Source organism: Micromonospora saelicesensis (assembly GCF_900091575.1).
Classification (GTDB): Bacteria; Actinomycetota; Actinomycetes; order Mycobacteriales; family Micromonosporaceae; genus Micromonospora; species Micromonospora saelicesensis.
The window spans coordinates 504,298-561,558 of sequence record NZ_FMCR01000004.1 but is presented as its reverse complement, the minus strand read 5'-3'; the positions used below and the strand labels follow the sequence as shown (position 1 = coordinate 561,558).

Sequence of the window (57,261 nt, the reverse complement as noted above, 5' to 3'; positions counted from 1 at the left end):
CCAACGAGCCGCTGATGGGTGAGTTGCGAAACGGCCAGCACGTCGGGTTCGACGTCGAGATCGCCCGGTACGTCGCGGCCTCTCTCGGTTACGAGGGGGAACAGCGGCTGGAGTTCGTGTCGGTCGCCACCGAGGACCGCATCCCGTCGCTGCAAGGTGGCACCGTCGACCTGGTGGTGTCCAGCTTCTCCATGACGGAAGACCGTAAGCAGCTGGTCAGCTTCGCCGGGCCGTACTTCGTCACCACGCAGGAGGTGATGGTGCCGGTTCGACTCAAGGACAAGGTCCGCACCATTGAGGATCTGCGCGACCCGGCGTACAAGGTCTGCACCAGCGGCGGCTCCACCACCGAGGCCGAGTTGGAGAAGCACCAGGTCAAGACCTTCGTGGTCAAGGACGTCGGCGACTGCGTCGATGGCATCCGGAAAGGGCGGTACGACGCGGTCAGCTCCGACGAGTCGATCCTTGCCGGCTTCCTGGCCAGCTTCCCCAAGGAGTTCGAGATCGTGGACATGCCGTTCGGCACCAGCGAGTTGCTGGGCATCGGCGTGCCGATCGGTGATCCCGCGCTGCGCGACCTGGTCGCGTTCTTCCTGCAGAAGAGCTACGAGCAGGGCCGAGACGGAGATGCCAGCCCCTGGCAGACCGCGTACAACCGGACCCTGGGCCCCTGGCTGAAGGCCGAGAAGCGCCAGCCACAGCCGCTGGAGGTGCCGAAGCTCGTCGACTTCGACGACAAGGCGCCCGCGAAGTGAGCGCGGCACCGACCGCCACCAGCGGCGACGGGCCGGTCCCGCCGCCCCGAACGTCAGTGCCCGGCGGCGACGCCGCGTCGGCGATCGACGGTACGGCCGCAGCGCCGCCGGCCGTCGATCGTCCAGCGACCGGCGCGGAAGGTGACGTTGCCTGGCCGGCCGGAGTGCCGGTCGCCGAACCGGCCGAGCCGATCGTCGCCGCGGTCGAGCCGGGGCGGGTCCGGTGGGATCCGGCGGAGCGGCGCGCCCGCGCGAGCCAGTCGTTCTGGACGGCGGCGGTGGGCGTACCGGCGATCTTCTCGGTGCTCCGCCTCGGCGTGGAGGCCGGCGGGGAGCTCCAGACCACGCTGCTGCTGGTGGCCAACGTCGGGCCGGTCAACCTGCTCGCCGGTTTTCTGACCACCGCGGCCCGGCTGCTCTCCACCGGGCTGGTCGCCGTCTTCGCGCTCGGCGCGGTACTGGCCGTCAGCGCGGATCGACTTCCGCCGGGCACCCGTCGCCGCCCGCTCTTCGCCCGCTGGGCCGACATCACCCCGGCCTGGGTGGTGCTGGCCAGCTTCCTGCTCGCCCTGATCACCTGGCCGTTGCTCTATCTGCCGCTGCTGTTGCCGGCGTTCGTGGCCGCGTTTCAACTGCGCCCGGCGCGGCTGCACGAGCGGGTGGTGCCTCGGCTGCTGCTGATCGGCGCGCTGCTCGCCGGGTACGGCTGGCTGATGCTGCCGACGATGCGCGACGCGATGCGGCAGGGCGACGAGTGGCTGGTGCTGGCGCTCATCGTGGTGCCCCCACTGTTGGCGCTCTTCGTCGCGGGGCCGCTGCCGGGCATGGTGATCCGGCCGCTGGCGTCGGTGACCGAGGTGGCGGTGCTGGCCACCCTGATCTGGGCCGCGGTGCCGGTGATCACCACACCGGTGTTGCCGCTGACCGTCACCACGGTGGGCCCGGAGAGCGGGCCCACCGAGGACGTACGCGGGCACGTGGTCACCACCGACGACGTCAACATGGTGATCCTTCAGGAACGGGGCGGCGTCCGGTACGTCCCGGTCGGTCTGGTCCGCGCCCAGGTGCTCTGCCCGAGCGAGGAGGAGCTGCCCCGCCACCAACTGCGCATCCACGACTTCCACGTCGAGGATTCGCTGCTGGAGGGCATGGGCCGTCGCGTCCGCCCGGTCCACCGCATCGACGCCGCCTGCCGTACCCCAGCCTGACCGTCCCACCGGCATCATCCCGGCGCTTGATCGACTCGGCTTTCAGGAAGTCGGGGCATCACCGACGCTTGGACACCGCGAGTTCAAGAAAACCGAGTCGATCTTGCAGCGTCGGGCGCGGGCACGCGGCCACGGCCCGCTCGCGCAGGCCGTGGCGACGTCAGTACGACTTGTCCTGGCCGAGGACGTGTTGGGCCACGAAGTTGAGGATCATCTCGCGGCTGACCGGGGCGATCCGGCCGGCCCGGACGGCGCCGAGCAGGGTCGCCACCCCGTACTCGGTGGTCATGCCGGCCCCGCCGAGCACCTGCACGGCGGTGTCCACGGCGAGCGCGGCGGCCTCCCCGGCCGCGTACTTGGCCATGTTGCCGGCCACCCCGGCCTCCAGGTCGCGGCCGGCGTCGTACAGGGTGGCCGCCTTCTGGATCATGAGGCGGGCCAGCTCCACCTGCACCGCCGCGTGGGCCAGCGGATGCGACACCCCCTGGTGCGAGCCGATGCTCCGACCACCCCAGACCTTGCGGGTGGCGGTGTACTCACTGGCCCGCTCGATGGCGTACCGGCCGGTGCCGGCGCCCATCGCGGCCACCGTGATCCGCTCCGGGTTGAGCCCGGCGAAGAGCGCCGGCAGCCCGGCGTCCAGCGACTCACCGAGCAGCGCGTCGGCGGGCACCCGCACGTCGTCCAGGTAGAGCAGGAACTGGTTCTCCGGGGACACGATCTCCATGTCCAACTTGGACCGGGTCAACCCGGCCGCGTCGGTCGGCACCAGGAACAGCGCCGGCTTCAACTTCCCGGTGGAGGAATCCTCGGTACGGGCCACCACCAGCACGTGACCGGCCTCGTCGACACCGGAGATGTAGCACTTGCGGCCGTTCAGCAGCCAGCCGTCGCCGTCGCGGCGAGCCACAGTGCCGAGTCGGTGGAAGTTGGAACCGGCCTCCGGCTCGGTGATGGCGAAAACGATCTTCTGGGAGCCGTCGGCGAGGCCCGGCAGGTGCCGCTTGCGCTGCTCCTCGGTGCCGTGCCGACTGAGCACTGTCGCCGCGATGGCGGGGGAGACCACAAGCAGCAGCAGCGGGCAACCCGCCGCCGCCAACTCCTCGCAGACGATGGCCAGCTCGGTGATGCCGCCGCCCCCGCCGCCGTACTCGGTGGGGATGTTGACCCCCAGGTAGCCGAGCCGTCCGGCCTCCGCCCACAGTTCGGTGGTGTGTTCGCCGGCCCTCGCCTTCTCGACGAAGTAGGAGTGCCCGTAACGGCGGCCCAACGCCCGCACGGCGTCGCGCAGCTGGTCCTGCTCGGGGGTGAGGTCGAAGGTCATCGGGCGTCCTCTTCTTCGATAACGGCGAGCACGGCGCCCGTCTGCACCTGACCGCCGATCGGCACCGGCAGTTCGGCGACCACGCCGTCGATCGGGGCGAGCACGGGATGTTCCAGCTTCATCGCTTCCAGGGTGAGCAGCGGATCACCGGCGGCGACCCGCTGGCCGACCTGGACGTGTACCCGGGTCACCGCGCCGGGCAGCGGCGCGAGCAGCGACCCGGCCGCCACCGCCGCGGTGGGCAGCGGGAGACGCGGCAGCTCGGCCAGGCTCGCCGCCCCGTCCGGACCGTCCACGAAGACAGCCGACCCCACCCGGTGTACGCGGTACGCGCGCCGAACCCCGTCGACGTCGAGCACCACCCGGTCCGGGGTGGCCTCGACCAGCGCCACTGTGGGTGCCGTCGGCCGCTCGGCGGACTCCTCGGCCGCCGACGTGCTGGACCAGTCGGCGAGCCGGCCAGTCCGGTCCAACCGGTAGCGGATCTCGATCTCGTCGCCGTCCGGCCCGGTGAACCGGCTGACCTGCGGGACTGCGGGCACGTTGCGCCAACCGGAGGGGAGCCCGCCCAGCACCGGTGCGGTCGCCCGGCGGTGCGCGGCGCCCGCCAGCGCGGCGGCGAGGGCGGTGAGTGGGACCTGGTCGGCGGGGAGGAGTGGGGTGAAGACCTCCGGGTGCCGGTCCAGGAAGCCGGTGTCGATCTCCGCCGCCGCGAACTCCGGGCTGCGCAACACCCGGACCAGCAGATCGCGGTTGGTGGCCACCCCGTGCAACTCGGCCCGAGCCAGGGCACCCGCCAGGGCCCGAGCCGCCTCGGTCCGGGTCGGTGCCACGGCGATCAGCTTGGCGAGCAGCGAGTCGTAGTGCACCCCCACCACCGAGCCCGCCACCACGCCGGAGTCGAGCCGCAGGCCCGCCCGTTGGATCCAGCCGAACTCGCGGTCCACCCCCGGCACGTCGAAGCGGTGCAGGGTGCCCGTGGCGGGCCGCCAGCCCTGCGCCGGCTCCTCGGCGCACAGCCGTACCTCGATCGCGTAGCCGCGTGTGGCCGGGTAGTGGTGCTGTGCGGGCAGCGGTGCGCCCTCGGCCACCAGCAGCTGCATCCGGACCAGGTCCAGCCCGGCCGGAGTGACCAATTCGGTGACGGGGTGCTCCACCTGGAGTCGGGTGTTCATCTCCAGAAAGAAGAACTCGCCGGTCGGTGCCAGCAGGAACTCGACAGTGCCGGCCCCCACGTAGTCCACCGCCCGCCCAGCAGCCATGGCCGTCTCATGCAGCCGATCATGCAGCCCCGGCGGGAGATCACCCGGAGCCTCCTCGATGATCTTCTGGTGTCGGCGCTGGATCGAGCACTCCCGGACGCCGAGCACCTGCACGGTGCCGTGGGTGTCACCGAAGATCTGCACCTCGACGTGCCGGCCGCGCTCGACGTACCGCTCGATGAAGACAGTGCCGTCGCCGAACGCGGCAGCCGCCTCGCGACGCGCGGAGGCGACCGCCTCGGCCAGTTCGTCGGCGGTCCGGACGATCCGCATGCCCCGGCCACCGCCGCCGGCGGACGCCTTCACCAGCACCGGGAAGTCCGTGACGCCGTCGGTGTCGGTCCAGCTCGGCAGCATCGGCACGCCCGCCTCGGCGAGCAGCGCCTTCGCCGCCAGCTTGTCGCCCATCGCGGCGATCACCTTGGCCGGCGGCCCGACCCAGGTCAGACCGGCGTCGGTCACCGCCGCCGCGAACTCGGCGTTCTCGGCGAGGAACCCGTAGCCGGGGTGGACGGCGTCCGCGCCGCTGCGCCGGGCCGCGTCCAGGATCAGGTCGACCCGCAGGTACGTCTCGGCCGGCGAACTCCCCGGCAGGCGTACGGCCTGGTCGGCCTCGGCCACGAACGGCGCGTCGGCGTCCGCGTCCGAGTGCACGGCGACCGTCTCCACGCCCATCGCGCGGCAGGTGGCGAAGACCCGACGGGCGATCTCGCCCCGGTTGGCCACGAGCAGTCTGTTGATCATGAGTGGCCCCTCTACATCCGGAAGACGCCGAAACCGTCGGCGCCCTTCACCGGTCCGTTGTGGATCGCCGAGAGGCAGAGCCCGAGGACGGTCCGGGTGTCCCGGGGGTCGATCACCCCGTCGTCGTAGAGCCGGCCGGAGAGGAAGAGCGCACCGGACTGCGACTCGATCTGCTGCTCGACCATCATCCGCATCGCCGCGTCGGAGTCCTCGTCGTAGTCGCGCCCCCGGGCGGCAGCCGCCTGCCGGGCCACGATCGACAGCACCCCCGCGAGCTGAGCCGGGCCCATCACCGCCGACTTCGCGTTCGGCCAGGTGAACAGGAACCTCGGCTCGTACGCCCGGCCGCACATGCCGTAGTTGCCGGCGCCGTAGGAGGCGCCCAGGTTCACCGTCAGGTGCGGCACCGTCGAGTTCGACACCGCGTTGATCATCAGGGCGCCGTGCTTGATGATGCCGCGCTGCTCGTACTCGGTGCCCACCATGTAGCCGGTGGTGTTCTGCAAGAAGATCAACGGGGTGTCCGAGGCGTTCGCGAGCTGGATGAACTGGGCCGCCTTCTGCGCCTCCGCGCTGAACAGCACCCCTCGGGCGTTCGCCAGCACCCCCACCGGGTACCCGTGCAACTCGCCCCAACCGGTGACCAGCGCGTCCCCGTACGCCGGCTTGAACTCGTCGAAGTCGCTGCCGTCCAGGATCCGGGCCAGCACCTCCCGGGGGTCGAACGGCACCTTCAGGTCGGCGCTGGTGATGCCGAGCAACTCCTCCGGGTCGTACTTCGGTGGCTGCGGCACCGCCGTACGCGGCGACGGGCCCTGCTTGCGCCAGTTCAACCGGCGGACGCACTGCCGGGCCAGCCGGATGCCGTCCCGCTCGTCGGCGGCCAGGTAGTCGGCGAGCCCGGACGTGCCGGCGTGCATCGCCGCGCCACCCAGCGACTCGTCGTCGGTGACCTCGCCGGTCGCCATCTTCACCAGCGGCGGACCGGCCAGGTAGACCTGCGACCGGTCCCGAATCATGATCACGTGGTCGGACATCCCCGGCACGTACGCGCCACCGGCCGTGGCGTTGCCGAAGACCACGCTGACCGTGGGGATGCCGGCCGCCGAGAGCCGGGTGAGGTCACGGAACACCCGACCACCGGGGATGAAGATCTCCGCCTGGGTGGGCAGGTCCGCCCCGGCCGACTCCACCAGATTGACCATGGGCAGCCGGTTGGCCAGGGCGATCTCGCCGGCCCGCCGGGTCTTGGTGAGGGACCACGGGTTGACCGCACCGCCGCGTACCGTCGGGTCGTTGGCGACGATCAGGCACTCCACGCCCTCGATCACCCCGATGCCGGTGACCACGCTGGCCCCGACCGGGAAGTCCGAGCCGTACGCGGCGACCGGCGACAACTCCAGGAACGGGCTGTCGGCATCCACCAGCAGCTCGATCCGCTCCCGGGGGAGCAGCTTGCCGCGCGCGTGGTGCCGGGTCACGTACTTCTCGCCACCACCCGCCCGCGCCTGGTCCAGCGCGGCGTCCAACTCGGTCAACCGCTCCAGCAACGCCGCCCGGTTCGCCAGGTACGAGGGCGCGGACGGATCGACCGCGCTGTCCAGGGTGGTCATAGGCCCATGCCTTTCGCGATGATCTCGTTCATGATCTCGGTGGTGCCGCCGCCGATGCCGAGGATCCGCGCGTCGCGGTAGTGCCGCTCCACCTCGGCGTCGCGCAGGTAGCCGAACCCGCCGTGCAGCTGCAACGCCTGGTCGACGACGTGGTCGCAGGCGGCCACCGCCACGTTCTTCGCCATCGCCACCTCGGTCACCACCGGCTCGCCGGCCGCCACCCGACCCGCCACTGCGTGCACGTACGACCGGGCCGCCTCGGCCCGGGTGTGCATCTCGGCCAACCGGTGCCGGATGAGCTGCCGGCTGGCCAGCGGGCGCCCGAAGGTTTCCCGGTCCCGACACCAGCGCACCGCCAACTCGACGCAGCGCTGCGCTGTCGCGTACGCCTGGGTCGCCAGCGACAGCCGTTCCGCCGCGAAGTGCTGCATGATCGCCAGGAAGCCGGTGTTCTCCGCGCCGATCCGGTTGGCGACCGGTACCCGCACGTCCGCGAAGGACAGTTCTGCGGTGTCCGAGCAGTGCCAGCCCAGCTTCTCCAACCGGCGTCCCACTGTGAACCCGGGCGACCCCTTGTCGATGACCAGCAGGGTGAGTTCACCGCTGCCGGGGAAGTCGGTACACACCGCCGTGGTCACGAAGTCGGCCCGGTGCCCGCTGGTGATGTACGTCTTCGACCCGTTCACCACGTAGTGGTCGCCGTCGCGGCGGGCCGTCGTGCGGATGCCGGCCACGTCCGAACCGCCATCCGGCTCGGTGATGGCCAGCGCGCCGATCATCGTGCCGGACAGCGTGGGCCGCACGTACCGCTCGATCAGACTGTCGTCGCCCGGGGACGAGACGCCACCGAGCCGCCCGCCCAGCGAGCCACCGGTGCGGGCACCGGCCGCCGCTACCATGTGCGGCAACGCGATCCCGTGCGTGAACAGGGCCGCCACCAGCCCGGACGAGCCACCGGAGCGGATCAGCTCCTCGGTAACGATGATCGAGTCGAGCAGGTCACCGCCGCTGCCGCCGACCGACTCCGGGAAGCCGATGCCGAGCAGGCCGAGCTTCGCGGCGGTCGCGTGCAGCGCCCGGGGCACCTCGCCGGCCCGCTCCCAGTCGTCCAGGTGGGGCAACACCTCCCGGGTCACGAACGCCCGGGTCAGCTCGCGTAGCTGCCGGCGCTCCGGGGTGTCCACGATGCTCATCGGGATGCCCCCGTCGGTAGGTCGGCCGGCAGGTCGACGATCCGGGCGCGCAGCAGCTCGCCGAGCGCCTTGGCCTGCGGGTCGAACCGGGTGGACGCGGCCACCCCGGCCCCGAGCAGGCCCTCGATCACGAAGTTGACAGCACGCAGGTTCGACAACTCGTAGCGCCGCACCGTCAGCGGGGCGGTCTCCGGCACCAGCTCGGCCAGCCGTTCGACGGTCAACCAGGTCCGCAACCAGGCGTACCCGGCGTCGGAGCGCGCCCAGACACCGAGGTTGGCATCCCCGCCCTTGTCCCCGGAGCGTGCGCCGACCACCTCGCCGAGCGCCCCGCGCCGGGTCGGGCCGTCGACCGCCACCTCGCCACCCGGGGCCGACTCGTCCTGCGAGGTGGGGGCGGTGCGGATCGGCGGGGCGACCGGCGCCCGCTCGCCACCGGGTAGCACCGCGACGTGCGCCACCGCGTCCTGCGGCACCGCGTCGGCGGTGAAGACGCCGTACGGTGTCGCGTCGCCGGGCAGTGTGGTCAGCGTGCAGCCCGGGTACGAGGCCAGGGCCAACTCGACCGCGGCGGCCGAGAACGCCCGCCCGGCCCGCGCCTTGTCGCCGTCGCGCAGGTGTACGTGCAGCAGGGCGCTGGCCGCCTCGGTGTCGGCGGCGTCCGGGTGGTCGGTCCGGGCCAGCGTGAACTCCAGCCCGTCCTTGCCCACCGCCTCCTCGACCTGCCCCCGGACCAGGGCCGCCTTCGCCTCGATGTCCAGCCCGCAGAGGACGAACGTCATCGAGTTGCGGAAGCCGCCGAGGTTGTTGACGCCCACCTTCAGCGTGGGCGGTGGCGGCGTGCCGCGTACGCCGGAGACCCGGACCCGGTCCGGCCCGTCGGGGTGCAGCGTCACCGTGTCCAGCCGGGTCACCACGTCCGGCCCCAGGTACGACGGTCCGCCGATCTCGTAGAGCAGTTGGGCGGTGACCGTCTCCACGGTGACCGCGCCGCCAGTACCCGGATGCTTGGTGAGCACCGATGAGCCGTCGGGGTGCACCTCGGCGATCGGGAACCCGGGCCGATGACCGCCGTCGGGCAGCTCGGTGAAGAAGCTGAAGTTGCCGCCGGTGACCTGTGCGCCGCACTCGACGAGGTGCCCCGCGACGGTGGCCCCGGCCAACTCGTCGAGGTCGTCGCGGCCCCACCCGTACCGGGCGATGGCCGCGCCGACCACCAGCGACGCGTCGGTGACCCGGCCGGTGACCACCACGTCCGCACCCGCGTCGAGGCAGGCGGCTATCCCGAACGCGCCGAGGTAGGCGTTCGCGCTCAACGCGTCCGGTCGCTGGATCGTGTCGCCCTCGACGTACCCGACCTGCGTCGGGAGGCCGAGCCGGTCGGCGAGCTTCTCGATGGCGGCGGCCAGGCCGGCCGGGTTCAACCCGCCGGCGTTGGTGACGATCCGGACTCCCCGGTCGAGGGCGGTGCCGAGGCAGGTCTCCAGTTGCCGCAGGAACGTCTTCGCGTAGCCCAGGTCGGGGTCGCGCATACGGTCCCGGGCCAGGATCAGCATGGTCAACTCAGCGAGGTAGTCGCCGGTCAGCACGTCCAGCTCACCGCCGTCGAGCATCTCCCGCCAGGCGGTGAACCGGTCGCCGTAGAAGCCGGAGGCGTTGCCGATGCGGATCATGCCCGTACCCCGATCCCGCCGGCCGGCTGCCGGCCGTCACCCGGCGGCCCGGCGAAGGCCTGCGCCACGTCGAGCCACTCGTCGGCGACCGGCCCGGTGGCGACCAGAGCGAGGTCCGCGCGGTGTCGGCGCTGGGTGACCAGCAGGCAGAAGTCCCGAGCCGGGCCGGTGACCCGGTCGGCGGCGTCCGCCGGACCCCAGCTCCAGGCCTCCCCGCCCGGCCCGACCAGCTCGACCCGGACCGGGCCCGTCGGTGCCTCCCGGCCGTGCGCGGCGAAGCCGTGCCCGAGGGTACGCACGCCCAGGTGCGCAACGTGCCGGAGTCGGTCGCTGTCGGGGCGGACCACGTCGAGGGCGTCGGCCACGTCCGCGCCGTGCGCCCAGGTCTCCATGATCCGGGCGGTGGCCATCGAGGTGGCCGACATCCGGGTGCCGTACCAGGGCAGTTTGCCGCCGGCCGGAACGGCGGCCAGTGCGTCGACGAGCGCTGTGCGCCCGGCCCGCCAGCGGGCGAGCAGTTCGGCCGGCGGGGCGAGGAACTCCTCGGCGCCGACGTCGACGAGTCTGGTCACGTCCGGCGCGGCGGTGACCGTCGCGTAGAACGCCTCGGGATCGGTCGCGGCCAACAGCGCGACGTGGTCGGTCCAGGCGAGGTGGGCGATCTGATGCCCGATGCTCCAGCCCGGCGCGGGGGTCGGCCTCGCCCAGTCGGCCACGGGCAGTGGCGCCACCAGGGCGTCCAGGTGGGCGGACTCGTCGGCCAGGTCCGTGAGCAGGTCGCTGAGGTCGACCATGGTGCCTCCGGTCGGTGGTGGCCGGTGCGGCCGGCGGTCAGGGCGTGAGCAGGGTGGCGAGCTGGCGCTTCCAGGTGGTCAACAGGGCAGCCCGGCGGGCGGAATCGTCGCTGAGGAGGTTGGCCACCCCGAGCCCACGGAGCAGATCGAGCGTGGCCTGCACCGCTTCGCGGACACCGGGTCGACGCTCGTCGACACCGAGCAGGGCGACGGTGAGCCGGTGCATCTCCCGCCCGACCGTCGCCTCCAGGGGCACCAGGGCGTCCCGCAGCTCCCGATCCGTGCGGGCGGCGACCCAGAGCTCGAGCGCGGCCACGAACAGCGGCCCGGTGAACGCCACGGCGAGCAGGTCGACGACCCGGTCCAACCGCTGCGGGCCAGCCGGGAGCGCCTCGGCCTCGGTGCGCAACTCGTCGGCCCGGCGCTCGGCCAGATGGGCCACGGCGGCCGTCACCAGCGCCGCCTTCGTCGGGTAGTGGTGCAGCTGCGCCCCACGCGAAACACCGGCCCGCGCCGCGACGACTGTGGTCGTGGTGCCGGACCAACCGTGCTCGATCAGGCAGTCGACGGTCGCCTCCAGCAGCCGGGCCTGGGTGGCGCGGCTGCGTTCCTGCTGAGGGACACGCGTCGATGCGGTGGGCACGGGGACAGCTTGGTGCCTACAAAACAAACAGTCAAGACTGACTTTTTCTGAGCCCGCGTGGCTCGGGTGGGCTCGCGGTGGGGCGGCGTGGGAGGTGGGCTTGGTGCTTGGTCTCGCTTTGGAGCTGATGCCACAAACGAATCGCCCTTCGACCGCGCCAGTCGACCGGGCCCTTCGACCGCGCCAGTCGACCGCGCCAGTCGACCGGGCCTGTCGACTGCGCCAGTCGACCGCGCCCGTCGACCTCGTTGAGGATCGGCCTGCCGAGCACCTCTGGCTGATGCCGCAAACGATTCAGCTCCAAAGGCTCCCTGACGGGTATCCCGCCTGCCGCCGCCCGTCCGCCTGCCGCCGCCGCCCGCTGCCCGCCTGCCGCCCGCCTGCCGCCCGCCTGCCGCCGGCCTGCCGCCCGCCCGCCGCCGGCCTGCCGCCCGCCCGCCGCCGGCCTGCCGCCCGGCGGCCGGCGGCCGGCTCAATGCCGGCTCAGCGGCCGTCGCGGGGGCCGAAGGCGGTCAGCGCGTCGGCGTCGCTGTGCTGGGAGCGCAGGTACTCGTCGGCCCAGGCGGCGGCGTCGGGGAAGGTCGACTCCGCCGCCACGCGGACGCAGGCCGCGTCCACGTCGAAGGCGGTGCGGCGCAGTTGGACGCCCGGCCCGAGCAGCGCCCACCACGCGCCCGCGCCCCCGTACGGCATGCCGATGCTTCCCGGGTTGACCACCAGACGCCGGTCGACCAGCCGGGTGAAGGGCATGTGCGTGTGGCCGCAGACCACCGTGGTGATCTCGGCGGGGAGACCGTCGAACACCTCCGCCCAGCGCGCCATCCGGGAGTCGACGAGCACGACCTCCTCGTCATCGCGGGGCGTGGCGTGGCAGAACAGCGTCGGCCCGAGGCCGTCGATCTCCAGCGTCGCCGTCGCCGGCAGCGCGGCGAGCCGGGCCACCTGGTCGTCGCGCAGCTGCCCGGCGGCCCAGTTCGACACCTCGATCGACGCGGGACGGCCGGCCCGGGCCTCGACCAGTTCGCGGTCGGCATTGCCGCCGACCCAGCACACCCGGTCGCCCACGCCGGCGAGCACGTCCAGCACCTCGACCGGTTGCGGGCCGGCGGCGATGTCGCCGGTGAGCACGATCAGATCGGCGGCGGCGACGTCCGGCTCGGCCAGTACGGCCTCCAGCGCCGGCAGGACACCATGGATGTCGGAGAGCACCGCAACTCGGTTCACCATGGGACCCACCCTCACCGCGGGCACCGTCTCCAGGCCAGCGATTCTGCGTCAGGCAGACGGCAAACGTCCCCGCCTACCGTCGGTGACGGCAGGCGGGGACGTCGGGTGCTGCTGCTCAGACGCGGGCGCGACGGGCCAGGCGCTCCGGGTCCAGGATAATGATGCTCTTGCCGTCCAACCGCAGCCATCCGCGCGAGGCGAAGTCGGCCAGCGCCTTGTTGACGGTCTCCCGCGAGGCGCCGACGAGCTGGGCGATCTCCTCCTGGGTGAGGTCGTGGGTCACCCGCAGAACGCCGCCGTCGCGGGTGCCGAAGCGGCCCGCCATCTGGAGCAGGTTCTTGGCGACCCGGCCCGGCACGTCCGTGAAGATCAGGTCGGCGAGCGAGTCGTTGGTCCGGCGCAGCCGCCGGGCGAGCACCCGGAGCAACTGCTCGGCGATCTCCGGGCGGTTGTTGAGCCACGGCCGCAGCGCCTGCTTACGCAGCCGCACCAGCCGGGTGTCGGTCACCGCGGTGGCGGTCGCCGTACGCGGACCCGGGTCGAAGAGCGACAGCTCACCGACCATGTCCGACGGCCCCATCACCGCGATGAGGTTCTGCCGGCCGTCCGCTGCGCGGCGACCAACCTTGATCTTCCCGGACAGCAGGATGTAGAGGCTGTCACCGGGCTCGCCCTCATTGAAGACGATCTCGCCCTTGCGGACCTCGATCGTCTCCATCTCCTTGGCAAGCGCCTCGGCAGCTTCCGGGTCAACACCCTGGAAGATCCCGCTGCGGGCCAGTACCTCGTCCATTGCGCACCTCCGGTTGCGCGTGCCGTCCGTCGGCCGGGGCCGCCGTCCGCTGATCCCCTCGCGCGCCGCCAAGTCTAGGCGCACGTGAGCATGAATCAGAGGTCGCCCCTGGAATCTTGATCGGTGGGCGTAACCTGCCCGACGTGCTGAGCGAGCCGACTCTGACCAGCCGCGCCGAGGACGGGCGGCACGTCCCGCTGCTCGTCTGGCGTGCGGACGTGCCGCTGCGGGCGGTCAGCAGTGCCCCGCTGGGCGGTGGCATCGGGGTCCGGCGGTGGGTGTTGAACGCGACCGTACCGATGTCGTACGACCGGGATGACCCCGCGGCGCACCTGGCCTCGATCGCCGCCGAGCTGGCCCTCGACGGGCCCGGGGTCGGTCTGCTGACCGGCGTCGATGTGACCGAGGTGGTCGCGCGAACCGACGCCGGGGTGCGGGCCTGGGCGACGGTCGGGCTCGGCACGCCGGTGCCCGCGGCCGCGCCGACGCCGGCCGCGCTGGCACCACACGTCGGCACTGTCAACATCGTGGTGTACGTGCCGGCCCGGCTCGCCGACTCGGCGCTGGTGAATGCGGTGGCCACCGCGACCGAGGCGAAGACCCAGGCGATAACCGAGCTGGGGGTGCCGGGGACAGGCACGCCCACCGACGCGGTCACAGTGCTCTGCCCAGTGGACGGGCCGGAGGCCGCGTACGGCGGTCCGCGCTCCACCTGGGGTGCCCCGCTCGCCCGAGCGGTGCACGCGGCGGTGCTCGCCGGCGGTTCGCGGCCGGTCGTGCCGTGGTCCGAGCAGCTCAGGGGCGCAAAGTCCAACCGATCGGCTGTCGTCGGCGCGTTTAACGACCGGTAGGGTCGCGGGCGATGTACGCTCCCGCCCCCCTCGCGTCCCGCCCGCGTCGCCGCGTCGCCCTCGGCCTCGCCGCGCTGCTGGCCGCCCTCCTCGTGGCCGGCTGCGCCGACCCCGGTGGTGAGGCACCCGTCTGGCAGCCTGGCGCGGGAGGTGGTGGCACCGGCGCGCCGGTCTCCACGACCAGCCCGAAGGCCACCGGGCCCGCATCATCCGGTCAGGGTGGCGCGATCTCGCTCTCCGCCACCGGCGACATCATCATGGGCAACGCGCCCAGTCGGCTGCCCGCCGCCGGCGGCAAGGGCTTCTTCAACTCGGTCACTGAGGCACTCAAGGCCGACCTGGTGATGGGCAACCTGGAGGAGCCGCTGACTGTCGACACCGGCACCGGCAAGTGCGGGGCGAACTCCACCCGCTGCTTCCAGTTCCGCGCCCCGCCGGAGTACGCCGCGCACCTGCGTGACGCCGGCTTCGACGTGCTCAACCAGGCCAACAACCATGGCTACGACTACGGGCCCAAGGGCTACGAGAACACCCAGAAGGCGCTGAAGAAGTACGACCTGGAGCACACCGGCGCACCGAACGAGATCACCGTGGTCGACGTCAAGGGCGTCAAGGTCGCCGTCGCCGGCTTCTCGTCGTACGTCTGGTCCAACAGTCTCGTCGACATCGGCAAGGCGAAGGCGGTGGTCGCCAAGGCCGCCACGATGGCTGACCTGGTCGTGGTGCAGGTGCACATGGGTGGCGAGGGCGTCGACAAGACCCGGGTGAAGCCGGGCACCGAGATGTTCCTGGGCGAAAACCGGGGCGACCCGGTGAAGTTCTCGCACGCCATGATCGACGCTGGCGCCGACCTGATCGTCGGGCACGGCCCGCACGTGCTGCGCGGGATGGAGTTCTACCAGGGGCGCCTGATCGCGTACAGCCTGGGCAACTTCGCCGGCGGCGGCAACTCGCTGAGCAACGACGGCCGCCTCGGCTGGGGCGGGGTGCTGAAGGTGTCGCTCAAGCCGGACGGCAGTTGGGCCGGCGGCTCGTTCACCTCCACGTACATGAACTCCGCCGGCAAGCCGACCATGGACCCGGACGACCGGGGCCTGGGCCTGGTCACCGAGTTGAGTCGTGCCGACTTCCCCAAGGGCGGCGCTCGCCTCGACGGGCAGGGGAAGATCTCGGCGCCGACCGGCGGCTGACCCGACGAGGAGCGTCCGGGGTGCGACGTAGGCTGACCGTCGTGACCAGTAGCCCTCCCGGTGCCAGCGAGACCGATCTCGGGCGCAAACGCCGTGCCCGCAAGATCGGCCGGGTGCTGGCCGAGACGCATCCCGACGCGCATTGTGAGCTGGACCACTCCAACGCTCTGGAGTTGGCCGTCGCCACGATCCTGTCCGCGCAGTGCACGGACAAGAAGGTCAACGAGGTCACCCCGAAGCTCTTCGCCCGCTACCCGAGCGCTGCCGCGTACGCCGGCGCCGACCGGGGCGAGATGGAGGAGCTGATCCGGCCCACCGGCTTCTACCGCAACAAGACCGACTCACTGCTCAAGCTCGGTCAGGCCCTCCTCGACCGGTACGACGGCACGGTCCCGGGCCGGCTCGTCGACCTGGTGACGCTCCCCGGCATCGGCCGCAAGACCGCCAACGTGATCCTGGGCAACGCCTTCGACGTCCCGGGCATCACCGTCGACACGCACTTCCAGCGACTGGTCCACCGGTGGCGGCTGACCACCGAGACCGACCCGGTCAAGATCGAGCACGCGATCGGCGCGCTGTACGACAAGCGCGACTGGACCATGCTCTCGCACCGGATCATCTTCCATGGGCGACGGGTCTGCCACGCGCGCAAGCCGGCCTGCGGCGCCTGCACGCTCGCGAAGCTCTGCCCTTCGTACGGCACCGGCCCGACCGAGCCGGCGGCCGCCGCCAAGCTGCTCAAGGGCCCTCGGGCGCGCGACCTCGCGGTAGCTGCCGGGGTCGACCCGGAGTTGGTGCCGGCGCAGGCGATCACGGCGGAGGTGCCGTGAACCGCCGACGCCTCGCCCTCGCCGTCCTGCCGCTGCTGCTGGCGGTCACCGGTTGCACCAGCGGTACGGCCGACGACGAGCCAGCCCCCCGTCCGGCCGCCGCCGAGCGACCATCCCCGTTCCGGGACTGCACCACGCTGAGCACGGCGCCCACGGCCACGTCGCCCGGCTCCGGCCCGGCGACCCCCACAACGGCTACCCCCGCCTCGCCCGGCACGACGGCCCCCAATGGCACGACGGCCCGCGCCGCTGGCGGGTCGGTGCTGCCGGAGCTGACGCTCTCCTGCTTCACCGGCGGTGCCCCCGTCGTGCTGCGGGAGGTGGCCGGGCCGGCGGTGATCAACGTGTGGGCTTCCTGGTGCCCGCCGTGCCGCAAGGAGCTTCCCGCCTTCCAACGCCTCAGCGAGCGGGCCGCCGGCCAGCTCCAGGTGGTCGGGGTCAACAGTCGGGACAGCCGGGGCGGCGCCCAGTCCATCGGTGAGGACTTCGGCGTCCGGTTCCCGATCCTGGTGGACCAGGGCGAGGCGCTGCAGCGCGAGCTGAAGCGCAACGCCATTCCGCTGACCCTCTTCGTCGACGCCGACGGTCAGGTCCGGCACATCGACGCCAGCGGCGCTCTCGACGACACCAAGCTCGCCAAGCTGGTCCGCCAGCACCTCGGCCTGGCGGTACCGGCGTGACCCGTCGGCCCCCCGAGTGGATCGAGCCGTTGCTGACCCGGCTGGGCACCGCCCGCGCCGAGGACTTCACCCGGCTGACCACGCCGGCCGAGGGCGGTCGGGAGAGCGCCGTGCTGGTGCTGCTCGGCGAGCAGCCCGGCGCGGGTCCCGACGTGCTGGTCCTGCAACGCGCCGCCACCCTGCGCAACCACGCCGGCCAGCCCGCCTTTCCCGGGGGTGCGGCCGATCCGGAGGACGCCGACGTCCGCGCCACAGCCCTGCGCGAGGCGAACGAGGAAGTGGGCCTCGACCCGGCCAGCGTGACAGTGCTGGCCGAGCTGCCGAAACTGTGGATCCCGGTCAGCGACTTCGTGGTCACGCCGGTGCTGGCCTGGTGGCACGACCCGCACCCGGTGCACCCACGGGAGCCGGCCGAGGTGGCACACGTCGCCCGCCTGCCGGTCAGCGAGCTGGTCGATCCGGCCAACCGACTGCGGGTCCGGCACCCGAGCGGCTGGATCGGGCCGGCGTTCTCGGCGCGCGGGATGCTCGTCTGGGGCTTCACCGCCGGGGTGCTCGCCACCCTGCTCGAGATGGGCGGCTGGGCCCGTCCGTGGTCGCGAGGGCGGGTGGTGGAGCTTCCGCCGACCGGGGCGACACCGGCCCCGTCCGCCGGCACCGACGACGCTGACGAGAACGCCCTGCGCTGACCGCACGGTCACCATCCGCAAGCGATGGTCATCCGGTGGGCACACTGCCCGTACGCTTGACCCGTGTCCGTCGTGGATCTCGTCCTGCTGCTGCTCATGCTCGTGTTCGCGATCAGCGGATACCGCCAGGGTTTCGTCATCGGCGTCACGTCGTTGTCCGGCTTCTTCCTGGGTCTGCTGCTGGGTCTCCAGCTCGGGCCGCTGTTCGCCAGACAGTTCGTGGACGCCGGCACTCGTGTGCTGATCTCGCTGGTGGCCATCTTCGGGCTGGCGGTGGTCGGGCAGGCCCTCGCCGGTTGGCTCGGCTCGCACCTGCGCAAGACGATCACCAGCGACGTGGGTAAACGGGCCGACGACGTCGGTGGGGCGCTCGTCTCGCTGTTCGCGGTGCTCCTGCTCGCCTGGCTGGTCGCGGTGCCGCTCGGCTCGTCCTCGGTGCCCTGGCTCGCCGCCTCGGTCCGCAACAGCGCGTTGATCACGGTGGTCAACCAGGTCCTGCCGGAGCAGGCCCAGCAGCTGTCCACGGCGCTGGAGGACACCGTCGACACCGACGGCTTCCCGGACGTCTTCGGTGACCTCGCGCCCACCCGGGCCCGGCAGGTCGACCCGCCGGACCCGGCACTGGCCGGTTCGCAGGTGGTGGTCAGCGGTCAGCAGTCGGTCGTCAAGGTGCTCGGCTCCGCGCCCAGCTGCTCACGCCGGATCGAGGGTTCCGGCTTCGTGTACGCGGACGACCGGGTGATGACCAACGCGCACGTCGTGGCCGGCACCCGCTCGGTCGCCGTGGAGCTGGGCGGCGAGCGGTACGACGGCAAGGTGGTGGTCTACGACCCGAACCGGGATCTGGCGGTGCTGCTCGTGCCCGGGCTGCCCGGGCCGTCCCTGCGGTTCGCTGCCGGCAACGCGGGCAGCGGCTCCGACGCCATCGTGCTCGGCTTCCCGCTCGACGGCCCGTACAACGCGCAGTCGGCGCGGGTCCGGGACGTCGACCGGATCAAGGGCCCGGACATCTACTCGTCCAGCGAGGTGACCCGGGAGATCTATACCATCCGGGCGCTGGTGCGCAGCGGCAACTCGGGCGGTCCGCTGCTCTCCGCCAACGGCCTGGTGCTCGGCGTGATCTTCGCGGCGGCGTCCGACGACCCGAACACCGGCTTCGCCGTGACGGCGGCCGAGGCCCGCCCGGTGGCGTTGGCCGGTGCGGAACGCAACCGGCAGGTCGCCACCGGCGAGTGCACCTGAGCGTGGCCGGGGGGCCAGCTCAGCTCTGAGCCGGCAGGGCGCGGCGCCCGACGGTCGGTAGCTTCGCCCGCCCCCACCGCAGCCCCCGGTCCAGCACGGCACGGGCCATGATCGCGACGCACGTGCCGCCGTTGAGGAAGGACGCCACCACGTCGCTCGGGTGGTGCATTCCCCGGTACATCCGGGTCATCGCCACGCCCAGCGGCACCATCAGCAGCAGCGTCCACCAGGCGACCTTCGCGCCGGTGCTCGGTGCCCGCAGCGCCAGCAGCACGGCGATGCCGACGTAGAGCGCCACCGCCGCCGAGGTGTGCCCGGACGGAAAGCTCGACGTGGGTGGCGAGACGTCCATGTGTTCCACCGCCGGCCGCTGACGGTCGATCGCCAGCGTGGTCAGCAGGAACACCAGCGCCTGGGCGGTCACCGCAGCGCACAGGAACAGCGGCTCGCGCCAGCGCTTCAGCCAGAGCCGCAGCGCCAACGCCACCAGCACGGTGACCACGACGATCATCTGGGTGCTGGCCAGCGTGCTGAACACCAGCGAGACGTTGTTCCAGTCGCCGGTGCGGTCGGCGGCCAACTCCCGGTTCACCGCGTCCTCCACGGTGAACGGCCAGGTCCTGGCGAACACCCGGGTGACCAGCACCCCGAGCAGCACCATGAGCCCAAGTAGGAGGGACACCGGCAGCAGCACCCGCCGGACGATCTGGACCACGGTCTCGGACATGGGTCGGCCAGTACCCGGCCGACCTCGTCGTCACTCCTCAGGCCGCTCCCGGCTGCCGCTCGACCTCGGGAGCGACGCCGTCGCGGGTCGGCCGGACCGGCCGAAGACCGGTGTGTGCCCGCCAACTGGTGAACGCGGCGGTGGTAGCCGCGACCACTGCCACACCAAGCAGCCATCCACCCACCACGTCGCTGGTGAAGTGCACGCCCAACGTCACCCTGCTCAGCCCGGTCACCACTGTGAGCAGGACCGCCGCCACCCAGAGCACGGCCCGCGCCGCCCCCCGTCCGGCGTACGGCAGGAGCACCAGCAGCAGCACCCCGGCGGCCAGGGTGGCGTTCAGCGCGTGCCCGGAGGGGAACGAGTAGCCGGCGGCCCGGGCCACCGGGTCCAGCAACTCCGGCCGGTCCCGGCCGACCAGCAACTTGAGCAGCGGACCGATCAACCCGCCGACGACCATGGTGGTGGCCGCCCAGAGGGCCAGCCGGCGGGCTCCCCGGCGCAGCAGCCAGACCACCAGGAGCAGGGCGACGGCGCGCAGTGGCATCGGTGCGAACACCTCGGTCCAGACCCGCATCAGCACGACCCAGGCCGGGTGATCATGGGCGTAGCCGTGCAGCGCGTCGGTGACCGCCGTGTCCAGCCGGTGCAGCGGTGCCCAGGCGCCGAGCACCAGCAGTGTGAGCAGCGCGAACGGCACCAGCACGAGGAACGCCGCCGTCGCGGCGAGAGTGAGCCGCAGACCCAGCGCATGGTCCGGGTCGAATCGGCGGTGCCGCCAGGACGGCTGGCCGGTGGGGGCGAGGGTGGGCGGCTGGCGCGTACTCATGGGTCCGTTCTACCCGGCCGGGCAGCCGGTCAGGCCTGCCGGTCGGTCGCGATCAACGGGTCCGCTGACGCAGCCGGCGCACCATCAGGGCCGCACCGCCGACCAGAGCGACGAGGAGCACGACAGTGGTCCACAGCTGCTCCGGCGCGGAAGTGTCCTGACCGCCCGCCGCCCGAGCCGTCCAGCGGCTCTGCTGACCGGATGCGGCGAGACCGAGTGGATCGCTACCGGCACCGGCCACCGGACCGTCGTCGGCCGAGCCGGGCGCCGGGCCGAAACCGGTCACGCCCGGCGACGTCTGGTCGTCCAGCGGGTTGGCGGTCACCGGCGGCACCTGAGCGGTCAACGCGGCCACCGGGTCGACCACCCCGTACCCGAAGCGGTCGTCCCGACCGGTCGGGCCCACGTCCCGGGCGGTGGCCAACAACCGGTTGACCACCTCACCCGCGGGCATCTGCGGATAGCGGGACCGGACCAGCGCGGCGGTCGCCGCCACCAGCGGCGCGGCGAAGCTGGTGCCCTGCACCCGCCAGTACCCGCCGGGCGGCTTGGCGCCGACCAGCCCGCTGGCGGGAGCGGTGAGCACCGTCGCCCGGCCGGTGATCGAGCCGGACCACATGTTGTCGCTGCTGCGTTCCAGACCGGACACCGCGATCACACCCGGCTCACGAGCCGGGTACCAGACCTTGGTGCTGGTGGAGGTGGCCAGGTTGCCGGTGCAGGCGACCACGACCACGTCCCGCACGAACGCGTAGTCCAGGGCGGCGGCCAGGGCCGGGCTGTCGCCGCTGCCGCCCAGCGACAGGTTGATCACGCGGGCGCCGTTGTCGACCGCCCAGCGGACCCCCTGGGCAACGATCAGCGCGTCGTCGTAACGGTTCTCCTCGTCCAGCACACGGACCGGCAGGATCCGGGCGTCCGGTGCCAGGCCGACCACACCCCGCTTGTCGTCGTTGCGTCCAGCGATCAGGCCGGCGACCGTGGTGCCATGACCCACCGGATCCGGGCCCGGGGCGCCACCGGGGCCAACCAGGTCCTTCCCGGGCAGCACCTGGCCGACCAGGTCGGGGTGGTTGCCGTCCACTCCGGAGTCGACCACCGCCACTGTCACGCCCCGGCCGGTCGAGCTGCGCCACGCCGTCTCGGCCTGCAACTCGTCGAGCTGCCACTGCTCGTCGCGGACCTGATCGGTGCGGGCGACGGCGTCACCGGGGGCGAACGCCATCGGCGCGCCGGCGAGCTGTCCACCGTTCGTGGGCGCGGCGACCGGCACGGCTGCCGCGGTCGGGGCCACGACGGCAAGCGCCGCGGCCACGCCGAGCAGCGCCCGGCCGGTCGCTCGTCGGGCCGCTGACGGACCGCTGTACCGCACCCCAGTCACATCCCCAGCCATTCATCCCGACGGAACCATGACGATCGGAGATTACCGGTTTCCCCACCCGTCACGGGAAGAACCGGCGAGTCAGGTCATTGCGGCGGCAGTTGCGCCAGCTGAACGAGGCGTACGCCCTCCCGCCGGGTGACCAGCCGACCACGCCCCGGCGGCAGCGGTCCGGGTCGCACCGGCCCGACGAGTGCGCCCTCCTCGGGACTGCCCGCCATCACCAGGCCGGCCGTGGACAGCTCCCGCAGGCGCTGCACGATCGGCTCGTACTGGGCCCGGCTCGCCCCACCGGACCGGCGGGCCAGCACCAGGTGCAGCCCGATGTCCCGGGCGTGCGGCAGGTGCTCCTCCAGTGCGCGCAACGGGTTCGCCGGCCCCGCCGCCACCAGGTCGTAGTCGTCCACCAGCACGAACAGCTCCGGCCCGGACCACCAGGACCGGTCCCGCAACTGCTGCGGGGTGACCTCCGGCCCGGGAGCCCGCCGCTCCAGGTAACCGGCGGCCGACTCGACCAGGTCCGCGGTGTGTGCCGCCGCGGTGCCGTACCCGATCAGGTGTGGCGTCTCGATGGCACCGAGCAGACTGCGCCGGTAGTCGACGAGGATCACCCGGGCCTGCTCGGGAGTGAACCGGGTGATGATCGACGTGGCCAGCGCGCGCAGGAACGACGACTTGCCGCACTCCGAGTCCCCGAAGACCACGAAGTGCGGCTCGGTGGCGAAGTCGAGCAACACCGGTCGCAGGTCCGCCTCCGCGATCCCGATCGGCAGCCGCAGCCCGGTCGTCGAGGTGAGGTCCAGATCGGCGTACGGCAGCACCGGCGGGAGCAGCCGCACCCGGGGCGCCGGAGCACCCGCCCACCCGTCGGCGGCCCTCTTGACCAGGTCGGCGGTGTCTCCGCCGGCGGTACCGAGCTGGGGCAGCGCGGTGAGGAAGTGCAGGCCCTCCGCTGTCACCCCTCGGCCGGAGCGCTCCGGCACGTTGGCAGCCGCACGCCGGGCCACCAACGAGTCGGCCGGATCACCGAGGCGCAGCTCCAGCCGGGAGCCGAACAGGTCCCGGATCGCCGGGCGGAAATCCAGCCAGCGCAGCCCGGTGGCGACCACGTGCAGCCCGTACGACAGACCCCGGGTGGCCAGGTCGGTGACGAGTGGCTCCAGGTCGTCGTACTCACCGCGGATGGTGGTCCACCCGTCGATCACCAGGAACACGTCGCCGTACGGGTCGGTGCCCGGCTGCCCGGCCGTCCCCGCTGCCGCTCGGCGCTGCCGGTACGCGGCCATCGACTCCACGCCCAGCTCGGCGAAGCGGCGTTCGCGGTCGACCAGCAGGGTGGTCATCTCACCGACGGTGCGTCGTACGGCGGTCGGGTCGGCCCGGCCGGTCACCCCGCCGACGTGCGGAAGGTCGCGCAGCGCGGCCAACCCGCCGCCGCCGAAGTCGAGGCAGTAGACCTGAACCTCGGCCGGTGTGTGGGTGAGCGCCAGCGCGCAGATCAGCGTGCGCAGGGCGGTGGACTTGCCGCTCTGCGGCGCGCCGACCACCGCGACGTGCCCGGCAGCGCCGTCCAGTGCCAGCCAGAGCAGGTCCCGGCGCTGCTCCAGTGGTTTGTCCACTACCGCCATCGGCACGCCGAGTGCCCCGTGCAGCTCGGGGTTGCCCACGGTCAGCCCGCGTTTCGGGTGCACCTCGACCTGGCCGAGCAGCTCGTCCAGGGCCGGCGGCTGGCCGAGCGGCGGGAGCCAGACCTGGTGCGCCGGCGGGCCCTGTCCGACGAGCCGGTCCACCAGCAGGTCGAGCAGCGTCCTGCTGCCCTCCTCCTCCGCCACGACGGGCACGACCGGGGCCGCCGGCTCGGGCACCGGGACGACGTGGGTGGTGAAGGTGAGCAGCCGCGCGCCTCCCTCGGCGGCGACGCCGCCCGGCGCGGCCCGACGGCGGACGGCGCCGGAGACGTACGCGGCCTTGAAGCGGGCCAGCGGGTCGGTGCCGGCACGTAGGTAGCCGTGGCCCGGTGAGCGGGGCAGCTCGTGCGCGTCCGCCACGCCGAGCACCGTCCGGGACTCCAGCGCCGAGAAGGTGCGCAACCCGATCCGGTACGAGAGGTGGGTGTCCAACCCCCGGAGCCGGCCCTCCTCCAGGCGCTGGCTGGCGAGCAGCAGGTGCACGCCGAGCGACCGGCCCAGCCGGCCGATCTGCACGAACAGGTCGATGAAGTCGGGCTTGGCGGAGAGCAGCTCCGAGAATTCGTCGCAGATCAGCAGCAACGACGGCAGCGGGGCGAGGGGACTGCCGGCCGCCCTGGCCCGCTCGTAGTCGCGCACGCTGGCGAAGTTGCCGGCCCGCCGCAGCAACTCCTGGCGGCGCACCAACTCCCCGTTGATCGCGTCCACCATGCGATCGACCAGGGGCAACGCGTCGGCCAGGTTGGTGATCACGGCCGCGGTGTGCGGCAGCCGGTCGAACGAGGTGAAGGTGGCGCCACCCTTGAAGTCGACGAGCACGAAGTTGAGCTGCTCGGAGCTGTGCGTGGCGGCGAGCCCCAGCACCAGCGTGCGGAGCAGCTCGGACTTGCCGGAGCCGGTCGCCCCGATGAGCAGGCCGTGCGGGCCCATGCCGTCCTGGGCGGACTCCTTGAGGTCCAGCTCGATGGCGCCGCCGTCCACGCCCACCCCGATCGGCACCCGCAACCGGTCCCGTGCCGAGCGCGGCAACCAGCCCTGTTCCGCCGTGAAGCTCTCCGGGTCACCGAGGCCGAGCAGCTCGGGGAGGCCCAGGTCGGCCTGGAGCGGGGCGTCCGGCCCGCGGGCCGCGCCGGCGAGCCGCAGCGGCGCCAACCGTCGGGCGACCGCCTCGGCGTCGGCCAGGTCCAACTGGTCGGCGGTGCCCACCTCGGCGCGCCCGTCGGACGACCGCGAGTGCAGCCGCCGGCCGTGCAACTCCAGCAGCAGCGCGTACCGGTCCAGGAGTCGGGGCGGCGGGGTGTCCAGGTCCAGCACGGTGACCGCGTCGATGCCGCCGTCGCCGGTCAGGTCACTGGCACCGGTCAGGTCGCCGCCGTCGAGGACCACCACCACGTGCGGGCCGTCGGTGGCCGGGCCGGCCGGGCTGAACCGGGACCGGGTGGCCAGCACGTCGGTCAGTAGCGACTCCAACTCGGCGGCCGAGCTGGTGACCAGGCGTACCGGGCCGAGCGCGTCGGTGCGGCCGGGATGGTGGGCGTGCGGGAGCCACTTCACCCACTCCCAGCAGGCGCGGCGCTCCGGCCCGGCGCAGACCGCGACGAGCAGTTCGTCGGGGGCGTGGAAGACCGCCAGCTGGGTCAGCACGGCCCGGACCAGCGCCTGCGCCGCCGGGTCGCCGGTGGGTGGCCCACCGGTGGTCGGGGTGGTCGCCAGGCCGCGGCCGGCGGATCGTACGTGCACCCGGGCGAAGCTGCGCAGCGACAGCGCCACCGGCAGGTCCGGCACCACGGAGTACGCGTCCAGGAAGCGGCGTAGCGCGCCGGCGGTCATCGGCTCGAGCTCTTCCAGCGGCCGGGTGACCGGGGGGACCAGTGGGGTGGCCAGTGTCTGCGGCCCGACGGCGACCCGCACCACAGCGAAATCGGGGTCGGCGGGGCGCCGCTCCCAGACCCGGTGGCTGTCCACCGTCGACCAGAGCCGGCCCGGATCCGGGTGTCGGTAGTAGAGCCCGGCCCGTTGCTGGCCGGCGGTCCGCCGGACCCGCCGCCGCAGCGTGGCCAGGTGGCGCAGGTACTCCCTGCGGGCGGCCATCATCTCGGACTTCTTCGGGGTGCCGGAGGCGCTGCCCCAGGACGTCACAAGCATCGCCAACGAGGAGAGCCCGAACATGCCGCCCACCACGTACGAGTAGGCCCCGCCGCCCCGACCGAACATCATCGCCATCGCCACCGTGCCGCCGAGCATGGGCAGCAGCATGAGCAGCTGCTGCCACCGCCCGCCGGTCACCACTGGGATCTCCGGCGGTGCGTCGACCGACAGCTCACCGGCGGGAATCTCCGGCGCTGGTCGGCGCGGTGGGCGCTTGATGACGACGGTGGACACTCGGCCTCCTGACAGCGCTGGGTAACCCGAGCCTGGCTCATGGTAGGTAAAGTCCTGTCGTCCGCGCAGCCTCCGATCCCAGTCGATATGGAGACCAGTCGATGACTACCGGGCTGGCACGCGTCACCATCAGCGCGCCGCAACGACGGGTGGACGTCGCCCTGCCGGAGCAGGTGCCCCTGGCTGAGCTGCTGCCCGACGTGCTCCGGCACGCCGGTGTCGGGCTCGCCGACGACGGCGAGCAGCACGGCGGTTGGGTGCTCCGCCGCACCGACGGGACGTTGCTGGTGACCGCACAGGCGCTGCTGCCGCAGGGGGTGCGCGACGGTGAGGTGCTGCACCTCGTGCCGGCCCGCGCGCACTGGCCCGAGTTGGAGTACGACGACGTCATCGAGGCGATCGCCGACGGTGCCCGCCGCCGCGGCGGCGCCTGGTCGCCCACCGCCACCCGGGCAGCCGGTCTGGCCGGTGCCGCCGTACCACTGGCGGTCGGACTGCTCGCGCTGCTCGCCGGTGGCCCGACCCACCGGGCCGGTTGGCTGGCGGCCGTCGCGGTGGCGCTGGTGCTCACAGTGGCCGGCACTGTCGCCTCCCGCGCCAACGGCGACGGCGCGGCCGGGGCGACGCTCGGCGGCTACGCGCTGCCCTACGCGTTCACTGCCGGTGCCCTGGCCGTGGGCTCCGGCGACCCGGTCGGGCCGTTCGGGCCGGCCCGCTGGGTGGGCGCTCCCGAGTTGCTGGCCGGCTCGGTTGCGCTGCTGCTGGCGGCGTTGATCGGTCTTCTCGGGGTGGCCAGTCGGCTGCGGGTCTTCGTGGCCGGTGTCACGGTCGGCCTGATCGGCGCGGGGGCCGCGCTCGGTGGGCTGCTGATGACCACGGCCGGTACGGCCGCGGTGCTGCTCAGCGCCCTGGTCTTCGCCGTCGGCGTGATCCCGCTGCTGGCCATCCGGCTGGGCAAGCTGCCCCTGCCGCCGATCAGCCTGCCGGCCGCCACCTCCGCGGAGGAGCCGGAGCGGGTGCGGGATCTGCCGGACCGGGGCCGGGTGCACGCCGCGGTGATCCGCACCGAGGAGATGCTCACCGGAATGCTGATCGGCCACGCGCTGCTGGTGGTGGCCACCGCGGTCGTACTCGTGGTCGCCGGTGGCACGGCCGGTCGGGTGCTGGTGGCGGTCACCTCGGCCGTGCTGCTGCTGCGGTCGCGGCTGTTCGTGGCGCTGCGACACCGGGTGCCGACGGTGCTCGCCGGGCTGGCCGGCTACGCGGCGCTGGGTGCCGTGCTGGTCGGTCGGGCCGACGAGACCGGGCGGTTGGTGCTGGTCCTGGGCGGGGCTGCGCTGGCCCTGGTGGCGGTCGCCAGCGGCACCGGGTACGCCCGCCGGCCGGTCTCGCCGTACCTCGGAAGGATCGCGGACCTCACCGACACGGCCCTGGTGGTCGCCGTGGTGCCGATCGCCTGCGCGGTGCTCGACCTGTACGACCGGGCCCGGGGGCTGCTCGGTTGAGCGGCCCCCGGGCCCGGTGCGTCAGCGGTCGATCAGTGCATGGACTCGCCGCGCGCCTCGGCGTCGCGGGCCCGCTGGTAGGAGGCGTGGATCTCGGCCTCGGCCTCGGTGCGGCCGACCCAGGTCGCGCCCTCCACCGACTTGCCGGGCTCCAGGTCCTTGTAGACCTCGAAGAAGTGCTGGATCTCCAGGCGGTCGAACTCGCCCAGGTGGTGGATGTCGCGCAGGTGCTCCTGGCGAGGGTCCTCGTAGGGCACGCAGAGGACCTTGTCGTCCCCACCCTTCTCGTCGGTCATCCGGAACATGCCGATGGTGCGGCAGCGGATCAGACAACCCGGGAAGGTCGGCTCGGGGACCAGCACGAGGGCGTCCAGCGGATCGCCGTCCTCACCCAGCGTGCCCTCGATGAACCCGTAGTCGGCCGGGTACTGGGTGGAGGTGAAGAGGGTGCGGTCCAACCGGATCCTGCCGGTCTTGTGGTCCACCTCGTACTTGTTCCGGTGACCTTTGGGGATCTCAACCGTCACGTCGAAATCCATCTGCACGCTCCCTCGTCTGCCCACGCTGGCTAACGGAACCAATGGCGGCCCTCCGGACAGGTGAATGCCCACCCGCCGACTCCGGCCGCCGCATAGTCTTCGGACCGAAGTAGTGTCACCCAAGCCGATTTTCGCTGGGGGAGGAGGGGGTCGTGGGGAGGGAAGATTCACACTACCGCCCGGACGGGGGCTCCGCGCACGGTACCGGACGATCCGGCTCCGGCAGTGCCAAGGGGCGGGTCCCGGTGCCGGAGGCGCACCTCCCACGGGCGCCCGAAGCTGCGACCCCGGCACCGGAGACGGTGCCTGAGCGGCCCCCGCCGCTGCCCTGGCGCCCACCGGCCGGGCCGGCGTCGCCCGCTCCGAACGCCGGCCACTTTCCGGCAGCCGGCGGTGAGCAACCGGTGAGCGGCCCGCCACGCGGCAGTGCCACGGTCCCGGTCAGCCCTGCGCCGGTCAGCCCGTCGTTCGGTCCCGGGCCGACCGCCCCCGGCGGGGTTCCCCCGTTGGGCCCGCCGATCTCCGCGTTGCCGGCACCCGCCGACGCCGCGCCCGCGCCCGTACCCGCCGCGCCGAGCCGCCGGAGGCGGCTGCCGGTGGCGCTGGCCGCCGTGCTCCTGCTGGTGCTCGCCAGCGTCGGAGTCGTGATCACCCGTCCCGGCCCGGTCGCCGGGTGGCTGGGCGACGACGCCGGGTCCGGGCCGAACGCGGTCGGCGCGACTCCGGAACCCGCCCCGTCGGACGTGCTGGGTGGCCCGGATTCGAACGCCCCGGTGCCCACCCCGGACGGGGTTCGGGCCGCGCTCGACCCACTGGTCGGCGTCGCCACCCTGGGCGACCGGGTGAACGTCTCGGTCGCCGACGTGATCACCGGTCAGACGCTGTTCGCCAAGGGGGCGGACGACGGCACCGTGCCCGCATCGGTGACGAAGCTGGCGACCGCGGTGACCGTGCTGGCGGCCCGGGGGCCCGGCTACCGGATTCCCACTCGTGCGGTGGCCGGCGCGAAGGCCGGCGAGGTGGTGATCGTCGGGGGCGGCGACCCGACCCTCGCGATCAACAAGAAGGGTTACTACCCGGGTGCGGCGCGCCTCGACGACCTGGCCGCCCAGGTGCGTACCGCGCTCGGCGGCACGCCCCCGACCAGTGTCACCGTCGACGGCTCGGTCTACTCCGGCCCGGTCTACGGCCCCGGCTGGGACGACGACATCCCCACCGGCGGTTCGGGCGGCGCGGTGACCGCGTTGATGACCGACGGCGCGCGTACCGACCCGGGCGTCGAGCACGGGTCCGCCCAGCGGTTCGCCGAGCCGGACCTGGCCGCCGGCAAGGCGTTCGCCCGGTTGCTCGGGGTGCCGACCGATGCGGTGAAGCGGGGCGCGGCCCCGCCTCAGGCGGCGGCCGGTGCCAGCCCGGCACCGGGTACCGAACTGGGCGTGGTGCAGTCTCCGCCGCTGATCCGGCTGGTCGACGTCATGATCAGCGAGAGCGACAACCTGGTGGCCGAGGCGCTCGCCCGGCAGGTCGCGTTGGCCCGCGGTCAGCCCGCCTCGTTCGACGGCGGCGCCGCCGCCATGGACGCGGAGGTGGCGGAGCTCGGCCTGCCCGCCGACGAGATCAGCGTCTCCGACGGCAGCGGCCTGTCCAGGCTCAACCGGATCAGCCCGTCGCTGCTGACCGATCTGATCCGCCTGGCCGCCAGTCCGGACCATCCGGAGCTGGCCGGCGTCTTCGGTGGTCTGCCGGTGGGCGGTTGGTCCGGGACCCTGAACGAGCGCTACCGCAACACCGCGGGCACCGCCGCGGGCGCGGGCAGCGTCCGGGCCAAGACCGGCACCCTGACCGGCGTGCACTCCATCGCGGGCCTGGTCACCACCGCCGATGGTCGGCTGTTGACCTTCGCGGTGCTCACCGACAAGGTGCCGGGTGACCGGGACACCGCCCAGCCGGCACTGGACCGGATCGCCGCCGCGCTGGCCGGTTGCGGCTGCGGCTGACCGTCGCCGGTTCAGGGGGCGACGCGGTCGCCATCGGCGTCGATCGAGGGCGCGAGCCCGGGCCGGGGTGTCGCGGCGCGGGTACGGTGGGCTCATGGCGCAGTTCGTGGACTGGGATCTGGCCGCCGCCACCGCGGGGGCGTTGAGCAAGTCTGGCCCCCGCGTGTCGTACGCGGAAGCCACCGACGTGGTCGGCGACCTGCGTCGGCTGACCGACGAGGCGGCCGGGCACGTGGCCGACTACACGGGGTTGCGGGCGCAGGTGTCGCATCCGCCGGTCCGGGTGGTCGATCGCCGCGACTGGGCCGCGACAAACATCGCCGGTCTCCGCGAGGTGATCACTCCGCTGGTGAGTCGGCTCTCCGGCGACAAGCAACCGGGCGCGCTGACCGAGGCGATCGGGTCCCGGCTGACCGGGGTGCAGGCCGGCACCGTGCTGGCCTACCTCTCCGGCCGGGTGCTCGGCCAGTACGAGGTCTTCTCGGCTGACCCGGGCCAGCTGCTGCTGGTCGCACCGAACATCGTCGAGGTGGAGCGCAAGCTCGGCGCCGACCCTCGGGATTTCCGGCTCTGGGTGTGTCTGCACGAGGTCACCCACCGCACCCAGTTCACGGCCGTGCCGTGGATGCGGGCCTATTTCCTCAGCGAGGTGCAGGCGTTCGTCGACGCCTCGTCCAGCGGAAGTGAGCACCTGGTCGAGCGGTTGCGGCGCGGGGTGGCCACGTTGTCCGACGCGGTCCGTGATCCGGAGAGCCGCACCAGCGTGCTGGACATCGTGCAGACCCCGGCACAGCGGGCCGTACTGGACCGGCTCACCGCGTTGATGACCCTGCTGGAGGGGCACGCCGAGTTCGTGATGGACGGCGTCGGCCCGCAGGTGATCCCGAGCGTGGAGCGGATCCGGGCGTCGTTCAACCGACGCCGGGAGGCGGGCAACCCGCTGGAGAAGGCGATCCGCCGGCTGCTCGGGGTGGACGTCAAGATGCGCCAGTACGCCGAGGGGCGCAAGTTCGTGCACGGGGTGGTGGAACGCGTCGGCATGGACGGGTTCAATTCGATCTTCAATTCGCCACTGACCCTGCCTCGACTGTCGGAGTTGGGTGACCCGGACGCCTGGGTCGCCCGGGTGCACGGCCCGGCCGGCACCATCCCGGCCGCTGGCTGACCACCCGCCGGTGGCCGCGCTCGCTCCGCCGGTGGCCGCGATCCGGGTGGCGGTCCGCCGCGCCCTGACCGGTCTGCCGTCCGGCGGTCCGGTGCTGGTCGCCTGCTCCGGTGGTGCCGACTCGCTCGCGCTCGCGGCGGCAACCGTCTTCGTGGCGCCGCGGCTGGGCCGCGCCGCGGCGCTCGTCACCGTCGACCACGGCTTGCAGGACGGCTCCGCGGAGCGCGCCGAGGCGGTGGCCACCTGGGGGCGAGAGGTCGGGTTCGCGTCGGCGACTGTGGTCCGGGTGGAAGTGGCCGGGCGTCCCGGTGGGCCGGAGGCGGCCGCCCGCGAGGCCCGCTACCAGGCGCTGACCGAGGCGGCCCGGCAGCAGAACGCCGTCGCGGTGCTCACCGGGCACACCCGTGACGACCAGGCGGAGACGGTGCTCCTCGCGCTCGCCCGGGGCGCCGGCCCACGAGGGCTGGCCGGGATGCCCGCCCGGCGCGATCTGGGCGGGGTGCCACTGCTGCGCCCGCTGCTGGAGATCGGTCGGGAGCAGACGCGCGCCGCCTGCGCCGTCCTCGGCCTGAGCCCCTGGCAGGACCCGCACAACAGCGACCCGTCGTACGCCCGGTCGAGGGTGCGGGGCGACCTGCTGCCGGCGCTGGTGCGGGCGCTCGGGCCGGGCGTGGTGGACAACCTGGCGCGGACCGCCCGGCTGGTGGCCGCCGACAACGCCGCGCTCGACGAGTTGGCGGGGACGGCGCTGGCGGCGGCCCGGTGCCCCGATGGAGGGCTGTCCGTGCCGGCGCTGATCGGTCTGGTTCCCGCCGTACGCGGCCGGGTGCTGCACTCCTGGGCCCGCGAGCTGGGCGCGCTGCCCGGTGCCCTGTCGCACCGGCACGTCGCCGCCCTGGACGCCCTGGTCACCGATTGGCACGGTCAGGGCCCGGCCGACCTGCCCGGCGGTGTCCGGGTGCTCCGCCGCGACGGCCGGCTGGCATCGGTACGCCCCACCTGACCTGCCCGGTCGGTCTCAGCCGCTGTGCGCCCGGTCCCGGAAGGTGGTCCGGTAGGTGTGCGGGGTGGCACCGACCCGGCGACTGAAGTGGTGACGCAACGCGGCCGCGTCGCCGAAGCCGGACTGGTCGGCCACCGCCTCCACGCTCAACGGGGTCTCCTCCAGCAGCCGCCGGGCGAGCAGCACCCGCTGGCTGGTGAGCCAGTCGTGCGGGGTGGTGCCGGTCTCGGCGCGGAACCGGCGGGCGAACGTGCGGGGCGCCATGCCGGCGCGGGCCGCTAACTCCTCCACGGTGATAGTCCGGTCCAGGTGGCCCATCAGCCACTCCAGCACCGGTTCGAGGGTGGGTGCCTCGGGCGCCTTCGGGATGGGCGCCTCGACGTACTGGGACTGACCGCCGTCGCGGTGCGGCGGGACCACCATCCGCCGGGCCAGCCGGGTCGCGGTGGCCGAGCCGTGCTCCTGGCGGATCAGGTGCAGGCACGCGTCGATGCCGGCCGCCGTGCCGGCGCTGGTGAGCAACCGGCCGTCCTGGACGTACAGCGAGTTGCACCGCACCCGGGCGCGCGGGTGCCGGCGTTGCAGCTCGTCCACGTACCGCCAGTGGGTAGTGCACTCGCGGTCGTCGAGCAGCCCGGCCTCGCCGAGCAGGAAGGCTCCGGAGCAGACGCTGAACAGGTGCGCGCCGCGGGCGTCCGCGCGGCGGAGCGCGTCGAGCACCGGGGCGGGGACGGTGGTGCCCTGGCTGTGCGCGGGGATGGCCACCAGGTCGGCCTCGTCGACCGGGCCGAGGTCGGCGTGTGGGGTGAGGTGGAAGCCGGACGAGGTACGCACGGGAGCGCCGTCGGGGCTGCACACCTGGAAGCGGTAGGCGGGGAAACCGTCGGCTGTCCGGTCGGTGCCGAACACCTCGGCGAGCACGCCGAGCTCGAAGGGAGCGACCTGGTCGAGGGCGAGGACGGCAACGGACCGCAGCATGTGACGAGGGTAACCCGACAGGTGGCAGTAAATCGATGACCAATGGCATTCCTGCCACTGTCCGGTTGATTCGTGAGGTCGCAGACTGGTCTCAGTCCGGTGCGCACCGGCGGCGAAACCCACAGCAATCATGCGAAAGCGAGCGCCGCCATGGAGTTCCTGTTCATCCTCCTGTTCCTCGTCCTCCTCGCCGCCGCCTCGGCGGCCGGCCTCACCGCCGACAGCCACGATTCGGCCGACTGGAAGCCGAGCGATGATGGCCGCCGCTGGCGGTCACGCACCAACTGATGTGATTAGCGTTATTTGCGCAGAAAATCCTCGGCGGGACCGCGCCAAAAGGTGCGGCCCCGCCGACGGAGGCCATCCGACGTACGGCAGGCTAGGAGTCATGGCTGACGGCTCCTGGTACGACGCCGACATCGACCACGTGATCATCTCCGAGGCGCAGATCCGCGAGAAGACGGCGGAGCTGGCCAAGCAGGTCTCCGCCGACTACTCCCACGTGGGCGACGGACTGCTGCTGGTGTGCGTACTCAAAGGCGCGGTGATGTTCATGGCGGACTTCGCCCGGGCGCTGGGCCGCAACGGCCCGCCGGCGGAGCTCGACTTCATGGCCATCTCGTCCTACGGCCAGGGCACCACCTCCTCCGGGGTGGTCCGCATCCTCAAGGATCTGGACCGGGACATCGCCGGTCGGCACGTGATCGTCGTCGAGGACATCGTCGACTCCGGGCTCACGCTCTCCTGGTTGCTGCGCTACCTCGAGTCGCGCTCGGCGGCCAGCGTCGAGGTGGTCGCCCTGTTCCGCAAGCCGGACGCGGTGAAGGTGCCCGTCCCGGTGAAGTACGTCGGCTTCGACATCCCCACCGAGTTCGTGGTCGGGTACGGTCTCGACTTCGCCGAGCGCTACCGGGAGTTGCCGTACGTCGGGGTGCTCAAGCCCGAGGTCTACGCACGCTCCTGACGCCGGGCCCGACCCGTCGCGGCGGCCCGCCGGTCGACATGAGCCCCACTTGCATCGGCATCCATCAAGCCGACGTTCAGCGCGCTCTCAGCTGATGCGGTTACCGTGTAGCACGGTGGCCCGGAGGTTTCTCCGCGCTCGACCCTCTCGATCGCGTGACCGGGCGCTCGGGTGGCCGAGCCGGACTCCCCGCCACGCCGGCTTCCACCCGGACTCGCCGTACGTTGGCTGCGGGGCTGGTGGGCCTGCCCACGGTGCGTGTCGTCGATGTCGAAGGCGCGCAGAGTGCGGGGGCTCGCAGGTTCGCTGCTGGCGTACACGGTCTTTTGATGGTGCACGACTGCGGGGCTCGCAAGCTCACTCCTCGCGTACACGGTGTACCGTCGAATGACCGCGGCGCGGTAGTTTTCGCGCCTCGGGGTCGAGGCCGGCCCGCACGGCGGCTCCGGCCGCCGCTCAACGCGGCGACACCATCAGACGGTCAGGACGTCGATCAGGAGGATGCGGGCGCCCCGGCGCTCGACAACAGTATGGAACGTACGCGTTTCTTCCGCCGACCGGTGGTCTGGATCATCCTGGTCATCCTCGGCGCCGTTGTGCTCAGTCAGCTGTTCACCAGTGGTCCCAGCTACCACCGCGTGGACACTTCCGTTGCGCTCGATCAACTGCACACCGCCAAGATCAACAAGGTGGTCTTCCAGGACAAGGAGCAGACGCTCCAGCTGGACCTGGCCCAGAAGACCAAGTTCGGTAAGACCGAGACCAACAAGATCGAGGCCCAGTTCCCGTACCAGGCTGGCGACCAGATCTGGAACGAGGTGCTGGACGCCAAGGCGAACAACCGGGTCACCGGCCCGGCCGACGCCAAGGTCTCCTCGGACAGCATCTGGGTGAGCCTGCTGGTCAACCTGCTGCCGATCGCGCTGCTCGTGCTCCTGCTGCTGTTCTTCATGTCGCAGATGCAGGGCGGCGGCTCCCGGGTGCTCAACTTCGGCAAGTCCAAGGCCAAGATGATCACCAAGGACACTCCGAAGACGACCTTCGCGGACGTCGCGGGTGCCGAGGAGGCCGTCGAAGAGCTGTACGAGATCAAGGACTTCCTGCAGAACCCGGCCAAGTACCAGGCCCTGGGTGCCAAGATCCCGAAGGGCGTGCTGCTGTTCGGCCCGCCCGGCACCGGCAAGACGCTGCTGGCCCGCGCGGTCGCCGGCGAGGCCGGAGTGCCCTTCTACTCCATCTCCGGTTCCGACTTCGTGGAGATGTTCGTCGGCGTCGGCGCCAGCCGGGTCCGTGACCTGTTCGAGCAGGCCAAGACGAACGCCCCGGCGATCGTCTTCGTCGACGAGATCGACGCCGTCGGCCGGCACCGTGGCGCCGGCATGGGCGGCGGCCACGACGAGCGGGAGCAGACGCTCAACCAGCTGCTCGTCGAGATGGACGGCTTCGACACCAAGGGCGGGGTCATCCTGATCGCGGCCACCAACCGGCCGGACATCCTCGACCCGGCGCTGCTGCGCCCGGGCCGGTTCGACCGGCAGATCCCGGTGGACGCCCCCGACATGGAGGGCCGCAAGGCCATCCTGCGGGTGCACGCCAAGGGCAAGCCGTTCACGCCCGACGTCGACCTCGACGCGGTGGCCCGTCGCACGCCAGGCTTCAGCGGCGCCGACCTCGCCAATGTGATCAACGAGTCGGCCCTGCTCACCGCTCGTAAGGAGCAGCGGGCGATCTCCAACGACTCGCTGGAAGAGTCGATCGACCGGGTGGTCGCCGGTCCGCAGCGGCGCACCCGGGTGATGAGCGACAACGAAAAGAAGATCACCGCGTACCACGAGGGTGGCCACGCGCTGGTCGCCTGGGCGCTGCCGCACGCCGCGCCGGTGCACAAGGTGACGATCCTGTCCCGTGGTCGCTCGCTGGGCCACACCCTGGTGCTCCCCACCGAAGACAAGTACACCCAGACCCGCGCCGAAATGATCGACACCCTGGCGTACGCGCTGGGTGGTCGCGCCGCGGAGGAACTGGTCTTCCACGAGCCGACCACCGGCGCCGGCAACGACATCGAGAAGGCCACCCAACTGGCCCGCGCGATGATCACTCAGTACGGCATGAGCTCCAAGCTCGGCGCGATCAAGTACGGCACCAGCGGGGACGAGCCGTTCCTCGGCCGCAACATGGGCCACGAGCGGGACTACTCGGACTCGGTCGCCGCGGAGATCGACGGCGAGATGCGGGCACTGGTCGAGCTGGCGCACGACGAGGCCTGGGAGATCCTGGTGGAATACCGGGACGTCCTGGACAACATCGTGCTCGAGCTGATGGAGAAGGAGACCCTCTCCACTGCCGACATGGCGCGGATCTGCTCCCGGGTGGTCAAGCGCCCGCCGCTGGCGCCGTACAACGGCTTCGGCAAGCGTCAGCCCTCCACCGAGCCGCCCGTGCTCACCCCTGCGGAGAAGGACAAGCTCAAGGCGCAGGCCGAGGCCGACGGCGCGCAGGCGTCTGTCGGCGGCGGCGCGCCGTCCAACAACTCGGACGGCACGCACTGAGCAACGACCCGACGGCCAGCTCCCCACACCGGGAGCTGGCCGTCTCCGCGACCGAACCCGACGGCGACGACGAGCTGGACTACGTGGCCGCGCGGCTGATCAGCGGCAAGCTGACCGGCCGCCCCGTCGAGGACGCGGTCGACCTCGGCCGGATCGAGAAGGCCGTCCGCGAGATCCTGATCGCGGTCGGCGAGGACCCGGACCGCGACGGACTCCAGCAGACCCCGGCCCGGGTCGCCCGTGCGTACGCCGAACTCTTCGCCGGCCTGCGGGTCGACCCGGCCCAGGTGCTCAGCACCACCTTCGAGGCCAACCACGAAGAGCTGGTCATCGTCCGGGACATCGACGTGATGAGCCTCTGTGAGCACCACCTGCTGCCCTTCCGGGGCAGCGCGCACATCGGCTACATCCCGGGCCCCGACGGGCGGATCACCGGCCTGTCCAAGCTGGCCCGACTCGTCGAGGTCTTCGCCCGCCGGCCGCAGGTGCAGGAGCGGCTCACGTCGCAGGTCGCCGACCTGCTGATGAGCAAGCTCGCACCACGCGGCGTCGTCGTCGTGCTCGAATGTGAACACATGTGCATGGCGATGCGCGGCATCCAGAAGTCCGGTGCCAAGACCATCACGTCGGCCGTACGCGGAATCCTGCAGTCGGACTCCAAGTCGCGGGCCGAGGCGATGGCGCTGATCATCCCCCGCTGACACCCCGACGCACCACGGCCGGCCGACACCCATCCGGGACGGCCGGCCGTTGCGTTTCCCTCACCCGCCCCGCGTTGTTCCGGTTGGGTGGGTCAGCCAGCGAGCAGCGCCAACAGCAGGCCGGCCGTGACCAGCACCGCCGGCACCAGGCACACCAACGCGCCGAAACGCACAGTACGGTCCAGCCGCTCGGTGGGGCTGACCCGGAACAACCGGCCAATGCCGATCCAGCCGGCGACGAACGCGACCGCCGGCATCGGCAGACCGCAGATCAACGCCGCCACGGTGGCCGGTCCCACCCCGGTCGCCGCCAGAACCACGACCTGGACCAGCGGCACCAGCAGCGCGAACGGCCCGTACACCAGGAGGTTGCGCGCCCGCGCGGGCCAGGACCCCGGCCGGAACCGGCGGCGCGCGGCCAGCGCCGCTTCCGCCCCCTCGGCCCAACCACGCGCGGCCCGCAGCGCCGCCAACACGGCCGCCGGGCCACCTGCCATCGACCGGGCCGCCTCGGTCAGCTCCGGCGGCGACGGCACCAGAGAGATCGCCGGTACGCCCAACTCGCGCAGCCGTTCCTGCTGACTCGCCAGGCCGGTACGGACCACAGTCAACTCCTCCCGGGCGGCCTCCGCCGACCGGGCCTGCTCACCAGCGGCGGCAGCCGCGCCCCGGCGTACCGCGTCCAGCTGGCGGGCGGCCGCAAGATACTCCGTCCAGGCCGTGCTGGGCTCGACCGCCCGCGGCGCGGCGTCCCCGGTCGCCGCAGCTGCCCGCTGCCGCCCCGGCCCGGTCACCGTCGCGATCGGATCCACCTCGACACCCTCCACGCGCGCCACCCGATCAGCCGGCCTCGTCGGCGAACGGCACCAGAACGATGCCCCGCTCGTCCGGGCCGTCCCAGAGCACCGCCCGGTCGGGGCGCACCTGCCACTCGACCGGCCGACCAAAGACTGCGGTGAGCTGCGCGACCGGCACGTCCAGCACGGCCACCGCCGCCAGCTTGTCGACCTCGCCCGCCGGCTCGAACAACGCGGCGAACGGCGGCACCGCACGCCACCAGCCCAGCAGATGCCGCCCCGCCGGCGGCCCGTCCCGTAGGAGCGACCGCAGCCGGTCCACCGGCAACTCCCGAGGACCTGGTCGGTCCAGCCCGAAGACCACCAGGTACGTCGGCAGGTCGTCGGCCGCGTCCGCGAGCAGCGTCGGCAGATCCACCAACCTGGCCGAATGCCGGGTCGCCAGATCGGCCGTCAACGCCTCCGCCAGGGCCCGGGCGCCCGGATTCGGTGCCGCCACCAGGAAGCGGGCACTGCCCGGTGCGTGGTGAGCCGACGTGCTCCGCGCCGCCGTCGCCAACAGCCCGCCCGCCGCGGTGCCCGACCCCAACACCGCGAGGTTGCGCCCGGCCGCCGGACCCAGCGGCACAGCGACCGTCGAGCGGGCCACGTCCACCGCCCGGCCCAGCAGAGCGGCCGGTCCGTGTGACTGTCCCGCCAGGGCCGCCCGATGGCGCGGATCGTTGCCCAGCAGCGGGCGGGCGTAACCCGCGAAAACCACCGGCGGCACCGACCCGGCCGGACGGGCCGCCCACAACTCGTGCCGCAGCTTCTCCACGACCTCCGGATGATCCTGCGGGTCCGGGTGACGGATCAACCGTTCGTGACCCCGGATCGCACCCCGCGGACCGCCGAGCCCGCCGGCCGTGTTCACCACCGCGCTGCCCACCGGCAGACCGGCCGCCGAGTCGTTCGTCGGCTCCAACACCGGACTGCCACCCGGCAGCGCCACCCGTACCGGAAACTGCCCGAGCACCGAATCCCGATGACCAGCATCCGCGCGCGCACTCAGCCCCAACTCGCCCGCGCCCGCCAGGACCAGGTGCACGCCGTACGCCCGACCCGCCCGGGCGAGCCCGTCCAACTGGGCGGCCACCTCGGCGGCCAGCCGATCCCGCTCGGCGAAGAGCAGCGGCACATTGTCCACCACACAGACGATCCGCGGCAGCGGCTGGTGCTGACGCAGCTCCGTGAAGCGTTGCCCCCCGGCCCGAGCGCCCGCCTCCGTACGGCGCTGGACCTCGGCCGTCAACTCGTCCAGCAGATCCCGGACGTACTCCCGGTCGGCGGCCATCGCGGCCGCGCGCACCTGCGGAACCCACGACCGGTCCCGCTCGGTCTGCAAAAACTCCACGAAGGACTCGCCGTCGCCGAGATCCGCCAGGTAGAACGCCAGGTCGTCCGGGCCGTACCGGGCGGCCAGGCCGAGCAGCGCGGTGGTCAGGAACGCCGCCCGGCCGGCTGCGGACCGGCCACTCACCAGCCAATGTGGGGTCAACTCGGTGAAGCCCAGCGGCACCGACCGGCCCCCGGCATCGCCGACGGTAGTGGTCAGCCCCTCGGCCGAGTCCGACTCCCACAGTCGCTCGCCCGTCGGCGGCAGCAGAGCACCCAACGCCAACCGGGAACCCGCCTCCACCTGCTCGGCGAGCCGCCGACAGACCGCGTCGACCAGCTCGGCCGGCGGGTCCGACTCAACGAAGACCGGCGAGTTCAGACCACCCGGCGGGTCGGCGCCCGGTCCGGCGAACGACGCCCGCGGCGGATCGCCGAGCAGCGCGTACGCATTCCGCAGCACCAGCGAAGTGGTGTGCGGCAGCGGTGCCCGGGCCGAGTACGGGTCGGCGGGCGGCCAACCGGCCACCACCAGGTGCAGCCCAGCGGCCGGCCCCTGCTCGGCCAACGTCTCGATGCGCGCCAGATCGGTCGGGCCGGTCGACTCCGGCAGCGCGGCCACCACCAGCAACAGCGTCCGATCGTGACGGCGTCGCCCACTCGCCCCCGGCGTCACCCACTGCTCCGCCTCGGTCAGCACCGCACGCAGACCCGCCACGTCCACCGCCGGCGGCGGCAACAGGCCAGCATCCCCGAGTGCCCCGAACGGCGTCAGCACCGCTCCGGTGGCATCCACCGCGCGCACCAGCAGGGCACCCGCCGGTGCCGCACCCAACAACCGCAAAAGTACGGCCCTGAGCAACCCCGCAACCCGCGGCTCCCGCGCGTCAGCGTCCACGCTGAGGTGACCGGTGCCGACAAGTGGCACCAACGCGGGGAAACGAGCGTCGTCCAACGGCGCCGCAGTGCCGACCCGAACGAACGGCGGCGGACCATCACCCGCTGGCGAGTCCACGGTGAGCGAGTCCAGTGCCGCGCCCGACCAGCCCGGCGCCAGCAGGGCCGCAGCCGTCCGTAACCGGTCGGCCACCTCGTACTGGCGGCGCTGATCGGCCGGAGCCGGCCGCGTCTCGTCCAGGATCCCGGCAGCCGCGGTCGCGACGGCCGCCGCCCGACGGTGCAGGGCTGCGGCGCGGTTCGTGCGAGCCTTCGGACCGGCCACCGCGTCCACCCCCTCTACCCGAGGTTGGCAACCCCTCCCCAAGCAGAGACGGTATCCCAGCCGAGGGCGCACCTCCGGGAGGTGCCTCGGCGCTGCGCCGGTGTTGTAGTGGATCTCACCGGTGGGGAGGGGTCCGTCACGATCCGCTGGATCTGGGGCATTGGCTCCGGGGCGTCCAGCCGATAACTTCAGGAGGTGGAATCAGTGCAGCCCCCCGCCGGTTCCCAGGTCTCCCGCGTACCGGCCCAGCGGACACCGTCCGAGCAGCTGCCGCCCGCCCCGGCAACGCCGGCACCGCAGCCGCCCCGCCGCCGGATGCGGACGGTGCTCACGGTCGTCGCTGGCGTGCTCGCCCTGCTCTGCCTCGGCGGAGTCGCCACGGCCTATATGTGGTACACCCGCGCCTCAACGCCGGACCGCAGCACGCCGGACGTGGTCGTGGCCAATTATATTCAGTCTTTTCTTGCAGACCGGAACGACGTGAGAGCAAGCGAATTCGTCTGTCAGAACGGTGCCGATATCGATGCTCTGCGGCTTCTTCGAGAGGATCTGGTAGCGCGTGAACTTCGCTTCAGCGCAAAGATCTCGACAAGTTGGGAGAGTTTCACTGTTCAGCGGCAGGGCGATTCAGCAAACGTCGAGGTAGACCTCATCCTTTCGGCCTTCGTGGACGGGATATCGCAGAGCGATCGTCAGCGTTGGCGATTTGAGACACGGCAGGAAGACGGCTGGCGGGTATGTAAAGCAGAACGGTCTTGAGCAAGCTCACTCGATCCACAGGAGATGAACTGGAACCTCCAGGGTGGTGGGTGACTGGCCGCGCCAGGCCCATCGGTACCACTCCACCTCGGGTGTGACTCGCACGCAGATGTCGCCCTCGGCGCCCGAGTAGGTCTCGGTGACCGCTCGAAGGTCACGGTGCTCCAGGCCGCCCTCGACGTGTACCACCCGTCGGCCGGTGACCGCGTCCGCTTCGAATACCGGTGTGGGGGTTCGGTGTGCCGGGCCGTCCAGCGAGACCAATCGGATGCCCGTGTCCCGGGTGTCGTCCACTCCCGGACGACTGCCGACCGTCTCCACCCAGACCCGCTCCACCGGCACCAACGGCGCGAACACCTCGACCTGGTCGGCTTCGGCCCGGTACCACTCGTGCTCGGGGATCACCGGCACGTAGGTCCGGGCGCTCTGCACCACCCGGTCGTCCGCGCGCAGGTCGCCGCGCCAACCCATGCCGGGCAGCCCGACCAGCACCCGTCGACCGCGTAGCTCGACCCGCTCGGTCGCGGGGACGATGGCCAGAGGTCTCGGCGGCTGCGGTGCCCAGTCGGGCTGGTCGGCGAACGGGTCAGGTAACGGTCCGGTCATACCCGTGGTGGCCTCACTCAGCGGCGCGCAGCGGGGCACCCCGCTCGCGCATGAACGGGACCGGGTTCACCGCGCCAGACGCGTTGCGGTCGTTGCGCAGGTGCACCTCGAAATGCAGGTGCGGGCCGGAGGAGTTGCCACTGCTCCCGACCTTGCCGATTACCTGACCGGCCGTCACGATCTGATCCTTCTTGACGAAGGGCTGGACCACCATGTGGCAGTACCGGGTGATGTAACCACCGGCGTGCAGCAGGTCGACGAACCAGCCGCAGCCCCCCTTGCCGGGGAATCCGTCCACGTTGCAGTCCTGCCGGCCGCGGCGGTCCTCGTCGCAGGTCGAGACCAGCACCCGACCGGTCGCTGCCGCGCGGATCTCGGTGCCCTTGGCCGCGCCGATGTCGACTCCGTTGTGGCTGGGTCGGCTGGCGGTGCGGAAACCGGAGCCGACTCCGCCGGGGATAGGCGCGGTCCAACCGGAGGCGGCGATCTGACCGCGTTCGGCCGCGTTGCACACCGCCTTGCCGTTGATCTCGACGGTGCGGGCCGCGCCGCCGGCCAGCGCGTCCACGATCCGGCTGGCTAACTCTTCGTGCTTGGCGTACGCGTCCGGGTATGCGCTGACCTGGACCCGCTGCGCGACAACGGTCAGCGGTCGTTGTTGCCAGCTCTCCACCTTGACGAGCTTCTCGTAGAACTTGCGGGCCGCGTACGCGGGGTTCAATCGCTCGGCGACAGTGCCCCACCCCGGCCGCTGCTGGAACAGGCCCAGCGAGTCGTGGTCCGCGCCAACGCCCTCGTGCGGCAGGGCCAAGGACGCGGGTACGCCGCTGTTGGCCAGGTTGCGTAGAGCGGACTCCTGCATCGCGGTGGCGAGGGCAACCACCCAACCTCGCGAAGGTACGCCCATGTCCTGGCCGACCTTGATGATGATCGCGGCATTGCGGACCTGGGTGTCGCCGTACTGGGCGAATCGCGGCAGCTTGCCCGCGATGTTCACCGCTCGGACCGGCCCGCACTCCATGCCTGCCCTGGTGTCGCCGTTCTCGGCGTCGTCGCCTCCGAGCCCGGTGAGGAAGAACGCCGCGGTGCCGCCGGTGCAGCAGAGCAGGAGCAGCATCCCGGTGAGCACCGCGGCGACCACACCGAGCCGGAGGGGCCCGCGCCGGGTTCCGGCGTTGCCAACGTCGCTCATGGCCGCTCCCAGTCCAGAACGTCGACCAGCCAACCATCGTCGGAGGTGACCAGCTCCAACCGGAGCCCGCCGGTATCAAGGGGAAGCAGCAACTCGACGAACGTCTCGGTCCGCTCTCGCATTGTTGGAGGACCGGTGACCTTCTCGGCCGGCACGCTCTCGGGCTCGGCGCCGGTCAACTTCTCCCTGAGCGCCGGCGTGGAGAGTGGCCGCAGGCCAGCCTGCCACTCTTCGGTGGTCATCCCGGGACGGCCCAGCCAAGCCTTGGCGAAGCGGTCAGCGGTCTGTTCGGGCGTACGGGCGCCGGGCGACGTGACGGGTGACGGCGGAGCTGCGCTGCTGAGCAGACCGTCGTCGCCGGCCGTCGGATCCACGGTGATGATCGGCCCATCCGGGCGGCTGCTCAACCCATCGGCTGAATCGCCCGGGTTGGAGATCAGCCGGGCTGCCCCGAGCACACCAACGACCACCACTCCGATTACGAGCGCAACGCCCAAGCGGGACCGCAGCGCCCGAGTGAAGAGGAATTCCAACGCCCGTCGCATGACCGTCACCTCGCCTCTGAGCGCACCCGGGGTCCGCTGCGATCCGGTACGCGCTCGGTGGAGCCTGGGCGGTAGACCACGAACGACGGGTTCTCAGCCGGAACATCCGGCTCGGTCCAGGTCGCTGGCTGTCGGCGTCGGGGCTGCGGGGCGGTTGGGCGGCTCCGACCCCTACCCTCCTCCGACGGCGCCTCTTCGGGCCGCTCTCGACCATCGGGGCGCACCGCGTCTGCGCGCCGGCCCTCGGCCGCAGCGGTCGGCACCGGAGCCGGGTCCTCTCGCCGCGCCTCCGGGCGTAACCGGGTCTGCGTTGCGTCGGGCGACCGTCGACGTCCGCCCACCGGCTCGGCGGTGCCGCCCGGCTCGGCTACGTCCAGCCGCGCGGCTGTCCGCATGTCGCGGAAGAACCGACGGTGCCAGGACCCGGCCGAGCTGACCGCTTCGCTGCTGTCCTTGCCGCCGAGTTGGGTGATCCGCCGGTACGGCCGTAGTAGCAGCCATCCGACCACCCCGCAGAGCCACACCAGCACCACCTGAAGCCAACCCGGCAGGGTGGGGGTACTCATGATCAAATCAACCGCGAACAGGTAGATCGCGGCACCGGTGCCGAAGATGGCAATGTTGAACACTGCGGCAACAACCGCATTAGCCAGGCGGCGTAGCCCAGCGCTGGCGGGTCGCAGTAGACCGATCGTGCCGAGAATCGGAGCAGCGATCACCGCCCAGCGGAAGATCAGGAAGCCGAGCAGCACGAGCACCGACGCGGTGAGGTCGAACATCGCGAAGAGCACGGCCGCGAGCACCGCGATGAACCCGGAGCCAATCCGATCCATGTCGCGGGTTCCCGTTAGGAACTCATACGCCTCCGGGTCCTCGGCCTTGATCTGCTCGGCAACTGTCATCCACTGCTGCTGTTTGGCCCCGATCACTACATCACGAGTGGTGGGGTTGGAGCGGACTGATTCCGCCTCACCCCAGCTAAGCGATTTGGCGTCGTAGAGCGCCCGGCCGTACTTTTTGGCGGTCTCGCTGTCCGCTGAGCCAAGCACGCCACGTAGCCAGTTGCGGTAGAGCATCGATTCAGTAGCAGTGTCGCTGGCCCGGACGGCCGGTGGCCGCTTGTCGATGCAAGCGTCCGGATTGGGAAGCACGCACTTGTCGGTCGGGATATCTTTTGATGCCGGACCTAGAGCGTCGTGTACGACGCCGAGCGAGGTGATCAAGGTGCCGTCGGCGATGTTCGCTGACTTGACCGGCCAGGCCGCCAGCGCGGTTACCGCCACCATCACCAGTAACGCCCACCCCGCTGTCGTCATCGCATTGCTCATGTCCGACTGGCGGGAGCGCCAGAGCAGATAGAGACCCACCACGCAGAGCGTGACGATTCCGAAGACGCTGAATACTTTTTCGTACACGCCTTTGGTGGCTTTCTCCACCAGTGGGTCGGCCCAATTCCACATCGAGCGGGGATCCCAGGCCCGCTCCCGCAGGGCATTCGATGCACCGACGACCGCCGTGGCGATCATGAGCTCACCGTTGGCGACGGTGGTGGTGAACTTGTAGTCCGGATGGAGGACGGTGGATGCACATCCGCCCTCCACGTTGTAGGTATTGAAGCTGTAACCGCCGTAGCCGTAGTCGCTGTAGATGCCCTTTGGCCCAGGCAGCTTGGACGAGTCCGGGCGGGAGGCGAACCAACCAGCCAGGCCCGAATCCGGGGCGGAAGGCACAGGTGGCTTGAGGCAATCGATCTCTGCCTTGCTGACCTGCTTCAGCTTCGACACGCAGGTGCGGAAGTCGGCTTGCCATTCCGCGGTCGTGCAGAGGTCGGCGCGGGCCTGGGCGGCGGGCGGTGCGGCGGCTGCGGCCTCCGCGCCGATCAGCGGCCAGGTGAGGGTGGCCCCGGCCAGTACGCCAAGGGCGAGCAGGAACGACACAGTCCTTGCCCAGGCCCTAGCCATGTCACGCCTCCAGATCCGGCAGGGGGATGCTCGGCAGGACTCCGGCCGCCGCGGCGATCGCGGCGGGCGTCGTGTCGAGGTGGTCCAGCAGCCCCTCGACGTACGAGACGTCGACGCGGACCTTCTGCACCCGGCCGTCGACGTCGCGCATCACGAATTCGCGGAAGCCCAGCCGGTTGGACGAGCTGGTGTCGGCGGCGGAGAGTGAGGCGAGCGTGGCCTCGTACCCGTCGTTGACCGGCACCCGCAGCAGCCGTAGCGCTTCGGAGGCGATCTCGGTGTCCTCGGCGATGCGACCGACGAAGACGGTGGAGACGAGGTTCTGTACGTCGAGGCCGAGGATGTCTTTGGGGTTCTGCGAGGCGACCAGCGCGGCGAGGTTCCACTTGCGGGAGTCGCGGGCGAGTCGGACCAGGAAGGAGCGCCCGGACCGCCAGCCTTCCATGAAGTGCGCCTCGTCGAGGCCGACGAGCTTGCGGGATGACATCGAGCCGCCGTAGCAGCGCCGGACGGCGAGCCGGTGCGCTGTGTGCAGCATCGGCAGGGCCAGTGCTTCCTCGGCCGACCAGTACTCGCGTTCGATCTTGAGGTCGGGCAACCGTAGCCCGGCCATGGTGATCACGGTGAGGGCCGCGTCGGCGCCGAGCAGCCCTTCCGGCGGTCGGCCGAAGAAGAGCATGGCCAGTGGCATCTCGGCGGTGTCCAGCAGGAGGTTGGCCAGTTCCTTGCCGGCGTCGTCGTCGAGCCGCCCGAGGCAGCTCACCACGTCGTCCAGGGTGGAGGTCTCCTCGGCGGGGACCTGGCGGACGGCGTGCCGGAAGAGGGTGGCGGTCGACGCCTCCCTGGCCACCTGCGGCGGGACGAGCATCATGCAGATGTCCTGGACCAGCATCCGCCGCTCGGCGCGGGCGTTGGAGACCGCGATCTCGAACTCCCGGTCACCGGCGGCCCCGGTGCCGAACTCGGAGCGCAGCGGCGTCGGGATGAGCGAGTAGGGCGCCAGGGTGCCGTGCTCCGAGCCGGTCAGGTTCAACACCCGGGAGTACGGCCGCAGTTCGGGCATCGCGCAGAGCCGGGCCAGCGGGCCGGACGGGTCGAGCAGGGTCACCTGGACGCCTCGGCGGGCGGCCAGGTAGCCCAGGGCGCCGAGCAGGGTGGACTTGCCACCGCCCGGTTCGGCGACGAAGACTGCGAGCCCGGAGCGTTCCCGGACCTCCATGGGGAAGTGCAGGTCGAGGAAGACCGGGCGGCGGCAGGTGCCAGCGGTCCGGCCGATCAGGTCGCCCCGCCGGTCGCCCACGTTGGATGCGGCCTGGGGGAGTGCGGCGGCGAGCAACGGCACCGGCATGCGACGCACGTAGCCGGTGTTGGCGATCGGCTCGCCGGGGATGAACTCGCGGGCCAGCCAGTCCTGGTTCTTCGGGTGCTGCAGCGAGATTCGCAGCTCCCGGGAGTAGAGCTGGATGAGCCGACGGGCCCGCTCCAGGCATTCCTCCCTGGTCCGGCCGCCGACCGCGATCCGGTGCCAGCCGTGTGCACGGGCCGAGTCGACCGGCAGGCCGGTGGTCATCTCGTCGCCGATCACCAGGGCGCGCTTGGCCAGTCGCTCCAGCTCCGGTGGCGCGTCGATGCCGTGTTCGGCGTAGTCGAGCTGTTGCGAGCGGATCATCCGCAGCCGGTGTTCCAGGTTACGGAAGGAGTCGCCGGAGCCGAGGATGTCGACGCGGGTCGAGATTTCCATCGGCCAGGGCAGCCGCTCGTGGAAGTGCAGCCAGGGCTCGTGTCGTTCCGGGATCTCCAGCGGCTCCATCCGGCCGACCGCGAGCACGGCCACGTGCCGCTCCTCGCCGGTCATCCGGTTGACCAGCTTGACTGTCGAGCCGTACGGGGTGCGGTAGCGCTCGACCTGCTCGGTCATGGCGAGCAGGTCGCCGCGCTCCCAGCGCCCGTCGGTGACGGGGGAGAGGGTGCTCGGTGGCGACATGCACAGCGCCACCGAGCGGTAGAGCAGCCATTCCAGCTCCTGGGCGGTGACCCGCCGGCCGCGCATGCCGAACGCCCCGAGCACCTCGTCGAACTGCTCCACGGTGCGACCCAGCTTGCGGCGTTCACCATCGGCGGTGCCCCGGCCGAAGGTGCGCAGCAGCCGCTCGGTGAGCGAGTCGCCGAGGGAGCGCCGGGCGAAGGTGACACCCAGGTAGGTCTGGCCCTCGGCGTGGTTGACCGCCATCAGGTGGCGTTGGGCGGCGACCAGGTGGTCGGCCCAGCCGGTGGTGCCGGGGACGTCGGGCAGCGGCGCGGAGGTGTGCGTGTCGATGGTGCGCGCCCACTCGTCGGCGGGGAACGGCCGGGTGGTGCGGCGCAGGTGCAGTCGGAAGCCGGCCAGGCCGGCGTACTGCTCGGAGATCGCCGACAGCAGCGCCTCGCGCTCGGCGTCCGGCCGGAACGCCCAGCGGACCTCGGGCAGCCAGTACCAGGCGGTGACGGTGTTCGGCGTGAAGGTCAGGTGGCCGGCGATCTCGGTGATGGCCAGCTCGACCGACGGATCCCGATCCCCGAATTTGATCTTTGGAGCGCGAACCCGGGTCGGCTTGATCGGTCGGTCCGGACGGCTCGCCGTGCGCTGTCGGGGTGCGGCGATCTCCTTGCCGGTGCTCCTGGGCCGATCCGGGTCGGTGGCGCGGCGCGGCGCGCGTTCGAGAGCTGGCCGATCCGCAGCCGTGATCATGGCCGGCTGCTCCGAGGGGGCCGCGGACCGGCCGGCCGTGGCCGTCGGCTGGGGCGCTTGAGCCGCCGGTCGGGCCGGCGACGTCGCTGCGGGGCGGCCGCCCGGCACGGGGTTGGCGGGTCGGCGGACGGGGCTGGTGGTCGCCTGCGACCCGCCGCCGGTGGACGGGTCGGGCTCGTCCGGCGGACGCAGCATCGGCCGTCGATCGCCGGCCTGGTGCGGCACCCGGGACTCGCTGGCCGGGTGGCCGCCTGCGTGCCGTGGCTCGACGGGTCGGCCACCGTTGCCGGGCGGGTCGGCGGGCGTCCACGGTGGCTCGAGCTCGGGAACCGCGCGGGCCGGTGCCGGGCTGGCAGTGGGTGGCGGCTGATGCGGGATCGCCGGCTGCTCGCGGGTGCTCGGGCCGGCGGTGACTGCTCGTGGCGAGGCGGGTCGTCCCCCGCCGCCAAACAGGTCCAGGAAGGGGGAGTCGATGTCGGCGTTCTCGCCGGCCGACACGGCGGTGGGCTCGGCCGGTGGCGTCCGGCGGGGAATCGGCCGGGGGGCCTGGAACACGCCGACGGCACCGTGGCCGGGCGACGTCACCAGCGCGGGGTCGAGGGCAACCTCGTCCTCGTCCTCGGTGTAGTCGAATGAGTGCGCACGGTGACCGGCTGGTGCGCCCGGGCGACCGGCCGGGGAGCCCGGCGTGGAGGAGCGGCTCATGCGATCGCCTCGGCGACTGTCGGCAGACCCATGCCCGCGTCCTGCGACGGACCGTTCGACGTACGTCCGGTCATGCCAGCTCCTCCCGAATCCTGATCCGGCTGCCGACCAGGCGCGGATCGCGCTGCTCGACCGCCGGCTCCCGGGTGCGTCGCCAGTCGGTCAGCGCGGTGCGGATGACCACCCGCGCCGGCCGATCGGGGTCGACGTGCCGGAAGATGAACGACGTGGTCACGATGGCGAGCGCGATCTCCCAGGCTGGGAAGAGCTCGACCGTCAACGTGAACAGCCAGTGGATGAACATGTAGAGGGGGACCAGCAGCATGAAGAGCCCGTACTGGGCGTAGGGCAGGTGGACCGGAAGGGTGTAACCGGGCGGCCCGAGGTAGACCAGGCGGGCCCGGTAGATGTCGTCGTCGGTGCGCAGCCGCATCTGGTGAACGCGCCTATTCGAAGATCAGGTCGATCAGGTAATCGCCGACGAAGAAGAGTGTTGCCGCGCCCGCGATGAAGGCGAGCCCGACGATGGCGATCGCGGAGCTGGTCAGCACCTTGGATATCTCGCCTCGGCTGGCACGGCCGATGAAGATGACGCCCAGGACGGCGAGCAGGATCGGCGCGATCTTGCTGGCGAAGAAGGTGACGACACTGTTGGTGTCGATCCCCTTCGGTGCCGGCTCCGCGAGTGGAGTCGACGCCAGGGTGGAGAGCGCGTGGGCGACGCCGGACGACGCCGTCTCCATGAGCTCGAAGGCGATCACTGGAACCTCCCCATAGCGCGGCCGGCGGTGCCGCGGCGGTGCAATAGGCAAGCCTTGCGGGAAAAGTGCTCCACAGGGCATGGCGTTCTTGACCCTGTGTTCGTTACTCACCACGGAGGGTGGCGAGGTTTGGGCGGATTTTCCCCGCTTCGGCCCTCCCTCCAAGCTTCGCCATCTCGATGCTGGCCAATTCCAAAGCGTACGGGCCGCCCCGGATTGCGACAAGCCGCGAAGGGGCTGCCCGATACTGCCCAGATGACCGATCGTACACCTGTTCGAATCGGCACGTCAGGGGCAGTGGTGCCGGGCCTACCCGGGTCGCTGGGCGCCGCCGCCGCGACCGGTACCGTCTAGTCGTGACCGATCTGGTGCGGGCTTCGGGCCCGGTGGTGATGGGCGTCCTCAACGTCACACCGGACTCCTTCTCCGACGGCGGACGGTACGCCGACCTGGACGCCGCCGTCGGACACGGCGTCCGTCTGCGCGACGCCGGTGCGCACCTGGTCGACATCGGTGGCGAGTCGACTCGTCCGGGCGCCGAGCGGATCGACGCCGAGACCGAGGCCGAGCGGGTGTTGCCGGTCATCCGCGAACTGACCGCCGCCGGTGTGGCGGTCAGCGTCGACACCAGCCGCGCGCGGGTCGCGGAGGCCGCCCTGGTCGCCGGCGCAGCGGTGGTCAACGACGTCTCCGGCGGCCTGGCCGACCCGGACATGGCCCGGGTGGTCCGCGACGCGCACTGCCCCTGGGTGCTGATGCACTGGCGTGGACACTCCCGTGCCATGCGCGAGCTGGCCACCTACACCGACGTGGTGGCCGACGTCCGGGCCGAGCTGGCCCAACGGATCGACACGGCGCTGGCCGCCGGAGTTGCCGCCGACCGCCTCATCGTCGACCCCGGGCTCGGCTTCGCCAAGACGGCCGCACACAACTGGGAGCTCAGCGCCCGCCTGCCGGAGTTGCTGGATCTCGGCTACCCGCTGCTCTTCGGGGCGAGCCGCAAGTCGTACCTCGGTGGGCTGCTCGCCGCCGCGGACGGCACGCCGCGACCTACCGCCCAGCGGGAGGCGGCCACCGTGGCCACCAGCGTGCTGGCGGTCGCCGCGGGCGCCTGGGGCGTACGCGTGCACGACGTGCAGGCCACCGCCGACGCGCTCGCCGTCTGGGCGGCGACCGGCAGCCCCCGCCTTGCCGTGCCGCCGCACGCCAGGAAGCGAACGCAAGACGATCATGAACATGGGGTACGGCGATGACGACGGACCGGATCCAGCTGACCGGTCTGCGGGCCCGCGGCCGGCACGGGGTGTACGACTTCGAGCGCGTTCAGGGGCAGGACTTCGTGGTCGACGCCGTCCTGGAGCTGGACCTCGGCCCGGCCGCGGCCAGCGACGACGTCACCGCCACCGTGCACTACGGCGAGCTGGCCGAGCGCCTGGTCGCGGTGGTGACCGGCGAGCCGGTCAACCTGATCGAGACCCTGGCGGACCGGCTCCTCGCGGTCTGCCTGGCAGACGTTCGGGTCGACGCCGCGACGGTCACCGTGCACAAGCCGGAGGCTCCGGTGCCGCACACGTTCACCGACGTGGCCGTCACCATGACCCGGGCGCGTACCCGATGACCCGGGCGGTCCTCTCGCTCGGCAGCAACCTGGGCGACCGCCTGGAGCACCTGCGCACGGCCGTCGCCACCCTCGGCGACGCGGTGCTCGTGCTCTCCGGGGTGTACGAGACTCCACCGTGGGGCGACACCGATCAGCCCGCGTACCTCAACGCGGTGGTGCTCGTGCAGGACGAGAGCGCGACCCCGCGCGACTGGCTGGATCGGGCCCGCGACGCGGAGCGCGCGGCCGGCCGGGTCCGTGACCCGCAGCGGCGGTTCGGGCCGCGCACCCTCGACGTGGACGTGATCGCGGTCTGGGGCGACGACGACGAGCCGGTGCTCAGCGACGACCCGGAGCTGACCCTGCCGCACCCCCGGGCGCACCTGCGCGCCTTCGTGCTGCGTCCGTGGATCGACATCCAGCCGTACGGTCGGCTGCCCGGTCACGGCTGGCTGACCGACCTGCTGACCACCGGCCCCGCGGCCGACGAGGCGTTGGAACTGCGTCCCCGGCCGGAGTTGGCGTTAGAGTCGACGGCATGACCGAGCGGAACCGGCCGGCATGACGCAGGCGAAGCCCCCACCCCGCGGGTCGGGCCCGGACGGGTCGCGGATGGGCCCCACCCGGATCTCGACCCTGGTCGTGGCCGGCCTGGGCGCGGCGGCGGTGGCCTGGCTGCTGATCAGCACCCTCTACTACAGCGGCATTCCCCGGCTGCCCTGGCTGCCGGTGGTGACGCTGGCCGGGCTCGCCGTGCTGGAGGCGTACGCCGCGATCAACACCCGGGGCCGGATCGAGCGCAAGCCGGGTCGGGACCCGGTCAATCCGCTGTTGGTCGCCCGCTTCGTGGTGCTGGCCAAGGCGTCGGCACTGGCCGCCGCGATCTTCGCGGGCTTCTACGCGGGGCTCACCGGCTGGCTCTTCGTGGAGACCACCCGCGCGGCCCTGGACGATCGACCGGCCGCCAGCGGAGGCCTGCTGGCCTCGCTGGCACTGGTCGGCGCCGCGCTCTGGTTGGAGCGCTCCTGCCGGGTGCCGGAACGCCCGGACGACGAGCGCGAGCAGGACCCTCGGGAGAGCCGCCCCGGCCAGCGCTGAGCAGGGGGTTACGCCCGGCTGCGGGCGCGGGTACGGTGCCTGCGATCGGAGAGCAAGGGCCGCCCAGGGTCCGTCCGTGCGCCGGACTGGGGACGGTCGGCCACTGGGGAGGCGGCGTCATGGGGTACGAAGAAGCGGGCCGGGACCGGTCGGCCGAACCCGCGTCTGGGGTTCCGGCCGCCGTACTGGAGAACGTCTTCGACGACCCGACCCACGGTGAGCCCGGCCGGGATCGGATCGGCGTACACCTGTGGTGGGAGCTGCTGCTGCTGGCCGGGCTGGCCGCCGTGAGCTGGCTGCTCTGGCGCGAGGATCCGGCCGCGGTTCGCGACGGCAACCTGCGTACGCTGCTGATCGACGCGGTCGGGCTGGGTTTGCTCGCCCTGGCCGCCGGGCTGAGCCTGCGGACGGCCGCGCCGAACCTGGCCGTCGGCCCGATCGCGGTAGCGGCCGCCCTGCACTACGCCGAGCAGGGCGACCGGGGCGTGCCGGCGTCGCTCGGGCCGGCCGTGGCGGTCGCCGCGGTGGGCGGGCTGGCGCTGGCGCTGGCCGTGGTGGTGCTGCACGTGCCGGGCTGGGCCGCCAGCCTGGCCGGCGCCGCCGCCGTGGTGGTGTACATCGAACGCCGTTCGGCGCCCGTGCTGGTGCAGGGCGACTACGACCCCACCAGCAGCGCCGGTTACCTCTTCGCCGGCTTCGCCGCGGTGGCCGTCCTGGGCGGGCTGTTCGGCGCGATCCGGGCGATCCGCCGGCTCGTCGGCCGGTACCGACCGATCGCCGACCCGGCCCGTCGGCGGGGCGCGGTGGCCGCAGTGGTGACCGCCGTCGCGTTGGTCGTCTCCACGGTGCTGGCCGCTCTGGCCGGCATGCTGCTCGCCGCCAACGACCCCGGGCCGGTGGCACCCACCTCGGGGCTGGACTGGACGGTGCTGGCCATCGGCGTGGCCCTGCTCGCCGGCACCAGCGCGTACGGCCGCCGGGGCGGTGTGTTCGGCACGCTGCTGGCGGTCGGCCTGGTCACCGTCTTCCAGGTGTACGCGCCGGAGCGCGGCTGGACGTTGAGCAACTGGGTGGTCGGCGGGGCCGCGCTCGGCGTCGGGTTGCTGGCCACGCGGCTGGTCGAGACGCTCGGGCGACCCCGACCGGGCAGCCTCGAGCGGCCCGAGCCGGTCAGCGACGGCACGATCAGCTCGGGCTGGACCACGCCGCAGCCGCAGTCCGTCGACAACTGGCCTCCCACGCTGCCGACCCAGGCCGCGCCCCAACCGGTCGACCCGTGGCGGGATCCGCGGTGGGAGGACGCCCCGCGACGGTGGGACACCGACGAGCGGTGAGCCGCGTCGCGTCCGCCGAGCCGGAGCTGATCTCGACCGTTAGGCTCGGCGACATGACCGACTCACCTGCCGCCACCCCGGGCGGAACCTCGTTCGAGGAGCTTGACGCGCTGTCCACCGAGGAGCTGCGGGAGCGGGCGTTCGCCCGGGCCCGGGAGCACCGGGACGTTGGCTTCTTCTGGTCGGTGCTGCGCCACCTGCCCAACGCGGACGAGGCCACGGTGCTGGACGGCGCACCGAACTCGATCGGCCCGACGATCGACGAGGCCAACGCGCTGTGGCGGGAGCTGACCGGTCACGGCTACGAGGAGTCGGCGCCGCTGCTGCGGGCCGCCTTCATCGACTACCTGATGAAGCACTGAGCCGCTCGGGGCAGCCCAGGTCCGCCCGAGCCACCGGTTCGCGGCCTGGGCGGATCGCGTCGTTCGTGCACCGTTCCGGCCCGGTCAGCCGCTACGGCACGGCCGCCGGCACCGGTGCGCTCGCCGTATTGCTGCTGGTCGGCATCTGCGGAAGTCCGGCGTACACCGGCTGGGCCGCCACCCTGACCGACCCGGAATCGGGCGGCGCGTTCTACGCGCGCCTGCTCGCCTGGCCGGCCTGGCGGCTCGACGCGGACGGGCAGGCCGGCGGGTTGTTCGCCGCCGACCTGCGAGCTGTGCTGCTGGTGGTCCTCGCGGTGGCGCTGCTCTACCTGTTGCCCGCCGCGCAGGTCGCCCGGGTGCCCGGCCCGGTCAGTCAGTTCTTCTCCGGCTGGGCCGCGTACGTGCTGGCCGGCGGGCTGGCCGCCGTGCTGGCGGCGCTGCTCGGCCCGGCACCATCACTGCTGGGGGCCCTGCAGGACGCCAGCACCGGTGCCGGTTACGGCTTCCTCACCGGGTGGATCATCGGCATCGCCAGCCTCGGCGGTCGCGCCTGACCCGGCCGAGGCGGGGTCGGGCGCGACGGTCGTGCCTGCCCCGACTCGGGGTCAGCTGGTCGGGCGGCCGAGGTCGAGGAGGCGCTGTCGGCTGAGCGCGCCCACCGGCCGGCCGGCGTCGGTCACGAGGAGCCGGTCCCGGCCCGAAGTGAGCAGGACCGCCAACGCGTCGTACGCCGAGCCGTCCACAGCGACGGTGGGCAGGTCCGGTGCGGCGTCCTCGGGCACCGGCTCCAGCGCCTCCCGGTCGAGCGGGGTGACCGCCAACCGGCGGATGCCCCGGTCGGCGCCGACGAACTCGCGTACGAACGCAGTGGCGGGTGCGCCGAGCAGTGCGGCCGGGGTGTCGTACTGCTCCAGGTGCCCGCCCTCGGAGAGGACCGCGATCCGGTCACCGAGCCGGACGGCCTCGTCGAGGTCGTGGGTGACCAGCACGATCGTCTTGCGCACCTCGGCCTGCAGGCGCAGGAACTCCTCTTGGAGGCGGGCCCGGACGATCGGGTCGACGGCCGAGAACGGCTCGTCCATCAACAGCACCACCGGGTCGGCGGCGAGCGCACGGGCCACCCCGACCCGCTGCCGCTGGCCACCCGACAGCTCGTGCGGGTAGCGACCGCCGAACTCCGCCGGGTCCAGTCCGACCAGGTCGAGCAGCTCGTCGACCCGGGCCCGGGTCTGGCCCTTGGGCCAGCGGAGCAGGCCCGGCACGGTGGCCACGTTGGCCCGCACGGTCTGGTGTGGAAAGAGACCGACGTTCTGGATCACGTACCCGATTCGACGGCGCAGTCGCACCGGGTCGACGTTCGTGACGTCCTCGTCGCCGAGCGTGATGCGACCGGCGGTCGGTTCGATCAGGCGGTTGATCATCCGCAGCACCGTCGACTTGCCGCAGCCGGACGGGCCGATCAGCACCACCAGCTCGCCGGCCCGGACATCCAGGCTCAGGTCCCGGACAGCTTCGGTGCCGTTCGGGTAGCGCTTCTGGATGCCGTGCAGCGCGATCGACGCCGCGCGAGGGGACTGGGCCACGCTGGCAGCCTCCGGGGTAACGTCCACGTATGTCCTTCCGCCTGAGCTACCGGGCCGACCCGGGTAACCCCTGGTTCTCCTGGCAGTACGTGCGGGACAACTCTGACACGATCCTCGCCGCGGTGCGCGAACACGCCTCCCTCACCGGCCGAGCGGTGTTGATCGCGGTGCTGATCGCCCTGCCGTTGTCAGTGCTGGCGTACTGGGTCCGTCCGCTCGCCGGCCCGATCCTCGCTGTCAGCGGGGTGGTCTACACCATCCCGTCGTTGGCGCTCTTCGCGTTCATCGCCCCCTACCTGGGCACCGGGGCCACCACGGTGCTGGTCGGGCTGGTCCTCTACGCGCTGCTGCTGATCGTGCGCAACGTGGTGGCCGGTCTCAACCAGGTGCCCCCAGAGGTTCGGGAGGCCGCCGAGGGCATGGGTTACGGCCGCTGGAGGCGGCTGTTCCGGATCGACCTGCCGCTGGCGCTCCCGGGCATCGTGACCGGCGTACGGCTGGCGACGGTCTCGACGGTGGCGTTGGTCACGGTCGGGGTGCTGGTCGGGCACGGCGGGCTCGGGCAGCTGATCTTCGCGGGCTTCCAGAACAACCTCTACAAGGCCGAGATCATGACGGCCGCACTGCTCTGCGTGGCGCTCGCGGTCGTGCTCGACCTGCTGCTCATCCTGGTCGCCCGACTGGTGACTCCCTGGTCCACCCGGAGGGCACGGTGACCGTCGCGGCGAACCCGATCGGGCAGGCCATCACCTGGATCAACGACCCACTGAACTGGACCAACCCCGGCGGCATGCTGGACCGGCTCGGCGAGCACCTGACGATCTCCGCCCTGGCGGTGGCGCTCGGCTGCCTGGTGGCCTGGCCGCTCGGGCTCTGGTTGGGGCACCTCGGTCGAGGTGGCGGCCTCGTGGTGCTGATCTCCAACGCCACCCTGGCCATCCCCACCCTGGCCCTGCTGACCATCCTCCCGGTCGTCTTCGCCAGCGGCTTCGGGAAGACACCGGTCGTGGTGGCACTGGCTGTCTTCGCCGTGCCGCCGCTGCTGGCCAACGCGTACACCGGGGTGCGACAGGTGGACCCGGAGGCCCGCGACGCGGCCCGGGGGATGGGCCTGTCCAGCGCGCAGCTGCTGCGCCGGGTGGAGTTGCCGCTCGCGGTGCCCTATCTGGCGGCCGGCTTCCGCACCGCGGCGGTCCAGGTGATCGCGACCGCGGCGCTGGCGTCCTTCGTCAACGGCGGCGGCCTGGGCCAGATCATCCGGACCGGCTTCGGTATCGGTATCGCGGCCGGGGGCGGGCAGATCGTCGCCGGCGGTGTGCTGGTGGCCGGGCTCGCGCTGCTGGCCGAGGTGGTCCTCGGCGGCGTCGAACGGCTGGTCACCCCCAAGCCGCTTCGGCGCGGACGGCAGCGCCTCGGGCGGCCCCGGGCCGCCGACGCCACCGGCAGCGCCTGACCCGTCCGGGTGAGCCCGCGTCGAGCTGGCGACCCACGCCCGTCAAATCGGTGACGATG

The 57,261-nt window shown here is 72.3% G+C and carries 51 protein-coding genes (1 of these 51 only partly in view); 26 read left to right on the top strand and 25 right to left on the bottom strand.

Annotation, left to right across the window (positions count from 1 at the left end):
- Positions 1-755, top strand: the 3' portion of a protein-coding gene (locus GA0070561_RS20790; RefSeq protein WP_091403338.1) for a transporter substrate-binding domain-containing protein. 187 nt of this gene lie to the left of the window's left edge; 755 of the gene's 942 nt are visible here — the last part of the coding sequence; its start codon lies beyond the left edge, outside the window; it ends in the stop codon at positions 753-755.
- The gene (locus tag GA0070561_RS20785; RefSeq protein WP_091403335.1) at positions 752-1,963 is read left to right on the top strand and encodes a hypothetical protein; all 1,212 of its coding nucleotides are present in this window, start codon (positions 752-754) and stop codon (positions 1,961-1,963) included. The genes GA0070561_RS20790 and GA0070561_RS20785 overlap by 4 nt, the downstream gene beginning before the upstream one ends.
- 160 nt (positions 1,964-2,123) lie before the next feature.
- Here GA0070561_RS20785 and GA0070561_RS20780 read toward each other — a convergent pair whose 3' ends face one another.
- From GA0070561_RS20780 to GA0070561_RS20735, 9 genes are all read right to left on the bottom strand, one after another.
- The gene (locus GA0070561_RS20780; protein ID WP_091403331.1) at positions 2,124-3,287 is read right to left on the bottom strand and encodes an acyl-CoA dehydrogenase family protein; all 1,164 of its coding nucleotides are present in this window, start codon (positions 3,285-3,287) and stop codon (positions 2,124-2,126) included.
- A complete protein-coding gene (locus GA0070561_RS20775) occupies positions 3,284-5,293 on the bottom strand; it encodes an ATP-binding protein (RefSeq protein ID WP_091403328.1) in 2,010 nt (669 codons plus the stop codon). The genes GA0070561_RS20780 and GA0070561_RS20775 overlap by 4 nt, the downstream gene beginning before the upstream one ends.
- A gap of 11 nt (positions 5,294-5,304) precedes the next feature.
- Complete coding sequence (locus tag GA0070561_RS20770) at positions 5,305-6,906, bottom strand: acyl-CoA carboxylase subunit beta (RefSeq protein WP_091403325.1); 1,602 nt, start codon at positions 6,904-6,906, stop codon at positions 5,305-5,307.
- The gene (locus tag GA0070561_RS20765) at positions 6,903-8,099 is read right to left on the bottom strand and encodes an acyl-CoA dehydrogenase family protein (protein WP_091403323.1); all 1,197 of its coding nucleotides are present in this window, start codon (positions 8,097-8,099) and stop codon (positions 6,903-6,905) included. Before GA0070561_RS20765 ends, GA0070561_RS20770 begins: the two co-directional genes overlap by 4 nt.
- The gene (locus tag GA0070561_RS20760; RefSeq protein WP_091403320.1) at positions 8,096-9,772 is read right to left on the bottom strand and encodes an acyclic terpene utilization AtuA family protein; all 1,677 of its coding nucleotides are present in this window, start codon (positions 9,770-9,772) and stop codon (positions 8,096-8,098) included. The genes GA0070561_RS20765 and GA0070561_RS20760 overlap by 4 nt, the downstream gene beginning before the upstream one ends.
- Positions 9,769-10,566, bottom strand: a complete 798-nt coding sequence (locus tag GA0070561_RS20755; protein ID WP_091403318.1) for a TIGR03084 family metal-binding protein — start codon at positions 10,564-10,566, stop codon at positions 9,769-9,771. Before GA0070561_RS20755 ends, GA0070561_RS20760 begins: the two co-directional genes overlap by 4 nt.
- A gap of 37 nt (positions 10,567-10,603) precedes the next feature.
- Positions 10,604-11,209 carry a TetR/AcrR family transcriptional regulator gene (locus GA0070561_RS20750; RefSeq protein ID WP_091403316.1) on the bottom strand — a complete coding sequence of 202 codons (606 nt, stop codon included), beginning with the start codon at positions 11,207-11,209 and terminating at the stop codon, positions 10,604-10,606.
- 483 nt (positions 11,210-11,692) lie between these two features.
- The gene (locus GA0070561_RS20740; protein ID WP_091403311.1) at positions 11,693-12,436 is read right to left on the bottom strand and encodes a metallophosphoesterase family protein; all 744 of its coding nucleotides are present in this window, start codon (positions 12,434-12,436) and stop codon (positions 11,693-11,695) included.
- A 115-nt stretch (positions 12,437-12,551) separates the two neighbouring features.
- Entirely contained in the window at positions 12,552-13,229 is a 678-nt protein-coding gene (locus tag GA0070561_RS20735; RefSeq protein WP_007466162.1) for a Crp/Fnr family transcriptional regulator, read from the bottom strand.
- A gap of 143 nt (positions 13,230-13,372) precedes the next feature.
- Between GA0070561_RS20735 and GA0070561_RS20730 the strand changes: the two genes are divergently transcribed.
- From GA0070561_RS20730 to GA0070561_RS20705, 6 genes are all read left to right on the top strand, one after another.
- Positions 13,373-14,080, top strand: coding sequence for an adenosylcobinamide amidohydrolase (locus GA0070561_RS20730; protein ID WP_091403620.1), 708 nt, complete (start codon positions 13,373-13,375; stop codon positions 14,078-14,080).
- Positions 14,081-14,091: 11 nt separating this feature from the next.
- On the top strand, positions 14,092-15,270 hold the full coding sequence (locus tag GA0070561_RS20725) for a CapA family protein (RefSeq protein WP_091403308.1): 1,179 nt from the start codon (positions 14,092-14,094) through the stop codon (positions 15,268-15,270).
- Positions 15,271-15,311: 41 nt separating this feature from the next.
- On the top strand, positions 15,312-16,100 hold the full coding sequence (gene nth / locus GA0070561_RS20720) for an endonuclease III (RefSeq protein WP_091403305.1): 789 nt from the start codon (positions 15,312-15,314) through the stop codon (positions 16,098-16,100).
- Positions 16,097-16,780, top strand: coding sequence for a TlpA family protein disulfide reductase (locus tag GA0070561_RS20715; protein ID WP_091403302.1), 684 nt, complete (start codon positions 16,097-16,099; stop codon positions 16,778-16,780). Before nth ends, GA0070561_RS20715 begins: the two co-directional genes overlap by 4 nt.
- A complete protein-coding gene (locus GA0070561_RS20710) occupies positions 16,777-17,469 on the top strand; it encodes an NUDIX hydrolase (RefSeq protein WP_091403299.1) in 693 nt (230 codons plus the stop codon). Before GA0070561_RS20715 ends, GA0070561_RS20710 begins: the two co-directional genes overlap by 4 nt.
- Positions 17,470-17,532: 63 nt before the next feature.
- A complete protein-coding gene (locus GA0070561_RS20705) occupies positions 17,533-18,711 on the top strand; it encodes a MarP family serine protease (protein ID WP_091403296.1) in 1,179 nt (392 codons plus the stop codon).
- 19 nt (positions 18,712-18,730) lie between these two features.
- Here the strand turns inward: GA0070561_RS20705 and GA0070561_RS20700 are convergent, their stop codons facing one another.
- The 4 genes from GA0070561_RS20700 to eccCa form a co-directional block, all read right to left on the bottom strand.
- Positions 18,731-19,438 (bottom strand): phosphatase PAP2 family protein, encoded by a 708-nt coding sequence (locus GA0070561_RS20700; RefSeq protein WP_091403294.1) that lies wholly within the window; start codon positions 19,436-19,438, stop codon positions 18,731-18,733.
- A 37-nt stretch (positions 19,439-19,475) separates the two neighbouring features.
- Positions 19,476-20,267: a phosphatase PAP2 family protein gene (locus GA0070561_RS20695; protein ID WP_091403292.1), complete on the bottom strand. Its 792-nt coding sequence runs from the start codon at positions 20,265-20,267 to the stop codon at positions 19,476-19,478.
- Positions 20,268-20,319: 52 nt separating this feature from the next.
- Positions 20,320-21,660 carry a type VII secretion-associated serine protease mycosin gene (gene mycP / locus GA0070561_RS20690; protein WP_091403289.1) on the bottom strand — a complete coding sequence of 447 codons (1,341 nt, stop codon included), beginning with the start codon at positions 21,658-21,660 and terminating at the stop codon, positions 20,320-20,322.
- 74 nt (positions 21,661-21,734) lie between these two features.
- Positions 21,735-25,718 carry a type VII secretion protein EccCa gene (gene eccCa / locus GA0070561_RS20685; protein WP_091403286.1) on the bottom strand — a complete coding sequence of 1,328 codons (3,984 nt, stop codon included), beginning with the start codon at positions 25,716-25,718 and terminating at the stop codon, positions 21,735-21,737.
- Between the two features lie 101 nt (positions 25,719-25,819).
- Between eccCa and eccD the strand changes: the two genes are divergently transcribed.
- The gene (eccD, locus tag GA0070561_RS20680) at positions 25,820-27,223 is read left to right on the top strand and encodes a type VII secretion integral membrane protein EccD (protein ID WP_091403283.1); all 1,404 of its coding nucleotides are present in this window, start codon (positions 25,820-25,822) and stop codon (positions 27,221-27,223) included.
- A 32-nt stretch (positions 27,224-27,255) separates the two neighbouring features.
- On the opposite strand, the gene GA0070561_RS20675 is transcribed toward eccD, so the two are convergent.
- Complete coding sequence (locus tag GA0070561_RS20675) at positions 27,256-27,762, bottom strand: inorganic diphosphatase (protein ID WP_091403280.1); 507 nt, start codon at positions 27,760-27,762, stop codon at positions 27,256-27,258.
- A gap of 527 nt (positions 27,763-28,289) precedes the next feature.
- On the opposite strand from GA0070561_RS20675, the gene dacB reads away from it, so the two are divergent.
- The 3 genes from dacB to tilS all read left to right on the top strand — a co-directional run bounded on the left by dacB (position 28,290) and on the right by tilS (position 31,927).
- The gene (gene dacB / locus GA0070561_RS20670) at positions 28,290-29,759 is read left to right on the top strand and encodes a D-alanyl-D-alanine carboxypeptidase/D-alanyl-D-alanine endopeptidase (RefSeq protein ID WP_208603816.1); all 1,470 of its coding nucleotides are present in this window, start codon (positions 28,290-28,292) and stop codon (positions 29,757-29,759) included.
- A 94-nt stretch (positions 29,760-29,853) separates the two neighbouring features.
- Positions 29,854-30,924, top strand: coding sequence for a zinc-dependent metalloprotease (locus GA0070561_RS20665; RefSeq protein ID WP_091403614.1), 1,071 nt, complete (start codon positions 29,854-29,856; stop codon positions 30,922-30,924).
- Positions 30,925-30,934: 10 nt separating this feature from the next.
- Complete coding sequence (gene tilS, locus GA0070561_RS20660) at positions 30,935-31,927, top strand: tRNA lysidine(34) synthetase TilS (protein ID WP_091403617.1); 993 nt, start codon at positions 30,935-30,937, stop codon at positions 31,925-31,927.
- Positions 31,928-31,942: 15 nt separating this feature from the next.
- Here the strand turns inward: tilS and GA0070561_RS20655 are convergent, their stop codons facing one another.
- Positions 31,943-32,905 (bottom strand): GlxA family transcriptional regulator, encoded by a 963-nt coding sequence (locus GA0070561_RS20655; RefSeq protein WP_091403274.1) that lies wholly within the window; start codon positions 32,903-32,905, stop codon positions 31,943-31,945.
- A gap of 150 nt (positions 32,906-33,055) precedes the next feature.
- On the opposite strand from GA0070561_RS20655, the gene GA0070561_RS33650 reads away from it, so the two are divergent.
- The 4 genes from GA0070561_RS33650 (at position 33,056) to folE (ending at position 37,119) form a co-directional block, all read left to right on the top strand.
- Positions 33,056-33,193, top strand: a complete 138-nt coding sequence (locus GA0070561_RS33650; protein ID WP_167362448.1) for a hypothetical protein — start codon at positions 33,056-33,058, stop codon at positions 33,191-33,193.
- Between the two features lie 100 nt (positions 33,194-33,293).
- Positions 33,294-33,869 carry a hypoxanthine phosphoribosyltransferase gene (hpt, locus tag GA0070561_RS20650; RefSeq protein ID WP_091403272.1) on the top strand — a complete coding sequence of 192 codons (576 nt, stop codon included), beginning with the start codon at positions 33,294-33,296 and terminating at the stop codon, positions 33,867-33,869.
- Between the two features lie 530 nt (positions 33,870-34,399).
- Positions 34,400-36,418: an ATP-dependent zinc metalloprotease FtsH gene (gene ftsH / locus GA0070561_RS20645; RefSeq protein ID WP_091403269.1), complete on the top strand. Its 2,019-nt coding sequence runs from the start codon at positions 34,400-34,402 to the stop codon at positions 36,416-36,418.
- A 35-nt stretch (positions 36,419-36,453) separates the two neighbouring features.
- Entirely contained in the window at positions 36,454-37,119 is a 666-nt protein-coding gene (gene folE / locus GA0070561_RS20640) for a GTP cyclohydrolase I FolE (protein ID WP_091403265.1), read from the top strand.
- Positions 37,120-37,211: 92 nt separating this feature from the next.
- Here folE and GA0070561_RS20635 read toward each other — a convergent pair whose 3' ends face one another.
- Both GA0070561_RS20635 and GA0070561_RS20630 read right to left on the bottom strand, forming a co-directional pair.
- Complete coding sequence (locus GA0070561_RS20635; protein WP_244166359.1) at positions 37,212-37,913, bottom strand: hypothetical protein; 702 nt, start codon at positions 37,911-37,913, stop codon at positions 37,212-37,214.
- A gap of 46 nt (positions 37,914-37,959) precedes the next feature.
- Entirely contained in the window at positions 37,960-40,521 is a 2,562-nt protein-coding gene (locus GA0070561_RS20630) for an FtsK/SpoIIIE domain-containing protein (RefSeq protein WP_091403262.1), read from the bottom strand.
- Positions 40,522-40,716: 195 nt separating this feature from the next.
- Between GA0070561_RS20630 and GA0070561_RS20625 the strand changes: the two genes are divergently transcribed.
- The gene (locus tag GA0070561_RS20625) at positions 40,717-41,271 is read left to right on the top strand and encodes a hypothetical protein (protein ID WP_091403259.1); all 555 of its coding nucleotides are present in this window, start codon (positions 40,717-40,719) and stop codon (positions 41,269-41,271) included.
- Between the two features lie 6 nt (positions 41,272-41,277).
- Here the strand turns inward: GA0070561_RS20625 and GA0070561_RS20620 are convergent, their stop codons facing one another.
- From GA0070561_RS20620 to GA0070561_RS20590, 7 genes are all read right to left on the bottom strand, one after another.
- Complete coding sequence (locus tag GA0070561_RS20620) at positions 41,278-41,877, bottom strand: hypothetical protein (RefSeq protein ID WP_091403255.1); 600 nt, start codon at positions 41,875-41,877, stop codon at positions 41,278-41,280.
- A 13-nt stretch (positions 41,878-41,890) separates the two neighbouring features.
- Positions 41,891-43,069, bottom strand: coding sequence for a M23 family metallopeptidase (locus tag GA0070561_RS20615; RefSeq protein ID WP_091403252.1), 1,179 nt, complete (start codon positions 43,067-43,069; stop codon positions 41,891-41,893).
- A complete protein-coding gene (locus GA0070561_RS20610; protein ID WP_425255904.1) occupies positions 43,066-43,614 on the bottom strand; it encodes a hypothetical protein in 549 nt (182 codons plus the stop codon). Before GA0070561_RS20610 ends, GA0070561_RS20615 begins: the two co-directional genes overlap by 4 nt.
- 5 nt (positions 43,615-43,619) lie before the next feature.
- The gene (locus GA0070561_RS20605) at positions 43,620-45,575 is read right to left on the bottom strand and encodes a hypothetical protein (protein WP_091403248.1); all 1,956 of its coding nucleotides are present in this window, start codon (positions 45,573-45,575) and stop codon (positions 43,620-43,622) included.
- A gap of 1 nt (position 45,576) precedes the next feature.
- Positions 45,577-49,008 carry an ATP-binding protein gene (locus tag GA0070561_RS20600; protein ID WP_091403246.1) on the bottom strand — a complete coding sequence of 1,144 codons (3,432 nt, stop codon included), beginning with the start codon at positions 49,006-49,008 and terminating at the stop codon, positions 45,577-45,579.
- 70 nt (positions 49,009-49,078) lie between these two features.
- Positions 49,079-49,441, bottom strand: coding sequence for a hypothetical protein (locus GA0070561_RS20595; protein ID WP_053654782.1), 363 nt, complete (start codon positions 49,439-49,441; stop codon positions 49,079-49,081).
- 13 nt (positions 49,442-49,454) lie between these two features.
- Entirely contained in the window at positions 49,455-49,769 is a 315-nt protein-coding gene (locus GA0070561_RS20590) for a hypothetical protein (protein ID WP_074315118.1), read from the bottom strand.
- 356 nt (positions 49,770-50,125) lie between these two features.
- On the opposite strand from GA0070561_RS20590, the gene folP reads away from it, so the two are divergent.
- The 7 genes from folP to GA0070561_RS20555 all read left to right on the top strand — a co-directional run bounded on the left by folP (position 50,126) and on the right by GA0070561_RS20555 (position 54,720).
- Positions 50,126-51,022 (top strand): dihydropteroate synthase, encoded by an 897-nt coding sequence (folP, locus tag GA0070561_RS20585; protein ID WP_091403243.1) that lies wholly within the window; start codon positions 50,126-50,128, stop codon positions 51,020-51,022.
- Positions 51,019-51,387, top strand: a complete 369-nt coding sequence (folB, locus tag GA0070561_RS20580) for a dihydroneopterin aldolase (RefSeq protein WP_091403240.1) — start codon at positions 51,019-51,021, stop codon at positions 51,385-51,387. The genes folP and folB overlap by 4 nt, the downstream gene beginning before the upstream one ends.
- A complete protein-coding gene (gene folK, locus GA0070561_RS20575) occupies positions 51,384-51,911 on the top strand; it encodes a 2-amino-4-hydroxy-6-hydroxymethyldihydropteridine diphosphokinase (protein WP_091403238.1) in 528 nt (175 codons plus the stop codon). Before folB ends, folK begins: the two co-directional genes overlap by 4 nt.
- Positions 51,912-51,930: 19 nt before the next feature.
- Entirely contained in the window at positions 51,931-52,467 is a 537-nt protein-coding gene (locus GA0070561_RS20570; RefSeq protein ID WP_091403235.1) for a DUF3180 domain-containing protein, read from the top strand.
- Between the two features lie 119 nt (positions 52,468-52,586).
- Complete coding sequence (locus GA0070561_RS20565) at positions 52,587-53,801, top strand: ABC transporter permease (RefSeq protein ID WP_091403233.1); 1,215 nt, start codon at positions 52,587-52,589, stop codon at positions 53,799-53,801.
- 53 nt (positions 53,802-53,854) lie between these two features.
- Positions 53,855-54,163, top strand: coding sequence for a hypothetical protein (locus GA0070561_RS20560; protein WP_091403607.1), 309 nt, complete (start codon positions 53,855-53,857; stop codon positions 54,161-54,163).
- A gap of 65 nt (positions 54,164-54,228) precedes the next feature.
- Positions 54,229-54,720 carry a hypothetical protein gene (locus GA0070561_RS20555; RefSeq protein ID WP_091403231.1) on the top strand — a complete coding sequence of 164 codons (492 nt, stop codon included), beginning with the start codon at positions 54,229-54,231 and terminating at the stop codon, positions 54,718-54,720.
- A gap of 51 nt (positions 54,721-54,771) precedes the next feature.
- Here the strand turns inward: GA0070561_RS20555 and GA0070561_RS20550 are convergent, their stop codons facing one another.
- Positions 54,772-55,776: an ABC transporter ATP-binding protein gene (locus GA0070561_RS20550; RefSeq protein WP_091403228.1), complete on the bottom strand. Its 1,005-nt coding sequence runs from the start codon at positions 55,774-55,776 to the stop codon at positions 54,772-54,774.
- Positions 55,777-55,778: 2 nt separating this feature from the next.
- On the opposite strand from GA0070561_RS20550, the gene GA0070561_RS20545 reads away from it, so the two are divergent.
- A complete protein-coding gene (locus GA0070561_RS20545; protein WP_091403225.1) occupies positions 55,779-56,465 on the top strand; it encodes an ABC transporter permease in 687 nt (228 codons plus the stop codon).
- Positions 56,462-57,202 carry an ABC transporter permease gene (locus GA0070561_RS20540; protein WP_091403223.1) on the top strand — a complete coding sequence of 247 codons (741 nt, stop codon included), beginning with the start codon at positions 56,462-56,464 and terminating at the stop codon, positions 57,200-57,202. Before GA0070561_RS20545 ends, GA0070561_RS20540 begins: the two co-directional genes overlap by 4 nt.
- The last annotated feature ends 59 nt before the right edge of the window (positions 57,203-57,261 follow it).

What these genes read in the sequence shown, in the direction of transcription:
- GA0070561_RS20780 (WP_091403331.1), bottom strand. Translation starts at nt 3,287, where the DNA reads ATGACCTTCGACCTCACCCCCGAGCAGGACCAGCTGCGCGACGCCGTG.
- GA0070561_RS20775 (WP_091403328.1), bottom strand. Translation starts at nt 5,293, where the DNA reads ATGATCAACAGACTGCTCGTGGCCAACCGGGGCGAGATCGCCCGTCGG.
- GA0070561_RS20770 (WP_091403325.1), bottom strand. Translation starts at nt 6,906, where the DNA reads ATGACCACCCTGGACAGCGCGGTCGATCCGTCCGCGCCCTCGTACCTG.
- GA0070561_RS20765 (WP_091403323.1), bottom strand. Translation starts at nt 8,099, where the DNA reads ATGAGCATCGTGGACACCCCGGAGCGCCGGCAGCTACGCGAGCTGACC.
- GA0070561_RS20760 (WP_091403320.1), bottom strand. Translation starts at nt 9,772, where the DNA reads ATGATCCGCATCGGCAACGCCTCCGGCTTCTACGGCGACCGGTTCACC.
- GA0070561_RS20755 (WP_091403318.1), bottom strand. Translation starts at nt 10,566, where the DNA reads ATGGTCGACCTCAGCGACCTGCTCACGGACCTGGCCGACGAGTCCGCC.
- GA0070561_RS20740 (WP_091403311.1), bottom strand. Translation starts at nt 12,436, where the DNA reads ATGGTGAACCGAGTTGCGGTGCTCTCCGACATCCATGGTGTCCTGCCG.
- GA0070561_RS20735 (WP_007466162.1), bottom strand. Translation starts at nt 13,229, where the DNA reads ATGGACGAGGTACTGGCCCGCAGCGGGATCTTCCAGGGTGTTGACCCG.
- GA0070561_RS20725 (WP_091403308.1), top strand. Translation starts at nt 14,092, where the DNA reads ATGTACGCTCCCGCCCCCCTCGCGTCCCGCCCGCGTCGCCGCGTCGCC.
- GA0070561_RS20700 (WP_091403294.1), bottom strand. Translation starts at nt 19,438, where the DNA reads ATGTCCGAGACCGTGGTCCAGATCGTCCGGCGGGTGCTGCTGCCGGTG.
- GA0070561_RS20695 (WP_091403292.1), bottom strand. Translation starts at nt 20,267, where the DNA reads ATGAGTACGCGCCAGCCGCCCACCCTCGCCCCCACCGGCCAGCCGTCC.
- mycP (WP_091403289.1), bottom strand. Translation starts at nt 21,660, where the DNA reads ATGGCTGGGGATGTGACTGGGGTGCGGTACAGCGGTCCGTCAGCGGCC.
- eccD (WP_091403283.1), top strand. Translation starts at nt 25,820, where the DNA reads ATGACTACCGGGCTGGCACGCGTCACCATCAGCGCGCCGCAACGACGG.
- GA0070561_RS20675 (WP_091403280.1), bottom strand. Translation starts at nt 27,762, where the DNA reads ATGGATTTCGACGTGACGGTTGAGATCCCCAAAGGTCACCGGAACAAG.
- GA0070561_RS20665 (WP_091403614.1), top strand. Translation starts at nt 29,854, where the DNA reads ATGGCGCAGTTCGTGGACTGGGATCTGGCCGCCGCCACCGCGGGGGCG.
- GA0070561_RS20655 (WP_091403274.1), bottom strand. Translation starts at nt 32,905, where the DNA reads ATGCTGCGGTCCGTTGCCGTCCTCGCCCTCGACCAGGTCGCTCCCTTC.
- GA0070561_RS33650 (WP_167362448.1), top strand. Translation starts at nt 33,056, where the DNA reads ATGGAGTTCCTGTTCATCCTCCTGTTCCTCGTCCTCCTCGCCGCCGCC.
- hpt (WP_091403272.1), top strand. Translation starts at nt 33,294, where the DNA reads ATGGCTGACGGCTCCTGGTACGACGCCGACATCGACCACGTGATCATC.
- ftsH (WP_091403269.1), top strand. Translation starts at nt 34,400, where the DNA reads ATGGAACGTACGCGTTTCTTCCGCCGACCGGTGGTCTGGATCATCCTG.
- GA0070561_RS20620 (WP_091403255.1), bottom strand. Translation starts at nt 41,877, where the DNA reads ATGACCGGACCGTTACCTGACCCGTTCGCCGACCAGCCCGACTGGGCA.
- GA0070561_RS20615 (WP_091403252.1), bottom strand. Translation starts at nt 43,069, where the DNA reads ATGAGCGACGTTGGCAACGCCGGAACCCGGCGCGGGCCCCTCCGGCTC.
- GA0070561_RS20610 (WP_425255904.1), bottom strand. Translation starts at nt 43,614, where the DNA reads ATGCGACGGGCGTTGGAATTCCTCTTCACTCGGGCGCTGCGGTCCCGC.
- GA0070561_RS20605 (WP_091403248.1), bottom strand. Translation starts at nt 45,575, where the DNA reads ATGGCTAGGGCCTGGGCAAGGACTGTGTCGTTCCTGCTCGCCCTTGGC.
- GA0070561_RS20600 (WP_091403246.1), bottom strand. Translation starts at nt 49,008, where the DNA reads ATGAGCCGCTCCTCCACGCCGGGCTCCCCGGCCGGTCGCCCGGGCGCA.
- GA0070561_RS20595 (WP_053654782.1), bottom strand. Translation starts at nt 49,441, where the DNA reads ATGCGGCTGCGCACCGACGACGACATCTACCGGGCCCGCCTGGTCTAC.
- folB (WP_091403240.1), top strand. Translation starts at nt 51,019, where the DNA reads ATGACGACGGACCGGATCCAGCTGACCGGTCTGCGGGCCCGCGGCCGG.
- folK (WP_091403238.1), top strand. Translation starts at nt 51,384, where the DNA reads ATGACCCGGGCGGTCCTCTCGCTCGGCAGCAACCTGGGCGACCGCCTG.
- GA0070561_RS20570 (WP_091403235.1), top strand. Translation starts at nt 51,931, where the DNA reads ATGACGCAGGCGAAGCCCCCACCCCGCGGGTCGGGCCCGGACGGGTCG.
- GA0070561_RS20565 (WP_091403233.1), top strand. Translation starts at nt 52,587, where the DNA reads ATGGGGTACGAAGAAGCGGGCCGGGACCGGTCGGCCGAACCCGCGTCT.
- GA0070561_RS20560 (WP_091403607.1), top strand. Translation starts at nt 53,855, where the DNA reads ATGACCGACTCACCTGCCGCCACCCCGGGCGGAACCTCGTTCGAGGAG.
- GA0070561_RS20545 (WP_091403225.1), top strand. Translation starts at nt 55,779, where the DNA reads ATGTCCTTCCGCCTGAGCTACCGGGCCGACCCGGGTAACCCCTGGTTC.